At 46.6% G+C, this 57671-nt stretch carries 53 protein-coding genes (2 of these 53 running past the window's edge); 17 read left to right on the top strand and 36 right to left on the bottom strand.

The window, feature by feature from the left end; translation table 11 throughout:
* The 20 genes from glpK to ACJJIP_RS04955 form a co-directional block, all read right to left on the bottom strand.
* Positions 1 to 303, bottom strand: the 5' end (the start) of a protein-coding gene (gene glpK, locus ACJJIP_RS05050) for a glycerol kinase GlpK (RefSeq protein ID WP_282952801.1). Its footprint begins 1176 nt before the window's first position; 303 of the gene's 1479 nt are visible here — the first part of the coding sequence; it begins with the start codon at positions 301 to 303; its stop codon lies off the left edge, out of view.
* A gap of 96 nt (positions 304 to 399) precedes the next feature.
* Positions 400 to 885: a regulatory protein RecX gene (locus ACJJIP_RS05045; RefSeq protein ID WP_444946347.1), complete on the bottom strand. Its 486-nt coding sequence runs from the start codon at positions 883 to 885 to the stop codon at positions 400 to 402.
* Positions 886 to 1920 (bottom strand): recombinase RecA, encoded by a 1035-nt coding sequence (gene recA, locus ACJJIP_RS05040; protein WP_444946346.1) that lies wholly within the window; start codon positions 1918 to 1920, stop codon positions 886 to 888. It lies immediately after the preceding gene.
* A 172-nt stretch (positions 1921 to 2092) separates the two neighbouring features.
* Complete coding sequence (locus ACJJIP_RS05035; RefSeq protein WP_353376145.1) at positions 2093 to 2608, bottom strand: CinA family protein; 516 nt, start codon at positions 2606 to 2608, stop codon at positions 2093 to 2095.
* Between the two features lie 542 nt (positions 2609 to 3150).
* Positions 3151 to 5154, bottom strand: a complete 2004-nt coding sequence (locus tag ACJJIP_RS05030; protein WP_353376144.1) for a polysaccharide biosynthesis protein — start codon at positions 5152 to 5154, stop codon at positions 3151 to 3153.
* Between the two features lie 34 nt (positions 5155 to 5188).
* Positions 5189 to 5770: an acetyltransferase gene (locus tag ACJJIP_RS05025; protein WP_353376143.1), complete on the bottom strand. Its 582-nt coding sequence runs from the start codon at positions 5768 to 5770 to the stop codon at positions 5189 to 5191.
* A gap of 111 nt (positions 5771 to 5881) precedes the next feature.
* Positions 5882 to 6907 carry an MraY family glycosyltransferase gene (locus ACJJIP_RS05020; protein ID WP_353376142.1) on the bottom strand — a complete coding sequence of 342 codons (1026 nt, stop codon included), beginning with the start codon at positions 6905 to 6907 and terminating at the stop codon, positions 5882 to 5884.
* On the bottom strand, positions 6904 to 7884 hold the full coding sequence (locus ACJJIP_RS05015; RefSeq protein ID WP_444946345.1) for a UDP-glucose 4-epimerase family protein: 981 nt from the start codon (positions 7882 to 7884) through the stop codon (positions 6904 to 6906). The genes ACJJIP_RS05020 and ACJJIP_RS05015 overlap by 4 nt, the downstream gene beginning before the upstream one ends.
* Positions 7881 to 9011 (bottom strand): glycosyltransferase family 4 protein, encoded by a 1131-nt coding sequence (locus ACJJIP_RS05010; protein ID WP_353376140.1) that lies wholly within the window; start codon positions 9009 to 9011, stop codon positions 7881 to 7883. The genes ACJJIP_RS05015 and ACJJIP_RS05010 overlap by 4 nt, the downstream gene beginning before the upstream one ends.
* A gap of 82 nt (positions 9012 to 9093) precedes the next feature.
* On the bottom strand, positions 9094 to 10221 hold the full coding sequence (gene wecB / locus ACJJIP_RS05005) for a non-hydrolyzing UDP-N-acetylglucosamine 2-epimerase (protein ID WP_353376139.1): 1128 nt from the start codon (positions 10219 to 10221) through the stop codon (positions 9094 to 9096).
* Entirely contained in the window at positions 10214 to 11224 is a 1011-nt protein-coding gene (locus tag ACJJIP_RS05000; protein WP_353376138.1) for a polysaccharide biosynthesis protein, read from the bottom strand. The genes wecB and ACJJIP_RS05000 overlap by 8 nt, the downstream gene beginning before the upstream one ends.
* A gap of 120 nt (positions 11225 to 11344) precedes the next feature.
* On the bottom strand, positions 11345 to 12217 hold the full coding sequence (locus ACJJIP_RS04995; protein WP_444946344.1) for a dTDP-4-dehydrorhamnose reductase family protein: 873 nt from the start codon (positions 12215 to 12217) through the stop codon (positions 11345 to 11347).
* Positions 12218 to 12398: 181 nt separating this feature from the next.
* Complete coding sequence (gene murJ, locus ACJJIP_RS04990) at positions 12399 to 13904, bottom strand: murein biosynthesis integral membrane protein MurJ (RefSeq protein WP_353376136.1); 1506 nt, start codon at positions 13902 to 13904, stop codon at positions 12399 to 12401.
* 1 nt (position 13905) lies between these two features.
* Positions 13906 to 15243, bottom strand: coding sequence for a hypothetical protein (locus tag ACJJIP_RS04985; RefSeq protein ID WP_444946343.1), 1338 nt, complete (start codon positions 15241 to 15243; stop codon positions 13906 to 13908).
* Positions 15240 to 15776, bottom strand: a complete 537-nt coding sequence (locus tag ACJJIP_RS04980) for an acyltransferase (protein ID WP_353376134.1) — start codon at positions 15774 to 15776, stop codon at positions 15240 to 15242. Before ACJJIP_RS04980 ends, ACJJIP_RS04985 begins: the two co-directional genes overlap by 4 nt.
* Positions 15777 to 16970: a glycosyltransferase family protein gene (locus ACJJIP_RS04975; protein WP_353376133.1), complete on the bottom strand. Its 1194-nt coding sequence runs from the start codon at positions 16968 to 16970 to the stop codon at positions 15777 to 15779. It lies immediately after the preceding gene.
* A gap of 101 nt (positions 16971 to 17071) precedes the next feature.
* Positions 17072 to 18094, bottom strand: coding sequence for an NAD-dependent epimerase/dehydratase family protein (locus ACJJIP_RS04970; RefSeq protein ID WP_444946342.1), 1023 nt, complete (start codon positions 18092 to 18094; stop codon positions 17072 to 17074).
* A gap of 111 nt (positions 18095 to 18205) precedes the next feature.
* Positions 18206 to 19483 (bottom strand): Vi polysaccharide biosynthesis UDP-N-acetylglucosamine C-6 dehydrogenase TviB, encoded by a 1278-nt coding sequence (gene tviB, locus ACJJIP_RS04965; RefSeq protein WP_353376131.1) that lies wholly within the window; start codon positions 19481 to 19483, stop codon positions 18206 to 18208.
* Between the two features lie 62 nt (positions 19484 to 19545).
* Entirely contained in the window at positions 19546 to 20643 is a 1098-nt protein-coding gene (locus ACJJIP_RS04960; protein ID WP_353376130.1) for an LPS O-antigen chain length determinant protein WzzB, read from the bottom strand.
* A gap of 1177 nt (positions 20644 to 21820) precedes the next feature.
* Complete coding sequence (locus ACJJIP_RS04955) at positions 21821 to 22255, bottom strand: GNAT family N-acetyltransferase (RefSeq protein ID WP_353376129.1); 435 nt, start codon at positions 22253 to 22255, stop codon at positions 21821 to 21823.
* Positions 22256 to 22283: 28 nt separating this feature from the next.
* On the opposite strand from ACJJIP_RS04955, the gene ACJJIP_RS04950 reads away from it, so the two are divergent.
* A complete protein-coding gene (locus ACJJIP_RS04950) occupies positions 22284 to 22883 on the top strand; it encodes a tRNA-uridine aminocarboxypropyltransferase (RefSeq protein WP_353376128.1) in 600 nt (199 codons plus the stop codon).
* Positions 22884 to 22974: 91 nt separating this feature from the next.
* Here the strand turns inward: ACJJIP_RS04950 and ACJJIP_RS04945 are convergent, their stop codons facing one another.
* A complete protein-coding gene (locus tag ACJJIP_RS04945; protein WP_444946341.1) occupies positions 22975 to 23157 on the bottom strand; it encodes a hypothetical protein in 183 nt (60 codons plus the stop codon).
* A gap of 251 nt (positions 23158 to 23408) precedes the next feature.
* Between ACJJIP_RS04945 and ACJJIP_RS04940 the strand changes: the two genes are divergently transcribed.
* On the top strand, positions 23409 to 23576 hold the full coding sequence (locus tag ACJJIP_RS04940) for a hypothetical protein (protein ID WP_353376127.1): 168 nt from the start codon (positions 23409 to 23411) through the stop codon (positions 23574 to 23576).
* Between the two features lie 38 nt (positions 23577 to 23614).
* Positions 23615 to 24022 (top strand): SbtR family transcriptional regulator, encoded by a 408-nt coding sequence (locus ACJJIP_RS04935; RefSeq protein WP_020411347.1) that lies wholly within the window; start codon positions 23615 to 23617, stop codon positions 24020 to 24022.
* A gap of 90 nt (positions 24023 to 24112) precedes the next feature.
* Here ACJJIP_RS04935 and ACJJIP_RS04930 read toward each other — a convergent pair whose 3' ends face one another.
* Positions 24113 to 24883 (bottom strand): sulfite exporter TauE/SafE family protein, encoded by a 771-nt coding sequence (locus ACJJIP_RS04930; protein ID WP_020411348.1) that lies wholly within the window; start codon positions 24881 to 24883, stop codon positions 24113 to 24115.
* A 3-nt stretch (positions 24884 to 24886) separates the two neighbouring features.
* Positions 24887 to 25675 carry a TauD/TfdA family dioxygenase gene (locus ACJJIP_RS04925; protein WP_444946340.1) on the bottom strand — a complete coding sequence of 263 codons (789 nt, stop codon included), beginning with the start codon at positions 25673 to 25675 and terminating at the stop codon, positions 24887 to 24889.
* A 301-nt stretch (positions 25676 to 25976) separates the two neighbouring features.
* On the opposite strand from ACJJIP_RS04925, the gene ACJJIP_RS04920 reads away from it, so the two are divergent.
* Both ACJJIP_RS04920 and csrA read left to right on the top strand, forming a co-directional pair.
* Positions 25977 to 27164: a glutathione S-transferase gene (locus ACJJIP_RS04920; RefSeq protein ID WP_444946339.1), complete on the top strand. Its 1188-nt coding sequence runs from the start codon at positions 25977 to 25979 to the stop codon at positions 27162 to 27164.
* 809 nt (positions 27165 to 27973) lie between these two features.
* Positions 27974 to 28162 (top strand): carbon storage regulator CsrA, encoded by a 189-nt coding sequence (gene csrA / locus ACJJIP_RS04915; protein WP_444946338.1) that lies wholly within the window; start codon positions 27974 to 27976, stop codon positions 28160 to 28162.
* Between the two features lie 386 nt (positions 28163 to 28548).
* On the opposite strand, the gene ACJJIP_RS04910 is transcribed toward csrA, so the two are convergent.
* The 5 genes from ACJJIP_RS04910 to ACJJIP_RS04890 form a co-directional block, all read right to left on the bottom strand.
* Positions 28549 to 28935, bottom strand: coding sequence for a DUF805 domain-containing protein (locus ACJJIP_RS04910; RefSeq protein ID WP_444946337.1), 387 nt, complete (start codon positions 28933 to 28935; stop codon positions 28549 to 28551).
* Positions 28936 to 29084: 149 nt separating this feature from the next.
* Positions 29085 to 29390: a DUF5076 domain-containing protein gene (locus ACJJIP_RS04905; RefSeq protein ID WP_353376121.1), complete on the bottom strand. Its 306-nt coding sequence runs from the start codon at positions 29388 to 29390 to the stop codon at positions 29085 to 29087.
* 1101 nt (positions 29391 to 30491) lie between these two features.
* Positions 30492 to 31091: a dihydrofolate reductase family protein gene (locus ACJJIP_RS04900; RefSeq protein ID WP_353376120.1), complete on the bottom strand. Its 600-nt coding sequence runs from the start codon at positions 31089 to 31091 to the stop codon at positions 30492 to 30494.
* A 49-nt stretch (positions 31092 to 31140) separates the two neighbouring features.
* Complete coding sequence (locus tag ACJJIP_RS04895; RefSeq protein ID WP_444946336.1) at positions 31141 to 31554, bottom strand: hypothetical protein; 414 nt, start codon at positions 31552 to 31554, stop codon at positions 31141 to 31143.
* 152 nt (positions 31555 to 31706) lie between these two features.
* Positions 31707 to 32060, bottom strand: coding sequence for a hypothetical protein (locus tag ACJJIP_RS04890; protein ID WP_444946335.1), 354 nt, complete (start codon positions 32058 to 32060; stop codon positions 31707 to 31709).
* Positions 32061 to 34351: 2291 nt separating this feature from the next.
* Between ACJJIP_RS04890 and mutS the strand changes: the two genes are divergently transcribed.
* The 4 genes from mutS to ACJJIP_RS04870 all read left to right on the top strand — a co-directional run bounded on the left by mutS (position 34352) and on the right by ACJJIP_RS04870 (position 38462).
* Positions 34352 to 37003 (top strand): DNA mismatch repair protein MutS, encoded by a 2652-nt coding sequence (gene mutS, locus ACJJIP_RS04885; protein WP_444946334.1) that lies wholly within the window; start codon positions 34352 to 34354, stop codon positions 37001 to 37003.
* Between the two features lie 139 nt (positions 37004 to 37142).
* Positions 37143 to 37466: a ferredoxin FdxA gene (gene fdxA / locus ACJJIP_RS04880; protein WP_020411359.1), complete on the top strand. Its 324-nt coding sequence runs from the start codon at positions 37143 to 37145 to the stop codon at positions 37464 to 37466.
* Positions 37467 to 37534: 68 nt separating this feature from the next.
* Entirely contained in the window at positions 37535 to 38203 is a 669-nt protein-coding gene (locus ACJJIP_RS04875) for a polysaccharide deacetylase family protein (RefSeq protein WP_444946333.1), read from the top strand.
* A gap of 91 nt (positions 38204 to 38294) precedes the next feature.
* The gene (locus ACJJIP_RS04870) at positions 38295 to 38462 is read left to right on the top strand and encodes a DUF1328 domain-containing protein (protein WP_020411361.1); all 168 of its coding nucleotides are present in this window, start codon (positions 38295 to 38297) and stop codon (positions 38460 to 38462) included.
* 55 nt (positions 38463 to 38517) lie between these two features.
* On the opposite strand, the gene ACJJIP_RS04865 is transcribed toward ACJJIP_RS04870, so the two are convergent.
* Entirely contained in the window at positions 38518 to 39060 is a 543-nt protein-coding gene (locus tag ACJJIP_RS04865) for a carboxymuconolactone decarboxylase family protein (protein WP_444946332.1), read from the bottom strand.
* Between the two features lie 98 nt (positions 39061 to 39158).
* Between ACJJIP_RS04865 and dinB the strand changes: the two genes are divergently transcribed.
* From dinB to ACJJIP_RS04840, 5 genes are all read left to right on the top strand, one after another.
* On the top strand, positions 39159 to 40235 hold the full coding sequence (gene dinB, locus ACJJIP_RS04860; protein WP_026304883.1) for a DNA polymerase IV: 1077 nt from the start codon (positions 39159 to 39161) through the stop codon (positions 40233 to 40235).
* Between the two features lie 308 nt (positions 40236 to 40543).
* The gene (locus tag ACJJIP_RS04855) at positions 40544 to 41071 is read left to right on the top strand and encodes an RNA polymerase sigma factor (RefSeq protein ID WP_020411364.1); all 528 of its coding nucleotides are present in this window, start codon (positions 40544 to 40546) and stop codon (positions 41069 to 41071) included.
* 13 nt (positions 41072 to 41084) lie between these two features.
* Positions 41085 to 41534 carry a hypothetical protein gene (locus ACJJIP_RS04850; RefSeq protein ID WP_444946331.1) on the top strand — a complete coding sequence of 150 codons (450 nt, stop codon included), beginning with the start codon at positions 41085 to 41087 and terminating at the stop codon, positions 41532 to 41534.
* 125 nt (positions 41535 to 41659) lie between these two features.
* The gene (locus ACJJIP_RS04845) at positions 41660 to 42238 is read left to right on the top strand and encodes a hypothetical protein (RefSeq protein WP_444946330.1); all 579 of its coding nucleotides are present in this window, start codon (positions 41660 to 41662) and stop codon (positions 42236 to 42238) included.
* Between the two features lie 3 nt (positions 42239 to 42241).
* Complete coding sequence (locus tag ACJJIP_RS04840; RefSeq protein WP_444946329.1) at positions 42242 to 42571, top strand: hypothetical protein; 330 nt, start codon at positions 42242 to 42244, stop codon at positions 42569 to 42571.
* Positions 42572 to 42594: 23 nt separating this feature from the next.
* Here ACJJIP_RS04840 and ACJJIP_RS04835 read toward each other — a convergent pair whose 3' ends face one another.
* From ACJJIP_RS04835 to ACJJIP_RS04810, 6 genes are all read right to left on the bottom strand, one after another.
* Positions 42595 to 43056 carry a MaoC family dehydratase gene (locus tag ACJJIP_RS04835; protein WP_020411368.1) on the bottom strand — a complete coding sequence of 154 codons (462 nt, stop codon included), beginning with the start codon at positions 43054 to 43056 and terminating at the stop codon, positions 42595 to 42597.
* A gap of 94 nt (positions 43057 to 43150) precedes the next feature.
* Positions 43151 to 43927, bottom strand: a complete 777-nt coding sequence (locus ACJJIP_RS04830; protein WP_444946328.1) for an SDR family NAD(P)-dependent oxidoreductase — start codon at positions 43925 to 43927, stop codon at positions 43151 to 43153.
* A gap of 1 nt (position 43928) precedes the next feature.
* On the bottom strand, positions 43929 to 44705 hold the full coding sequence (locus tag ACJJIP_RS04825; RefSeq protein ID WP_020411370.1) for an SDR family oxidoreductase: 777 nt from the start codon (positions 44703 to 44705) through the stop codon (positions 43929 to 43931).
* 58 nt (positions 44706 to 44763) lie between these two features.
* Entirely contained in the window at positions 44764 to 45819 is a 1056-nt protein-coding gene (locus tag ACJJIP_RS04820) for a phosphotransferase (protein ID WP_444946327.1), read from the bottom strand.
* Entirely contained in the window at positions 45812 to 47044 is a 1233-nt protein-coding gene (locus tag ACJJIP_RS04815) for an acyl-CoA dehydrogenase family protein (protein WP_282952761.1), read from the bottom strand. The genes ACJJIP_RS04820 and ACJJIP_RS04815 overlap by 8 nt, the downstream gene beginning before the upstream one ends.
* Before the next feature lie 35 nt (positions 47045 to 47079).
* On the bottom strand, positions 47080 to 47757 hold the full coding sequence (locus ACJJIP_RS04810; RefSeq protein WP_444946326.1) for a histidine phosphatase family protein: 678 nt from the start codon (positions 47755 to 47757) through the stop codon (positions 47080 to 47082).
* 108 nt (positions 47758 to 47865) lie between these two features.
* On the opposite strand from ACJJIP_RS04810, the gene ACJJIP_RS04805 reads away from it, so the two are divergent.
* Together ACJJIP_RS04805 and ACJJIP_RS04800 are read left to right on the top strand one after the other, a co-directional pair.
* Positions 47866 to 48759, top strand: a complete 894-nt coding sequence (locus ACJJIP_RS04805; RefSeq protein WP_020411374.1) for a LysR family transcriptional regulator — start codon at positions 47866 to 47868, stop codon at positions 48757 to 48759.
* A 212-nt stretch (positions 48760 to 48971) separates the two neighbouring features.
* Positions 48972 to 51008: an oxidoreductase gene (locus ACJJIP_RS04800; protein WP_444946325.1), complete on the top strand. Its 2037-nt coding sequence runs from the start codon at positions 48972 to 48974 to the stop codon at positions 51006 to 51008.
* A 153-nt stretch (positions 51009 to 51161) separates the two neighbouring features.
* On the opposite strand, the gene ACJJIP_RS04795 is transcribed toward ACJJIP_RS04800, so the two are convergent.
* Complete coding sequence (locus tag ACJJIP_RS04795; protein ID WP_353376106.1) at positions 51162 to 52433, bottom strand: MDR family MFS transporter; 1272 nt, start codon at positions 52431 to 52433, stop codon at positions 51162 to 51164.
* A gap of 576 nt (positions 52434 to 53009) precedes the next feature.
* Here ACJJIP_RS04795 and ACJJIP_RS04790 point away from each other — a divergent pair.
* Positions 53010 to 57671: the 5' portion of a CapA family protein gene (locus tag ACJJIP_RS04790; protein WP_444946324.1), read on the top strand. 126 nt of this gene lie beyond the right edge of the window; the window shows 4662 of its 4788 coding nt (coding positions 1-4662); its start codon is at positions 53010 to 53012; its stop codon lies beyond the right edge, outside the window.

Below are 57671 nucleotides of genomic sequence, written 5' to 3'. Positions count from 1 at the left end.
GCACTGCCATACAATGGCGGGGTGCACCGGCTCGCCGGTATGCCGGTCCCACAGAACTGTAGTTTCACGCTGATTGGTAATACCCACTGCCTCAACATCGGACGCGCGGATGCCGGCGCGTTGCAGAGCTGCCGCGCAAACCCGCTGCGTCACCTGCCAAATCTCTTCGGCATTCTGCTCAACCCAACCGGGTTTAGGGTAGTAGTTGGGGATTTCAGAGTAACTGCGCCCAACCAGAGCACCGCTACTATTAAAGACAAAGGCCGTAGTGCCCGTAGTGCCCTGGTCAATGGACAGGATCATAGGGTGTCTCGCGCTTATTATTCTTGCTTTCATCATCACAGGTCGGACAGCAACAATACCACCGTGACCCAATCATGCATGAGAGTATAAGCCCGATTACTTCCCGTCTAGCGCCCAGCTGATAGCATCTGCGGGAAAACCGCGATACGCCAAATAGCGCTGGCGCCTTGCGCGCTCTTTCATTTGCTGGTCTCTGGGCAGCGCTATATTGATAGGAGCACGGTATTTGCGCTGGAGCTGCTCCTGGGCAAGCTCAAACCAATCAACCTCCAGCAGCTCAATCGCATGGGTCGCGAGCTCTCCTCGAATCCCCCGCTGCTGCAACTCCTGACGAATACGCATAGGTCCCTGCCCACGCTGAACACGAGCGCGGACAAATACTTCAGCAAAGCGCTGATCTGACTGATAATTAAGTGTTTGTAAGCGCTCGAATAGAGCATCGAAATCGGCACCGGGGAACTTGCCCGCAAGCTTTTGCTTCAATTCATGGCGCGAATGCTCACGACGGGCAAGTAACTCAAGCGCCGCACCGAACAGCACTTGAGCGGGATCAACGGAGAAATCCGTGTTTGAATAAGGCACTTACTCTTCCGGGAGTTCCACTGCCTCTTCGGGGCTTGCCGGAACCAGGTCACCCAGCAGTTGCGCACGCAGTTGCCCTTCAATCTCATTGCGGATATCCGGGTTGTCACGTAAGAACTTTGTGGCGTTAGCCTTACCCTGGCCAATCTTCTCGCCCTTATAGCTGTACCAGGCACCAGCCTTGTCAACCAAGCCCAGTTTCACTCCATAGTCGATTACCTCGCCAACCATATTGATGCCTTCGCCATACATGATCTGGAATTCAGTCTGCTTGAAGGGGGGCGCCACCTTATTTTTGACAACTTTTACGCGAGTCTCATTACCCACTACCTCATCGCCGTCCTTTACGGAACCGATACGACGGATATCCAGACGCACGGAAGAATAGAACTTAAGCGCGTTACCACCAGTGGTGGTTTCCGGGGAACCAAACATCACACCGATCTTCATACGGATCTGGTTAATAAAAATTGCCAGAGTATTGGTGTTCTTGATATTACCGGTCAGCTTGCGCAAAGCCTGGGACATCAGGCGGGCCTGCAAGCCGACGTGGGAATCCCCCATCTCGCCCTCAATCTCTGCACGCGGGGTCAAGGCCGCCACAGAGTCCACTACCAGCACGTCCACGGCACCGGAGCGTACCAGCATATCGGCCACTTCGAGAGCCTGCTCACCGGTATCCGGCTGGGAAACGATCAGCTCGTCAACATTAACACCCAGCTTCTCTGCATAGATGGGGTCGAGCGCATGTTCAGCATCCACAAACGCGCAGGTGCCACCTTTGCGCTGCGCCTCAGCAATAACTTGCAGTGTCAGGGTAGTTTTACCTGAGGATTCAGGACCATAGATCTCAACAATACGGCCGCGGGGCAGACCACCAATACCCAGGGCCACATCCAGACCTAAGGAGCCAGTTGAGATCGCCGGGATACGCTCGCGCTCTTTATCTCCCATGCGCATCACTGTGCCTTTGCCAAACTGGCGTTCGATCTGCGAGAGCGCCGCCTTTAGCGCCTTGTCTTTATTGGAATCCATGACCATTCCCATATTGCTAAGCTGTGTTGATTGGTGGCAAGCTTAACGAAGGATTACTGTATAGGCAACCAGTAATTCCGGCACAACCGGTACCAGTCACCATCGCGCAAATTATGGGCTTTGGGCAGCCGCAAAGCTCGCCCTAACATTGCCAAGGTAACCCCCTGCAGCCCTAAACCGGATGCTCATCCAGGATAGCGAGCATACCTTTGATTGCCTCTCTCACAGTCTGCGCCTGTACTTCAGCCCTATCGCCTTGAAAATGAAAGCAACGGGCATCGATCTGCACGGGTTCCTGCCCATCGGCATGAGCCCAGGCAATCCAGACGGTACCTACAGGCTTCTCTTCAGTACCGCCATCGGGACCGGCAATACCACTCACTGCAACAGATAGATTGGCATCCATCATTGCCAACACGCCACAGGCCATCTGGCGGGCAACCGGCTCACTGACAGCACCAAACTGTTGTAAATCCTTGACATCTACACCCAGAACGCTGTGTTTGATGCGGTTGGCATAACTCACGACAGAGCCGTCAAACCAACTTGATGCCCCGGCAATAGCGGTTATCGCTGCGGCAACAGCCCCCCCAGTGCAAGACTCCGCAGCGGTAACTCGCCATGCACGTTTATCCAGTTCCTTACCCAGCCGCTGAGCTAACAGGGTAACGTCTCTATACTCAATCATTACACTTCCCATTAAATTGAATCGGGAGTAGCCCCCTGCCAGGCAGCAGCCTTGATACACTTTGCTCCTAAACCATCGATACGATTGATGCTTTATTAGCTTCGAATTTTAGGGGGCCGGCTATCAAGAGTAGTTTTTCATATCGAGATTAAAAAAGACTGATCGCTTACAGCATTGATCAACGCTGACTTCAGGGAAAACGAAATACAAAATGCCAGAGAGCCTTCCCCAAAGCGAGACCATCAAGACCACCTCCATATTTGTGATGATCATGAGATCAGAGTTGTTCACTTATTGGATGATGGCTGGTTTTACTCCAGCCACTCAAAACCAAGTCTATTGAAATCCAATTGACTCTTGTTCACAAATAAGAGAAGGGAAACGAAATTCAGGTCGGTAGTATCATTTAGCCATGGCGGAATTTATTAACGAACTGTTTTGAACAGCCAACGGTGAAAATTTTTCCGCCATTCTTGCATCTAGCTTCGCACTAAACCTGGGCTAAGTTGCGACGAAGGTGGTACATGAACTGTTCGGCGCGATTAAGCCAACTCAGGTTCCGCACATCGCTTCTGATGAACCCAATCTACAATTTCGCCCTCCGGGATATAACCACAAACAGTTTCCCTCAGTAGCTGGCGTACCCGCTCATAATCATCACGCTCTACCGCACTAAGTAGCTGGGCCAACACCGTCTTGAATGATTCCCAGGACAAGTGATCCTCTGTAGCGCACATAATCATTGGGTGATCGGTCGGGCTGACGTTGTCACCAATCAATAGCTCTTCATAGAGTTTTTCACCCGGACGCAAGCCGGTAAACTCGATAGCGACATCGCCGTGCGGGTCCTTCTCTGACCGCACAGTGCAACCACTGAGGTGGATCATCTTTTCTGCTAACTCAGCAATTTTCACTGGGCTGCCCATATCCAGTACAAACACATCCCCACCCTGCCCCATCGCACCAGCTTGAATAACCAACTGGGCAGCCTCGGGAATCGTCATAAAGTAGCGGGTAATATTGGGGTGCGTTACCGTTACCGGGCCACCACGCTTGATCTGATCACGAAAACGCGGAATCACCGACCCCGATGAACCCAGCACATTGCCGAATCGAACCATGGTGAAACGGGTTTTGTTGACTTGGTTTACAGTTTCGCCATCATTGAACAACGTAGGAGCTGGCTCTTGGCTCAGTGCCTGTAGCACCATTTCTGCAAGGCGTTTAGTGCTACCCATCACATTGGTTGGGCGCACCGCTTTGTCAGTAGAAATCAATACAAAGTGTTCAACTCCCGCTTTTACCGCCGCCTGAGCGGTATGCAGAGAGCCAAACACGTTGTTCATCACACCCTCGGCAATATTATGTTCAACCATCGGGACGTGCTTATACGCCGCTGCATGATACACGGTGACCACATCCCAGGACCGCATCAGATCCAATAGACGCCCTGGGTTACGGATAGACCCAAGGACCGGTACCAATCGCACAGGCAACGATTCACGTCGGATCCGCTGCTCCAACTCTGTATGGATGCTGTAAAGGTTAAACTCACTGTGCTCAAACAACAGCAGTGTAGTTGGACCTGTAGCTACAATCTGACGACACAACTCCGAACCAATCGAGCCTCCAGCGCCAGTCACCATCACTACATGACCACGAATACACCTTTCAAAAAGAGCCTGCTGTGGCGGCACCGCATCGCGGCCAAGTAAATCAGCAACATCTACTTCCTGAATATCTTCGACTTTAACCCGACCACTAGCCAAATCCATGAAGCCCGGTACGCTACGCACATGTAAAGGGAAGCTTTCGAGTAACTCAAGTATCTCGCGTCGGCGTGCACGAGAGGCAGACGGAATTGCAAGAAGTATTTCCTCAGCTCCAGTTTGCTCAATCATTCTTTGAATGTTCTTAGGTTTGAAAACCCGCAGACCCGCTATAACACGATTGGCAATACCACGATCATCATCAATGAAAGCTACCGGCATCATGACTCGATCTATACGCAATGCAGCCACAAGTTGGTTGCCTGCCGCCCCAGCACCGTAGATGGCCACCTTTGGTAAATGATCGACTCGGTTGATAAAGGGCACTTGCTGGCTAGCCACATACCAATCGCCCATAAAGTACTGCCGCATAACCAGCCTGAGGCCGCCGATCATCAACAAGCTCAGCCAACAGTATATAAACACAACCGAGCGAGGCACCCTTAGCGGTGGCTCGCGGTTCAAATAAACAACTAAAGCAAGCACCAAAGCCGACAGCATTACCGCTTTGAAGATGCTAATCAACGCATCCTTGCCAAAATAGCGCATCACCGCACGATACATGCCAAACCTAACGAAAATAGGTATCGCGATTAGCGGTGCACTAACAAATAACCAAGCGTATTCGGCAAAGGGGTTAACAGGCTTATCCAATCCCAAACGAATTGCAAAGGCCAGCCAAAGGGCTAGCCACACTAGCAGAACATCAGTTATCACTTGTAAGATGCGTTTATTACGGCGGGGCAGCCCCAGTAGCCAGTTGCGCAGCTCATCCATTATTCCTTGGACCCCATAATTCTAATAGTAATCATTACGCTGTCAGCGCCGTTCCCGGTGCCAATACCTCCCCCTCGGCTATAACCACGCGATACCCAGCACTACACCCCGCTTGCAACCAAGCTTTCGCACCCACTTGCACCCCACCAGCTAAATGTACACCAACTCCTAAATGGGCAAACTCCCCCAAGCAAGCATCATGATCCACTGTCGCTTGAGCATTGACGATTGCACCGCAGCCAATCCGTGCGTCTACTCCAACCATGGCTAACGCCATCACCGCACTCCCCGCCCCCAATTGTGCACTAACGCTGACAGACGCAGCGGGATGGACTATCGTAGCCAATGGAAAGCCCGCTTGCTGCAAAGTTGCCAACCACTGCTCTCGTAACGCATTGTTACCAACTGCAGCAATGGCAGCATCCACTGTTCCAGCAACCTCAGCCAAAGTGAAGCTGTTCGCTATTACAGGGCAGCCGAAAGATTCTTCCAATTCCGGCCAACGGTCATCAGCAAAACAAACCCGCTGCCATTTTCCTGACAACATTGCGGCCTCAGCCACGGCTTTACCATGACCACCTGCTCCCAGAATTAACAGTGTCTTTCTCAAACTCATATTTCAATTACTTAATCATACAAGGTGTGATTATTTTGTAGTAATTCGGTTGCAGAACTACTTATTAGTATTTATAACCGCCAGTAAATTAGATACAGTAAAGTGCATCCTCTACTCCCGCTCCCCTGCCTTGAACTTCACCACCAGTACCAACAGCGGAAAATAAGCAATGAGCAAACCTAAGGCACCATCCAGTTCTCCTAACCCAACCCACAATGCGATCGGCAGTAACCAAAGCAAATTAATCACTAGCACCGACAGAGTCACCGGTAAGTGCTTTCCAAACCGACGTGAAGCAAACTGATAGGCATGGCTTCGATGTGCCTCATACACTTTCTCTCCACGCGATAAGCGACGCATTAAAGTCCAGGTTGCATCCAGTATGAAAACCCCAAGCAAAATTAACCAGCTCCACAATAATTGTGGCGCCACCCAGGCAGCCTGCAAGGACAACACTCCCAAAGTAATACCTAGAAAGCCACTGCCAGCGTCCCCCATAAAGATACGTGCAGGTGGGAAATTCCAAAATAAAAAACCTGCCACCGAAACTGCTAATAGCACCGGAATGACCCAGTCGGAAGTTTGTAGAGAGCCCGAAAAGCCAAGCCCAAAATACAATAGCGCCCCGCCTAGGCATACACAAATGGCCTCAATACTGGCAATACCATCAATACCATCCATAAAGTTATAGAGATTCAGCATCCACACTAAATAGATCGCTGCCAGAGCATGGCCAAGCCAACCCAGGTTCAAGGTAATACCAAATAAGCTCAGTGGGGGCAGCCCACCCAACCACTGCAATGCCCAAATAGCAGCAGCAAAATGCCCCAGTAGTCGCCAACGTGCGGGAATATGGCCATGATCATCTAGAAAACCAATCACGGCCACACCTATACCTGCTCCCAACAGCGCCCACATCATAGTCCACGGTACTATGTCAACTAAGGTTAAAAGCGGTAAGGTTCCCAGAAAGGCGAACACAAAGGCGACTCCACCACCACGAGGCGTTGGTGAAATATGTGAACTACGCGCGTTCGGGATATCAACCAAACTGCGAGCTAAGGCATAACGGCGCAAGGCCCCGGTCATAAATAGTGAAACGCCAGCCACTGCCACCAGTAACCACCAGATACTCATTTGAATTGCTGCTCCAAAAAATGCTTGGCCGTATTTCGCAATGCTTGATCAACACCAACCGGCGGGTTCCAGCTCAATAAATCACGAGTTTTATCTATATCAACCTGTAACGAACCACACAGTCTCTGAGAGAGAGCCCGCTTACGTAAAATTGCCGCTCCAGCCTCCAAAATTATGCTCGGTATAGGCAATAAGTATGATGGCTTACCCAAGGCGATACTCAATCTACGTAACAATTCAGTAGTCGATAGGTCCTCACCATCACTAACCAAGAAAGTCTGATTAGCAGCAGCAGGATGATCGACACAGGTCACAAGTAGATCAATTAAATTATCTAAGGCAACCAAACTACGCCGATTATAGATAGCTCCAAAAGGCAAAGGAACGCCCTTATGTAGCCAACGCATCATTGTAAGGAAATTGGCTTTCACACCCGGCCCATAGACCATTGGTGGTCGGATGATCACAACCTCCATTCCAGTTTCATCCATCAATGCGCGTAATCCCTGCTCCGCTTCCATCTTGGAAATACCATAGAAATCCACTGGCTGCGGATTATCATCAGCACAATAAGCTCCGCCCTCCAATGTACCTTCACCATTTACCTTAATTGAGCTGATAAATATAAAGCGGCGCACACCAGCCTTAGCCGCCTGACGAGCAAGGTTCAATGTGCCATCCACATTAACTCTACGAAACTCATTAAGTGGGTCTGATGAACTATCGTGCATAACATGCACGCGAGCCGCAGTATGAAGTATCTGATCAACCCCTTGTAAAGCACTAAGCCAGTTTCCACCGGCATCAATGTCTCCCATTGGCACCGGCTCTACACTGGGAAAATTACATGTATTGCTTCGGCGGACTCCCGCTAGCAAGGTAAAACGGCCATCATCAACTAGGCGTTTTAAAAGCGCATTTCCAACAAACCCAGTCGCACCGGTTACTAGTAATTTCTGCTTAACTCGATCTTTCAAATACTTAACTCCAACTTCTTATATACTTCCATATGTGCGCTGACAATGTGTTCAAGGGCGAACTCGCGCTCAGCTAAGTCTCTTCCTGCAAGTCCCATGTCGCGTCGCAGTTTGGCATCCCCAATAAGAGCCTGTATAGCATCAGCCAGTGCAACCGGATCGCGCACAGGCACTAGCACCCCTGAAATACCCGGTTCGATAGCATGCCGGCATCCTGGAACATCTGTGGTTACTATCGCACGACCGCATGCTGCTGCTTCTAGCAATACTTTAGGTAGCCCCTCCCTATAAGAAGGTAAAACTACAATATGAGAAGAGGCGAATAACTCTGCTATATCCGCTCGGAATCCTAAAAGCTCAACAATATCCTCATCCCGCCACTTATTCAGGGTCTCATGTGAAATGCTGGTTGGATTACCTGGATCCGTATCGCCAATCAAATAAAATCTCGCTTTAACATCTCGCTGCTTGAGAAGGCGTACCGCATCCATGAACTCACCAACTCCCTTGTCCACTAGTAAACGAGCCGCAAGTGATACTGTCAACGGGCCATCTGATTCAGGCATAACTGGGTAGTGGGCAAGGTTTACTCCCGCTCCTCGGATCATCTCGACTTTATCGCAATCAAGTCCAGCAAAATCAAGAAGCATATCTCGGTCATCCGGGTTCTGGAATATCACCCGTAGATTCTTCTTTCCAAAAGACAGACGGTAAAGCCATTTTACGCTCATACGAACCAATGAAGCTTTTATTCCGCGTGCGATAAAAATAGAACCAAGACCAGAGACTGCAGCCACCACCCCATGCACGCCAGCAAGACGTGCTACAATACCTCCATAAATAACTGGTTTGATAGTGACCAGATGGACAAGATCTGGCCTCCAATGGCGGTACAATTTATAAATAGAAAATATAAGTTTAAAGTCTGATAGTGGATTTTTTCCGCTACGCGTTAATGGCAGCTCAAAATGAGCAAAACCATATTTAACAATTTCATCAACAGCTGGCCCCGGCATACTCGCGATACTTACTTCGTAACCATAACGCTTAGCATTAAGCGCGATAGGTAGCCGATGAGAGATAAAAAAAGCTGCATCATTGACTACAAAAAGCAAACGCTTCTTCATATAAACCCTACCACCCGAACCTTAAGACTTGATAATGCGATCCATTATTGAAACAGGTAAACATCTTTTAAAATCAAATGTGTTACCCATTCCTCCATACAGTGCGGTTGATATAATCAACATAACTCAAAACGACTCGTACTACCTGAATTGAGACCGGCCCACCCTTATAATCAGCAACAGTGGGTATCGTCTGCTGAGAATGGTTATGCTGGCTGGTAACAACTTTTACAGCCTCTAGCACTTGATCTCGCTTGAGCCCACTCATAACTAATGTGCCTACATCCATACCCTCAGGCCGCTCATGCTCATTACGAATCGTGATAGCTGGCAAGTTAAGAAGAGATGCCTCTTCCGTAATTGTTCCACTGTCAGATAAAACGCAACATGAAGACATTTGCAACTTTATGTAATCCAGAAAACCGAACGGTTTCATAAATTGAATTAACGGGTGATCCAACTGAACACCTAGATCTTCTAAACGTTTTCGAGTACGAGGATGGGTCGAGATAATAACCGGATATTGGTAGCAGTCTGCTAATGCATTTAGGGTTTCGAGAAGATCCTTAAGGTTCTCAGGACTATCTACATTTTCTTCACGATGAGCACTAACAATAAAAAATTTACCTTTTATTAACGACATTCTCGCCAAAACATCAGACTCTTGAATTTTTGGCAGATAATAATCAAGCACCTCCGCCATATGAGAGCCAGTTTTAATTATAGTTTCAGGGCGAATACCTTCCGCAATAAGATAACGGCGCGCATGTTCAGTTAGCACCATATTAATATCGCTCAAATGATCTAGAACTTTGCGATTTAACTCTTCAGGAACTCGTTGATCAAAGCAACGGTTACCAGCCTCCATGTGGAATACCGGTATCTTTCGCCGCTTAGCGGCTATAACAGCTAAACAAGTATTGGTATCACCATAAAGTAGCACAGCATCAGGCTTTTCAAGCTCAAAAACAGCGTCAGACTTACTGATAATATCAGCTATAGTCTGTGCAACAGTCGCACCACCAGCACCTAGAAAATGATCCGGCTTTCGAATTTCCAGCTCATCAAAGAATACTTGGTTGAGTTCATAATCGTAGTTCTGCCCAGAATGAACAAGTACATGATCTACTTGCTTATCTAGTTCAGCAATAACTCGGCTCATCTTAATCAGCTCTGGGCGAGTTCCAACGAGCGTCATTACCTTAAGCATTAAGAGCTTCTCCAATATAATCTAAACTCAACAGTACATCTTTAACCTGTTCAACGCTAAGACGATCTGTATTATGTGACGTATAATCATCTAGTCCGGTAATATCTCTCTCACCCTCGACAAAATATTTCTTGTAGTTTAAGTCCCGGTTATCAGCAGGGATTCGGTAATAGCGTCCCATATCTACAGATTTTGCCATTTCCTCTCGGGAAATTAGAGATTCGTATAGCTTTTCACCATGTCGGGTACCGATGACTTTTATTTTGTTTTCACAAGCAAATAGTTCTTTAAGAGCTTGCGCCAGAACCTCTACCGTGGAAGCTGGAGCTTTTTGCACGAAAAGATCACCCTGTTCAGCATGCTCGAACGCATGCAAGACAAGATCTACCGAATCTTCCAACGACATCAAAAATCTAGTCATATTAGGATCAGTTATTGTCAATGGAGCTCCGCTCTTGATCTGGTTAACGAACAAAGGAATCACTGACCCACGGGATGCCATAACATTTCCATAACGAGTAGCACAAATAACTGGACCTGATACAGGAATCATCCTCGATTTGGCAACCATTAGCTTTTCTGCCATAGCTTTGGAAATACCCATAGCATTAATTGGGTAGACCGCCTTATCGGTACTAAGTACTACGACCCGTTGAACACCGGTAGCGATTGCTGCATTCAGCACATTTTCTGTCCCCATAACATTAGTGCGCACTGCTTCCATTGGGTAGAATTCGCAGGAAGGCACTTGCTTTAAAGCTGCCGCATGAAAGACATAATCAACGCCAATCATAGCTTGGGCAACACTGTCATAGTTCCGAACATCGCCAATGTAAAACTTGACCTTGTCATTAGACAGATTAATTCTCAGGTCTTCCTGTTTCTTTTCATCGCGACTAAAAATACGTATTTCACGAACTCCAGTATTCAGAAAGCGCCTGAGCACCGTATTACCAAATGAACCCGTACCTCCCGTTATCAATAAAACCTTATCATCAAACATATATTGAAACCCACATAACCATTCAATTCAAAAGCAAGCTGCCTGAGCACTTACTTCACTTCAATAAAATCTACCTTCGAGGTCAGAAAAAATTTACAATCGAAAGATTTCTCCTGACTGTCAAGTAACCAAATTAGCACTGCTTTTATACATTCTCTCAACTAATTCTGGCCAAGTAGGTGGAATATAACCTGTAGCCTGGTGAAAAAGTTCAGAATTTAAAGATCGATCAATCACTAAGCGCTCGTCGGGCACTATATCAATAGACTTCTGATACTTCTTTGCAATCAAACACAGTAACTCATACTTACTGATAGGCGCTGAAGCAACATGAAAAAGACCACTAAGTTCCGGCCGAGTGATCACATAATCCTTAATAACCAAAGCTAACTCAATAGTCGGCAAACCAGAAAAAACTGCCTTGGAATACCCTCTCACTTGGTCTGTTTGAGAGAGAAACCAATTAACAAGCGCCATATTTGACCCCAGCTCATGTCCGATAATAGAAGTTCGGAGAGTAATCGCATGCGGCGAATCACGGAGCTCACCTATGAATTTGGACTTTCCATATAAATCTTCCGCGTCCGATACATCTTCTTCCTTATATCTCCCCTTACGGCCAGAAAAAACACAATCGGTACTGACATGAATCACTCGAATATCGGAAAGCCCACAGAGCCGCTCTAGGCGATGCGGGAATATCGAATTTACTGGTAGTGTCGAAAGGGGATTATTAGCATCTGCAAGCTGCTTGATAAGCCCAACGCAGTTAATGACTACGTCTGGACGTACTGTATTTAGTGCCTGTACTAACGCATCATTATCCAGAACATCAACGCCAACCAATAGCCTCTTCCGCTGGTCCTCCGAAAAAAAATGCAAGGCAGAGGCGCTACGAAGTGTCCCCCACACCTCATGAGATAAATCTTTACAAAAAACTTTTATTACAGCATTCCCTAACATTCCCGAGGCACCAAGAACCAATACCCTCATTACTCCACCCCTAACTAGCCAAAAAAACTATTACTCTATCTATAATGATTAAATTCATTCTCTGACCTCTTTACTAAAACTACCTCTCTAGGCATTTAAACCAACATCAACCTAACATACCAAATTGCCAGAGAACCACCGAGCAGCGGTTAAGAATTAAAGATGCAAAGGATAACGTTTATCACGCAAAACGTCTTCGCAATATAAAACTAACATAATAATGAATCTTTTTATAAAACATTAAAACAGAAATCAAAAGAAAATAAACGAGAGTAAAGGGAATAGATAAAAACCACCAATACTCAAAAAACTGGCCATGGAGCCAGCTTAGAAATAGATAAGCTACAATGCCACAAAAACAACTTATTATCACATAGTGCAAGCAAGGTATAATTAACCCAGAATTGATCTTACGTTGCACCAATAAAATCATAACGAAGCTATTGAAAACAGTTGATATCACAACTGAAGAAACCAACCCCTCCAATCCAAAATTTTGAGAAAGCACATAACTAAACGATGCATTAATAAACAAAGCAAACAATGAAACAAAAACCGGTATCAATGTATCTCCATATGAGAAAAACACACGATTCATAATATCTCTAAGCAAACAAAAAGGAAGGGCGATTAATATGATAGAAAAGACTGAGGCAAGCTTAACAGTATCATCCCTTCCAAAATTACCACGCTGAAATAAGAGCTCTACAATTTCTTCTGCGTAGAAGCCCATATAAATAACAGCAGGGACTGAAAGAATGACAACTAATCGAACACATCGTGTGAGATAGCGAAACAATTCAGCCTGACCTTCCTTCGTCGAAACTGCTGCAATACGGGGAAAAATAGATGCAGTTAAAAAAACCAAAAATACTGAGAGAAATATCAGATTAAGTTTATTTGAGTAAGAAAGTAATGATATAGCCCCTACTCCAAGGTCCGACGCGAAGTATACCCCCACAAATGCATTTATTTGCTCTATATAGAAAGCAGTAACCGCCGGCAAAAACAGAAGCATAAATTTCTTATCAGAAAAGTAAGAAAACGCAGCACCACCTACAAATGAAAAGCTCTTACGTGAAATAAAGAAATTTATAAGTAACAACAACACCCAAGCCAGGGCACCAAGCAACAAAACCTTATCGAACTCGGCTGCACCATTAAAAAAATATAACCCTATACAAAAAAAAGTATTATTAAAAACAGGCACAATATAGGAAGGAATTACAACTTTGTTGACGGTCTGTAGAGAATTGAAAAATGAGACCAAACTTGAAAAAACAAAGGTCGCGGACATAATACACAAATAGCTTACGGAAAGAGCCCTAACACGGCTATCGACTGAAGCTGATACCATGTCCAACATCCCCCCCCCAAAACTAAATACGAAAACGCCAATACATGCGGAAAGTAGAAAGAAGAAAGATATAGCAGAGGAAAGTTCCTTGTTTACCTCTAAAATATCGCCCCTATTCAATAAACGCGAGTACATTGGCACTAAAAATATAGGTATTGCCGAGTAGACAGCCATATATAGTAAGGAAGCCAAAGAATTTGACAGGAAATACGCATCTGTAACGACAGAAACTCCATGATAAAACGTTATCAATACATCCTTAAAGAACCCGCTCAACTTGCCCAGTAGAATAAGCGAGAAAATTACAAGAAACTTCCAGTACCTATTCACTTCATTCCTCACGTTGACAGAGAGCTTTGCCAGGCAGAAAGTTATGAAAAGATAAATTTCGCGAAAAAAACCAACCTACGAATAAGACTAGCAACACCATTACACCAGCCAACCCATGCATAAGTTGATTATTGGCATAGCTAAATATCAATCCCATGGAAAAGTATATAAACAATGGGCCAGCAAAAGGGTTACTAGCTTTTATTGCCTGCAACCAAAGCCTCGCATATAAGAATGAAAAAATTGGAGTAAGAAATAGAACACCAATAAAAGTTATATCAGAGGCAAGCCATGCAAACAAAGAATGCCACTTATCAAACCCCCAGCCGTAAACTTCACCTACACGATATGGGTAAGTCTGCTCTAAGACAAAACCATCTGTAGAGAGACCTATCTCTACAATCCTACCGATAGAGTAGGAGTTCCCAACAAAATAAGACCACTCGAATGGCAAATTTAGGCTTAAATACAACCCATAAAGCCCGTTTGAAAAATAACCTAGAAAAATGCCTAGTGCTAGCGTATATTCAGAACCTATAAGGTTAAAAAACAAAGAGCTCTCATCCCATTCAATCAAGGGATGCGTTTTCAAGTGAATATTATCAAGTCCAATACCTGCAGCAAGGTAACGCTGCCGAAGAATCTCTAAGAAAAGGAAGAAAACACATAATCCGATCAAACCAAAAACACAAAAAGTTCGAAAATTCAACTTCCTGCCTTTGGCTGCAAAATTGATCAACATACAGAAAAAAGTAAATATTACTATATCACCCAAATATTTCTGCTTACCACTTCCAACCACATTAACCAAAATAAAAGTTATCAGTATGAAACAAAAAGCACTCTTGGCAAGCAAACCCATTGTTCGATAATAATAGATAGAAAACAATAAAGCCAAAGTGATTAAAGCTTGACCAAAAATATTCAAAATATAAAAAATATCAACTCGAGCTTGTCCACGCTCATACCCCTCGTAACCTTTTACATAATTTGCACCGATGTCCCCAAGGTTCAATTTACCACCTAAGGCGAGAAAGGAGTACCAATGCGCAATGGAAGTTATCACAGCGAAGAACAAAAGTGTGCTAATGAAGAAGGAGACTCTCTGAGCAGAGATAGAGCGTACATCTAGGTTAAATGAATCTATCCGATATTCCCCTCTAGCCCCCAATATAAAACCAAAAGCAAACAGAAGCACCAAAATTGTTATGAAAGGAATCAGAACAAAATAATCAAGATCTTTATATTCAATTGGTCCTAACGTCAAACTTAATATGACGAAGCAGGAATACCCAATGTATATATTAAGAGGGAGGTATCGATAACTAAAGATCTTCATTTTATCTTAAACAGATCCTTATATGCCGCAACTTTTTCGCGGCCAGTTAAATGTCCAATTTTCAGTGATTTCCTTTGAGCTCGAACCAAAAAATCTTCTGTCGTACCGATCTGCTTTGCTGGATTTCCGGCAACAATGGATCCATCAGGAACACTTTTAGTTACAACAGAATTGGCCCCCACAATACACTGACTGCCAATTGTTACATTCGGTAAAATCAACGCTCCCATACCTATAAACACATCATCGCCTACATGAATTTTCCCTGCCAGCTCAAGGTCAGGAATATCTTTCCGGAAAGGCAATGTTGAGCCATCATGACAAACGAATTTTGCACCAATACTGATATAAACATTATCCCCCAAAGTCACTAGGTAAGGCTCTGAACTGAACATTGAATAACTAGAGCCGTATATGGTTACAAAACCCTTTAGTTCAACCCCAATTTTTCTTGCATAGGACGTGGGAAACAACGCGGCATGTAGCATATTTAGCGGTGCTGTAAAAACTTTAAGCAATCTACGCACCTTCATTCAAACCTCCACCTCTGTAATGAACTCAGAGACCATATCCAGATAATTCCCATAATCAAAAGTTCGCGAAAAATAAGCTTGCTGCTTGATAGTGTTGACTTCGGACGCTGATAAAGACATCAATCTTTTTATTAAAGAGAGTTCATCACCGCGATCAGCAAGAAATAGGCCGTCACTATCGGAATATCGATCAAGGCAAATCATTTTGTTTGAAATTACTGGCGTGCCGCACGTTATTGACTCCGCTAGTTTTGAGGGAAATCCGGCCAATGTTACCCGTGTTTCATCACGAAAAAAAATACTAAAATCAGACTCAGCAATACGCTGCAAAACCAATCGATTAGATTGCCTTCCCTTAAAAACTGTACATTTTGCCATATCGAGCAACTTAGCAGAGTGCTCAGGAAACACTCGAAGATAATCCTCTAACTCAATCCCATAAATTTCGAAGTAAAAATCCTCCCCCTCACTATATAATTTATGGAAAATTTCAACACATACGTCGAGGCGTTCCTTAAGATTATTTCGCTCCTTGTTCACTCTGTCTACATCAAAGGGAGAGCCGACATATATAAACTTTTTGCGAAAAGAGCATCCGCGATGAGGTGGCGAAGGAAATCTGCTTACATCAAATAAGGTAGGGAGCTCAACGACTGTTTTCCCTTTGGATACGTAGAAATCAGTGAGATACTTACTCGTAGTAAATATGCCGTCGGCTAGGCGGTGAATAAAATTCATTCGCACCGATGTATCCAAGAATTTTATCACTTGACGTGTAAAATTTCCTGCGCCAGCATCATACCACTCCGTAGCATCGGCGATTATTTTTATACCAGTGCGCTTACAAATTAGTTTTATTTGACCTTGAGCCAGTGCAGGATAATTATAACAAATCACACCTACAAGACTGTTGGAGGGATATTTTTTTAGAAACTTAAGTATCGAACTCAAACCAAGGATATATCTCAACCATGCCACAACTCTCCTAGGGTAGGGAACACTCCAACATTCGAAGTCAAAAAAGTCTTTACGCAAAAGCTCTGTGCCGGCCACCCTAGAGCTATCAACGCCTATAAAAACAACCTCGTAACCAAGTTCACGCAGGATCTTGCCATTCGCAATAACACGGTGGGCAGCGGCATTTCTATCAGGTAACTCGAAGCCGCCAACGTAAATTATCGTTCCTTTACTCATTCTCTTAACCAAAAGTCTTCACATTGAAACGACCAGCGCCAAGAAGATATAAAAGGCTTTTTGCAAATCCAAAAATCACCCGTTATTCTAAGCACAATAAGTTATTTAAACAACTCAATGTACCATGGCATATCTCGCCAAATACCTTCCTGAATACTAAATTTTGGGCAATAACCAAGCTTAGTTATTGCCTTATCGATGTTTGCTTGGGAGTGGCGGACATCACCTTCACGAAACTGACGATAGATTACCTGCTTGTTATAGGCAATATTATGATCTGCAAGGGCTTCCTTAATATAAACGAATAGTTGATTCAAGCTTGTTTTAGCACCTACAGCTACGTTATAAACCTGATTTTTCGAATCAGCTTCAGCGGTAGCTGCGAGCAGGTTCGCCTGAACAGCATTTTCAACAAAACAGAAATCGCGACTAGTTTCACCATCACCATTAATGAATACATCGCCACCATTAATCATAGCGGCAGCCCATTTAGGAATCACGGCAGCATAGGCCCCTTCTGGATCTTGGCGTTTACCAAACACGTTGAAATAACGAAGGCCAACCGTTGCAAATCCATAAGCACGATCAAAAACTTCGGCATACAACTCATTGACATACTTGGTTATTGCATAAGGTGACAGCGGTTTGCCAATAATATCCTCAACCTTGGGCAATCCTGGGTGGTCACCATAAGTAGAGCTACTTGCCGCATAGGTAAAACTCTTTACCTTCGCATCGCGCGCGGCCACCAACATATTTAGAAAACCGTCAATATTTGTTCGATTAGTAGTAACAGGGTCTTTAAGTGAGCGAGGTACCGAGCCAAGTGCAGCTTGATGTAAAACATAGTCTACATCACTACATGCCTTATGGCAGTCCTCTTGATCGCGTATATCACCATTAATGAATCTAAAGCGCTCCCACTGTTCCTGGCTGACCGAAGCACGCACCTCATTCAGATTTCGCTGATGCCCTGTCGCAAAATTATCCAAACCAACTACATATTGATCGAGCCGAAGAAGAGCTTCTAATAAGTTAGAACCGATGAAGCCAGCTACTCCAGTAATCAACCATCTTTTTGGGGAGTCAGGCAGTGTTTGTAATATAGTTTCGTAACGCGTCATGGATTCATTCGAGAAAGTGAGTTAATAATTTAGTCACAGAGCTTCCACTCAAAAGTGGTAACTCATCATTATTTCCTAGGTGTCCCATACATAAAGTAATTGAACTTGGAATTACAGCCGTAAGTCCGAATCTTCGCAACTTAATAGGTACTTGAGATCGTAAAGAACATGTTCAGCCTTGCCGAGACGTCGGATTTTGCTAACACCTAAATCCCTAAACTCGCTATGTGCTACTGCGAGAATTATTCCATCATAAGCATCACTTGTAGGCTCCAGCACCGGTATAATTCCATACTCACTCTGTGCCTCTTCAACATTTATCCAAGGATCATAGACATCCACTTTAATATTGTAATCCGCCAGCTCACGAATAATGTCTACTATCTTAGTATTACGCAAATCTGGGCAGTTTTCTTTGAAGGTCAACCCCATTACCAATACACGGGCACCATCAACATGAATACGCTTTTTAAGCATTGCCTTGACAAGTTGAGACGCCACATAAGCCCCCATCCCGTCATTTAAGCGCCGTCCAGCAAGGATGATTTCTGGATGATACCCAATACTTTCAGCCTTATGGGTTAAATAATAAGGGTCCACCCCTATACAGTGGCCGCCTACCAAGCCTGGTCGAAACGGCAAAAAATTCCACTTAGTGCCCGCGGCCCTCAAAACAGCCTCAGTATCGATATTCATTCTATTAAAAATAAGCGCGAGTTCGTTTATTAGCGCAATATTAAGATCGCGCTGAGTATTCTCAATTACCTTTGCAGCCTCTGCAACCCTGATACTTTCTGCCTTATGTGTGCCTACGGTAATAATCTGCCGGTACAAAGAATCAATCAATTCAGCAATTTCTGATGTTGACCCTGAAGTGATTTTTGTAATTGTACTTAAGCGATGCTCCTTGTCCCCAGGATTGATCCGCTCTGGACTATACCCAGCAAAAAAGTCAATATTGAATTTTAGGCCAGATGCTGCTTCTAACACCGGAATACAATCTTCCTCCGTTGCACCCGGATAAACCGTCGACTCATAAATGACGATGTCGCCCTTCTTAAGTACTTTCCCAACTGAATGTGAGGCCTTGATAAGAGGAGTGAGATCAGGCGTATTATGCTCGTCAATTGGTGTTGGGACCGTAACAATGAAAACATTGCACTTTGCCAGATCGCTCAAATGAGTAGTGAAGCGCAACCCCTCTGCCGCCACAAGGTCGTCATCACTAACTTCCATAGTTGCATCATGACCCGCGGTTAGCGCATCAACTCGGGTCTGATTGACATCAAACCCAATCACCGTACGGCACTTTCCAAATTCCACTGCCAACGGCAAACCAACATAGCCAAGACCAATAACAGCTAGTCTCAGTTCATCCAATTTTTGCATAACGTAAGGGCCAAAAATCAAGAAAATTAGAAGTTAACAGGAGCCACCAAGCACGCCAACACTTATCGGGAGCCAGCCGAAACTAAACCATCAAGGCTAACGCTTTCTTGGGAATTATTTGGGTACCCATTTAACATCAGACGAACCAGGGCGATCAAAAAGCCAAGCATTCCACCAAGAAGCACTCCTAATACCAAGATCAACGCTTTTCTTGGTTTAACGGGGGCATCAGGTATTTCAATCGGGCCATCTAAACGAGAAACACTAACGTTCATGGAGGGGGCCAGAGCATTTTGGAGGGTGGTGTGCTGCTGCTCCAAATAGCGAAGCGAGGGGATAAATGGCTCATCCGCAGTACGGCCTTCCAAAACCTCAATCTCAGAACGCAATGCTCTAGTGCCACGCATATACATTAGGTCGCCATTCATAAAGGCCGATAACTGTTGGGAAATTTGTCCGCCGATAACCGGGGGAGCCTCCAACCCTACGGCCTCAGCTACAGTCAAAGCTTCTCTAAGCTTCGCTAAACGATCATTTTTGTGGATCTCTGCAAACTTCCTCAGAGTATTTAGTTCCCCCTGGATCTGCTTGCTTTTCACTTCGACTTCTCTCTGTGTGTTACGTAACACCTCGGCAGTAGATTGTCGAGTAACTTGATCCAAGTAGTACTGAGCCCAATCAGCAGCCTTAAGTGGGTCGGAGTGCTTAACGATGACGGTGTGGGCTATCTGACCTTTAGCTGGGAGCTGGACTTTCAGTAACTTACCAAATTTTTTGTATAGCTCATCCCGGGATCCAGAGCGTTGTTCGTTATCAAGGGATGGCAAGTACACATTTTTAAAAAACTGATTGCGGCTCCCCTCAGAACGCAGATTACGAGTAAATACAGAATAAACATCAGTCACTGAGAAGGGGGCAAGCCCAGTGTTTTCACTTCGCGCTATATTAAATCCAGTAATATCGCTGAGCACAGGCGGCAATACACCAATACGCGCCTCGTAAACTGGCTTACTAAGAAACGCATATAGGGCAGCCCCCAAGGTAACCACGAGTGTTACTATCGCTATCAACCACCTTTGACCCCACAATCCCTGAACCAACGCAGTTATATCAATTTCATCATTCCCTGGTGCACTACTTGAATGATTGGCGCTAGTCACTGTTAATTACCTTATTTTGATTGATTTTTACTTGCCGCAAGAATAACAATTTATATCTTAGGACCTTGGCGTACAAAACCGAGCATTCTGCCATTGCTTTTGGGCATTGCAACCCCCATACACAAAAGAAGCTGATCGATAGTAGTATTTTGCTATCAAAGAGAGCCAACCTTCCCTTTCGCTGTTCGGCAGATTCCCGAAAAAGCACTATAAAAGTAGATATTTCAGTAATTAGAAGAGCGGTTTTGAACGAGCAAGAACCTCTTCGAGCCAAAATATCGCAAGCTTACCCATCGGTGGTGCGAGCGCTTATAATTTTAGGTCGCTCAGAGCAGGCTAAAGCTAATTCGTACCCACCATAAACCAAACAAAAATTGAACGGCATTAAGTGGATTGAACCCGGAAAGCCTAACCTGAAGGAACATATGATCATCACATAAAAGGACCATTCTATACGATCCGGCCAACAACTTACAGGTAAAACACCTCCATAAAAATTAACCCTTCAAAGTAAAGAGTTATAAGATTTCTAAATCTTATACCTTCCACTCATGACACCTAAAGATAAAGTTGACTACAGAACACTCACTCCGCCACAGGCTGCCTTGACCTCTCATCGCTTTATCCGGCTTGGCGTGATTCAATAACAAGGAACAACTACTTTAAATAAAAAACAGAAAACACTCACAAATTCACTGTGAGACTGCCTTTAAGGCAGCTAACTCCCTTCCTGCCTATCGAAATCAAACAAGTATCCCCCTCTCATCAAACAGCTTCTGTGGTTAGCGGGGTGAGCACTCAAGCCCGCTTCATACCACTAAAAAGAATGAAATGCAGCCAACTTGATCAAAAATCAAACTAAACAGGTGCCTATGCAGTACCAAAATCCCAAAGAAATGATGGCTTTATCGAATAGAGACCCCCAATAGTCGGGCCTGAAACCACCAGGCAGCACCGAATATATCAAGTAACCCTGCTTTGCATGTCCATAAGATGGTTAACCCTGAGTGCTTAGCCCTACTCTCGCCTTAGATTCAAGAGTTAATATCTAATGAACTGCCTGCCATTGGGGAGTGAAGGCTTAGAAAGGTATAAATTTCATTGAAATACAAGGGTGCTCAGGCTAGCCAGTTCTAGCAACTACTCAACCCTAAAAGTGAAGGCACTATTAAGCTGCTCACCTATGCGTCATTACTAAAATTCCACGCCCCTGCTTTAGATAGCTGTGATATAGATCCTTGACAGGCTCCACTAACACCTCAGCGTCCACTCGATCAAAGCCAAAAGATAAGTAGAAGGGCTCTAAGTGGGTATAGGGAAATGCATAAGTAGCCTGATCGAAATGTTTCGCCATTAACTCCAACAATCTGCGCGCGACTCCCCTGCCCTGGTGCTCCCGCGCCACCGAAACCCCAGCAAGCAGCCTGAAGGTGTCGTACCCCCTTAAGTAGCCACAGGCTACAATCTCCCCCTTTTCATCCCGCACCACGGCACAGTCCTCATAACGCCTAGCTTTGCCTCGAAAGCCATGCATGCGATAAAATTTATTCGCCAGTGGTATCTCAATATCTGACAACCACTGAGCCCGATAGGAAGGCTGTGTTAACGTCATAATTCCGCCTGCATGATGTAGAAAAGAAATGCCCAGAAAAACCTGTGATACCTGCCTGCGCCCACAGAATGCGTGCTACTGTACCGCTCTGGTAAAGGTAGCTAATACCATAAAGGTGCTGATCATACAGCACCCTCTAGAGGGGAAGCACCCATTTAATACCGGGCGTATGGCGCATCTTTGCCTCAGTAACAGTGAGATGATCATTGCTGAGAAGCTCTCAGGCTCAGAACTGGATACACTTCTCGACACACCTTCAGCGCTCCTATACCCATCCCTAGGTTGGCTACCCGATAATATTGACTTGGATATCGATTCCTTTATAAGCGACAGTGACAACAACCAACAACCGGTAATTACACAGCTGATAGTTATTGATGCTACCTGGAAAAAGTCTAAGAAGATTCTCCACTTAAACCCTCAACTTCAAACCCTTCCCAGAGTCAATCTCAGCGGTGGTTTAAAGTCCAATTACACAATTCGAAAAACCTCAATATCAAATGGTTTATCAACAATTGAAAGTATTGTCCAGGCAATGCAACTGCTTGAACAAAAAACTGATTTTCAAAGATTACTAAAGCCATTTGAGAGGATGATCGCCTTACAGAAACTTAGCTACCTGAACTAACCCTACTCGCCCCAACCCAAGTATTATTTCTACTATATGTGTTATTCCCCCTTAAAGGTATCAGCCGACCTAATTCCTTTAGCTAATTCCCCTACGGCCACAAAATCCCTTCATTAACAATTTGACTTACAAAAGACTCATTAAAAACTGGCCCCCCATAACCAGCCAGTAAGAGCTGCTCGGAAATATTCGTTTTCAACCCATGCAGCCCTAAGAACGGGCAGGCAACATGGCCAAGCCATGACTTCTTGACGACATCTTCATAAAAAAACAATAGTTAACACCTTAAATCGAAAAATATGTCGCAATGTCCAGACTAATACGTCTTTGCCTAATAGAAGAAGGCATAAGATGACTCCATAGGGATTAGACAGCTCCTTATGTCAAATAGATTACCGTATTGAAGTCACATGAAGATTAACCAATCGGACGCTGCCAACGGTAACGCCTTTCTGGAGTTGTCAGAGGAAAGGCCCAAGCTATTAATTTTCATCAGAAAACGAATCCGCAACACACAGGAAACAGGTGAAAGACCAAAAGGCCCAAAATAAGCGCGCCTTGCGCGCAGACGCAGTGCGTAATGAGGATGCGTTACTGGAGGCAGCCAAAGAGGTATTTCAAATTTCAGGCGTGAATGCACCCGTCAGAGAGATTGCCGCTAAAGCCGGCGTGGGTATAGGTACCCTGGTATAGTTACCCTGTACCGCAGGTTCCCGCAGCGGTCAGACTTGGTGGCCAGCGTATTCCGTCGAGAAGTGGATGACTGCGCTGCGGAAGCCGCCACCCTTGCTGCTGAAAAGAGTCCGCTGCAAGCGCTAACCCTCTGGTTAAAGCGCTATGTTAATTTTCTCGCTGCTAAAAAAGGATTGGCCTCAGCCCTCCATTCCGGTGATCCTGCATTCGAAGCACTGCCAGCCTATTTCCGTGAAAATTTCGAACCGGCCTTGAGTACACTACTCGCTGCAGTCATGAAATCCGGAGAAATTCAGGAAGAGGTTGATCCCTTTGATCTATTACGCGCGATCGGCAACCTGTCTGTCACCAGCAGTGAAGACGATATTCAACACACATATCGTATATTGGACTTACTGATTAAGGGATTGCAGTTTACTGGAGGTACCACAGGGAAAGTAGGGTAATGCTTTTACATGTAAATTAATAATGGGGCTAGATGCAGCCCCACTTATCAATTAACTCATGGCGTTGTAGATATCCTCTTCTCCATGGTTTCATGTCACTCCTGCCTCAATAGATACCAAATTTACCACCCCTTGATAGACCAGCAAACACATAAAAAAAGATAAAGCATATCGAATCATCGAGCGATATCGATCGCTATCAATTCTAGTCTGTAACCTAAAACCTACCACCAACCCTAAATAGGCAGCAATAGTTATTATGGATAACGGAATAAATTCAAATTCGTTATAGGTTAGGTACAAAGAAAGAATCGCAAGCTGCATCAACTTACCGATAAAAAAGCAGATATTTGAGACAAAAATAATTTCCAGCTTGGATTTGGTCATTTCAAGCAGGTAGATCATAAGAAGTGGCGCGATAGCATTTGTAGCGCCGCCTATTAATCCTGCCAACAGGCCCATTAGAACTGCAAAAAACTGTGGTCTTTTCGATAACGCAGATAAGTATTTTCTCAAGACTCCAGAGAACAGGTAAATTAATATGGACCCTGCGAGTAACAGCTTTAGAATATCAGGGTTAACCCATGTTAACAGCCATGCTCCCGACAAACTTCCCAACGAAACAAGAAGGATAACCAAACTATATTTAGATAAGTCAATCTGAAAACTCCTACATTTATATAAGCTTGATACTATCACCAACAGTGAAGGTACCATCGTTAAAATAACAGCAGTTTTCAGATCATAGACCAGGGCCAGAATGGGGGTTGAGAGCATTGGAAAGCCAAAGCCCAATGCTCCATGGAATAAGCCTGCAATCAATATTAAAAGCAAACCAACTAAAATTATCTCTATCGCCACTCGCTAAGCAACCCTCAAAGTAGCAGGCATATTGAAGCGTATGCGCTTAAGGTGCCTCTTCTTATCCTTTATCTTGGTCCTAGCATGAAGATAACGCCGATTATCCAACAATAATATTTGATTATCACCCAAATGAAATCTAAACATATTGTGTGGCAGCGAAATCTTCAGCTCAAGTTCACATAATGCCTCCAGCTCATCCTTAGAACAAAGGCTTCGCTCGATAATATCATACCTATATCTAAACCCATGGCTTTCATCAATTAGGGTCGCCTCAATAAAGCTGGCTTTTTTATGGAATTCTTCTGGCACTCTTAATCTAAATCTCTTATTTGAAAGTACTTGAAAAGCTCTCTCGCTAAGGCTCTCAATAATCCTATCAGCACATACCAAAACACTTTCACCTCCTCCAAGAGTATCTGCTCTCACCACATGAAGGCCGAAGTACCCTGGCATTTCCTGCTCAAAGGCACCATCATTGTGCAGATTAAATTCCCGGTCGCTATGCGATATTGCAAGTGCCTCATCTCCTGTTTCTCCACCAATCCTAACGTCCCATACTGTGCGCCCCCTTCCATCATGTTCATGAATTAAGCCTATGGTACTGATTATATTCTTCATAATTTCGGCTGAATCATCTGGGAAGCCCAACCGTATTAGTACAATACCTTTTTTAAGTAGTGCTATTTTATAACTTTCATATTCATAGTCAGAGTTCGAGCCTAAATTAAAGCAGCAATAATCTGGAACCCTAAGTGGTATAGCATGAGATGATAAATGTAACGATGACATAGCTAGCTCCCTCTATGGTTTCACAATTTCCAACGTAAGGTATGTCTGCGATCACTGACAATCAATGAGGAGCAAGCTTTATGCCAGAAATGATCAGCGCATCACAAATTTTCGCATTTTAACAATTGATTATTCCCTGAGTCATCTATCAGCTCCAACAACGTAGCTGTACAATATACTCAAGAGCCCAAATACCGGATGTACCTGTAGCTAGCTCTAGATAAGTGATAGCGATACCCCCACTCCGTCTGTAGACAGTTTACTTTCAGCGCGTTTGATCCGAGAATCTTAGGAGCACTAGATGAGCGAAACCTATAAGTTATATGGTATGGCTGCCTCCCTTTATACCGCCAAGGCCCGTAGCTATCTGCGTAAGCAAGGGATTGATTTTAAAGAGTACGGTGTCAATAGTGATCACTATAGCCAGCAACTACTTCCTGTGCTGGGCCGCTTTATTATGCCCGCCATAGAAACGCCAAACGGCGAAGTAATTCAGGACAGCTCAGATATTATTGAGTACTTTGAACGGAAAAATAGTACTCACAACCCCGCCTACCCGACCAGCACTGTTTTACAGGTAATCTCGTACTTATTCGAACTATTTGGCGGAGAAGGCTTACTGCGGCCCGCGATGCATTATCGCTGGAATTTTGATACCCAGAACCTGCAGTATCTCAAGAACGAGTTTGTAGCGGGACTCGCTCCTCCCAATGCTGACGAGGAAACAGAAAATAGTTTGTTCGGCTTTGCCAGCAACCGTATGCGGAAAGCCTGCCAAGGCTTTGGAGTATCGGAACAGAGTGCAGCTTTGATTGAGGCATCCTACAAAGAGTTCCTTGATCTTTTCTCTCACCATCTAAAGAAATTTCCCTATCTATTGGGACATCAACCTACTTTAGGTGACTATGCACTAATGGGACCATTATATGCCCACTTGTATCGGGACCCAGTACCCGGAATGTTGATGCGGCAACACGCCCCTATAGTTGCCCGCTGGGTGGAGCGTATGAATACAACTGAGGATTGTTGGGTAGAACATATGGAGTCAAATTCTCCCCTTATTGACCCAGCATGTCTCCCACCGACCTTAAAGGCCTTAATGCGATATATTGCTATAGAGTACTTGCCGGAGTTAAAAGCGCATATCCAGTTTGCTAATAGTTGGTTGGATCAGCACACCACCTTAAAAGCTGGAACCAATGGTATGGATAACCCAACTGCTCGAACAATTGGGCAGGCTGAGTTTACTTGGAGAGGTATCCGCTTAAAAACACACGTACTGCCTTACCGTTTTTATCTGCTACAACGCTTGCAAGAATGTTACCAGCGCGCCAATCAAAAAGAACAAGATGCTATTAAGTCACTTTTTACTGAAGTAGGTATCGATTCTCTACTGACACTCACTACAAGCCGAAAGGTAGAGCGGCATCAGTTTCTTGAGGTATGGGGAGACTTACGCGCTATTAAAGAAACACCTGAAATTTCATAAGAAACTAATACGTTAATCAGGGATTGGGAGCAATCTAAATACGCCTTTGCTCCCATTGCACTTTAATAAACAATTACATCTCTTTAAGCCGATCGCCGATTAATTATTGCTGCCAAATAAATTTGCGTAGATACTACTGTAAATCTCGTGTTTCGTTCAGCTCCAAATAGCTTTAGTTCCATTTACTTTATCTAAAAAAGAAACTGATACTCTTCCAGTAGCAATTCGTTATCACATTTAGAGTACTCGCAGCTTTGTGAATTCTAGAGGCCCATTTATAGGCTGTTTGATTCTTCAAGCGTGCGCATATAGAAATATAGGCGCCAAAATTAACCCATTATATTTCATTAAGTTCCTTTAACATCAAAGCTGCGTAAAATCGATAGCCTTTTATCAATATTGTAAGCTGTAATTGAACAGGCTTCTGCAGGCCAACAGCTTAAGAACTGCATTAGAACCCAAATTTCTAAGAGCCCCATCCCCTCAAGAGGAGAACGGTAGAGTGACATAAGAGTAGATGAAAGGCACTGATCCAAGGTACAACACCAGGGGCCAGCTAACCAAATTGATAGAACAAGTATCAAGATGGTTATATGGATAATACGCTAGAAACCCACTCGTCTTCAATAAAGTCGAGTACATTCAGCAGCTTGGAGCGACGCCCTAAGCTCTGGGAGTGTTGCATCCGTCTTTTCTTCTTTTACGCCTATCGTTCTCCTGCACCACCTCTTATTTCCTTCATGTACTACTTTCTAAACTTTCTCACCAAAGAATGCCCCTCATGAATTGAGTATCATTAGGAAATGAATATGCTGATCTTAAAGCGCCGGACAAGCGAAAACCTACGGATTGGGACAAGTGTCACTGTTACAGTATTGGAGGTTAAGGGTAATCAAGTAAAGAAAGGAATACCTGCCCCCAAGTCTTTGGCCGTACACCGCGAAGAAATTTTTATGCGGATTCAAAAGAAGCGAAAAGCCGGCAAAAAAAATTTCTGAGGAGCGGATTCTCTCAACAGAAAGCGCCCGTAGTGAACCCATACTTCCTTGCAAGGCCATTTAGCCTAGCATTGAGGAGGTCATGACACTATTTAATAGTGCAAGCCCTAGAGGGGCAAAAAAGCCAAGTGTTAAGCATCTGGGAATCCACTCCGAAATAAAGATCGTCTCCATAAAGGCCTGAAAACCCAAAAGGCTTGCTATCCTCAGAATTAAGAACTCAACCAGAATAAATTTTTCCGTTTTAAACGCCGTATATTTTTAGCTAAAAACTCATGATTCACGAATAAAACCCCGGAAGAATTGGATCTGTTGAGTACTCGTGTGTCACGCAGCACAAAACCGTCGAAATGTAACTGACTGGCAGTAAACTTAGCATGCGGCACTTACTTTCGGTAAATTGATTTCCCGTATTTATTATCTTTAAAATCACCGATTGTGGTTCCACACTCCAACAATATCCAAATCCAGCCGATTACAGGCCAAAATTGAATTAATCCCCACCAGCCTCTCTTGCCAATATCGTGATACCTTTTGGCCGTAACAGCCAATAGTGGCCAAAGAAGAACGACAAATAAGCTCAAAGCAGCATTTATGCTTACATCGACCAACAATATCGGCATTAGAGAGATTGGTAAAAAAGCCAGCAAAAATTGCCTTCTTGCGATTCTACCATCAAAGCTAAAAAGCAAAGCTTTAATAGAAACTGATCTAGGGCTATCAAGAGTAACTAATTTTACCCTTTCAATGGGAGAACGACCTAAAATTTCCATTGATTCCTCTTTACTATTAACATCCGCACTAGCAGCTTTATTGAAGTCCAGCGGAAATATGTGATCTTTCTCCTATAAAACGGGGCAAGATCACAATCCGCTGCTGGCCCTTGTTAGCTACGTTTAAAGATCACTCCATGATTTTTCATCTATTCCTTAAGATAACCACCCCGAACATCAGAAGTAGATAAATCCAGTTCATTGTTAAGAGCTTCAACTATATCAACTATAACATCATAGCCATCAACGTTTTTGCTTTCTGAGATTGCGCTTGCAAGGTGTTTTATAGTATCTGCCAAGAATATCCCCCAGGCCTTTTCCTCTTGAAATTCATGGTTACGGAAAAGATGTGGATTGATAGAAGTCCATTGAGCGCCATTGGCGACAAAAGCTCGAATTAATTCAACCGAATTTTCATCCTGAACCGCTGCAGGAGGTATTTCCAATTCATTCATAACATTCCTGATATGCACTACTACCACGGCAATTATCGGCCAGTCAAGCAGCGCTTGGCAAGACCTTGCTGCCAAAACCAGCAGTCTGGACAGATTGCTTTATTATACTCTTTTCCACTCATACCACAGATAGTGATACCCTTGGATCTCTCTGACAACGTAGCGCTGAGAACAGCTACTGCACTGAACACAGTAATGCTTTTCTTATAGATCTTTCGAACTTCAGAACTTTCGATAGAAATATTTTCAGAATCTTTTTCTGGCTGGAACAGCTAATCGGCTGGATAAAACTGACAAATACACCCCTGATCCGCTGAAACGAACTCTATTTTTTATGGCGAATAATAGATGATGCTCATTCGATATAAAAGCACCACCAGCTCGACTATTGACGCATGCCTCCTAAAATCGTTCAAATATGGCGACAAGGCCATTATCCTTGACAAATCTCAAGATGCTTTTATCTCAAAAGCAGCATCTCTTACTTTTGATACACCATAAGAAAGAAGCCTATTTAACCACGGATCTTTTCGCAAAAAATTAAACAATCTTTTCACCTACCTGAAAGCATTACGCCCGGTACATCGACGATCAAAACAAAGCGAAGCGACGTATAGTCCGTCTGGACTAACGCTTTCACTGAGTGTAGGTACTGCTGTTTTTTTTCAATGGATGGCTCAACTTACGAAGCCATTTATAAAATAAAAAAACACAGCTATGGGGATAGGGTATATAAATCCCATATAAATTTGTTCGATAGCTTCAGGTGAATTTAGCTATTGACGAAATTTACTCAATTCATCCAGTTACTTTAGGTTAGGGGGAAACTCGCTTAACCTCTTTCCTCTGTGACGAAACAAGGCACTGCACATAGGCTAAAGTAAGAAGAATACTGGCATACCCTATTCTACCGCAATAAGTTTCTCGGCGTTTTACCAATTATTAACGATCTCCGCTTGATAAAAATAGTTTACTGTTAATAGTTACCCATTTGCACATAGTGGAACCAGTATTTTGGTATAGATGTGGTTGATTATATTTATACAGTTAACATCTCGCATCAACGGCCATGTAAGTAATGTGTCCGCTTGCATGCACTTATTATACAGCACCGCCATCTAGTGATTGATAGAAGTGCATAAAAGCACCTGAAGGACAGGTCGCAAATTTGATGAGTTTGTATTTTGACGAAATGTCACCGTTTTCAAATAAGCGTTTCCCTTCTCCAACAACTACTGGGAACGTCCAAAGTCTCAGCTCATCTACCAGATTATGCTTGAGAAGTGACTGCACCAACTGCCAACTTCCGTGAACCTGTAGTAGTGGTCCTTCCATTTCTTTAATTTTGGCAACCTCTTCGGCCGCATCCGAGCCCCTTAGCTTAATTGAATTATTCCATGTAAGATCATCAGTCCTTGATGTCACGACGTATTTTTTTGCCTGATTAAGTTTTTCCGCAGCTGGATTACCTGGTTCAACATTTGCAAAATTCGAGGCAAACAAATTGTAGGTATTGCGTCCTAATAGCAGATCATACGGTTCCGCCATTGCCTCCTTTCCAACCTGCTCCATGACTTCATCCCAATAATCCTTGGCCCAGCCTCCATGACTGAAACCGCCTGAAAAGTCTTCCTCGGGTATGCTCGGTGCCTGCATTACGCCGTCAAGCGTTTGAAATATCAGTATGGCCAGATTTCTCATTGGTTGATTCTCACGAAGAGTCAAATCTTTTGGGTCGTATAACGCCAAGCTAAGCGGTGCCCTTTACGGCACCCTTGCTTGAAAGTCTGATTAGCCTTTTAAGGTGGCATCTAGCACCGTAGTAGAAAAATGGTGGCGCTAGAAAGCCAGACAATAAAATATACCATACCGGCACCTCACGTGCTGGGAAAAACGCTAACACTAATATTATTGAAGAGACGATAAGAGGGTTAAGCAATTTACCTTTTCTGGATATTTTAGAGATTATAAAGCCCGACCAGAAGTAGCTAGAGATACATGCAAAAAATAAAATAATCAGCTCTTCAGTGATATATGGAGCGTCATATGGCTGGGAACCAAATAGTAAAATTTTAATAAACACTGAGATTACAGCTATAACGACAACACCAAGCAGGCCAAGAAAACCGCCCAAGAAAATTCCTTTTAGATCTATATTATTCATAAAATCCCCAGAAGAAGCTAATGCCCGCAATAGGGGTAATCAATGCTGTGCAAAATTGGGAGTGTACCGACCTACACAAAATATGCACAGCGCTGTGCGTCCCGCTAAGGCCCGCAACGCCATAGCAAACTGCTTACGCTTGTTATACATCTCTAGCTTACCGAACCCGGTAAAAACTCAATTGCACAACCATCTCTCTCTAAAATATAGCCATCCATATAATAGCCACGGAGTGACTCTTTAAAGAAATAGATTTTATCGCCAAACGTCAGCTTTTCCTTGACGTCTACAAGAAGTTTGGATTCTGAAATAGGATCAAGACCTAATTCTTTTCTCCTTTTATTTATATGCGTCTTAATTTCAGAAACTAGTAACGGCCCAAATATCTCCACACCTTCCTTAGAATATAGGTCCTCCATAGATGGACTTTCCTTGGCGCAAGCGAATACTAAATTTGTTGCACTAAATATGGAAAAAAGTACTGCAGAGAAAATTGTCTTATTCATAATGTATAATGACCAGATTTTGAGTAGTCGGAATGCAGTGTAGGCTGCCCCAGCCACGTGAAGCACGGCGACAACAGCGCTTTGTTATGTGTTTTTGGCATGCTCCCTGCTCAGCACTTTAATGAGTATTATTGTTGATTGTACTAGGGCGAATGATAAAGCTATGCCCCATGTAACCCAGAATGCTACGTATTGGAACCCGCGATTATTTGCATACAAATCTGGAGACGGATTCCTAGCCAATTATTCCATCATTATGGAAGCATATATTTCGTCTAGAAAATGGATACCAACTGTTCCCAGAATAAAATATACCGCAACATAGATGCGCCTGCCCTTCTTACTCATTCTTACCTCGAGTTACACATAACGCCACCGGCAGGGGCAGCTTATCTTGTGCACTTTTTGCGCAAAAAGGGAGCGTAGCAACCCATGCAAAATATGCACAAGGTAAGCTACGCCACGGAGGGCCGAAAGCCAGGAGCTTTATTGCCTGGCGTTGTTAACTATGATGCAGGATGTAGTACCCAACAGCCCATAACAGTGCCACATTCAGAACGCCGATCACATAGCCAAAAACTCTAATATTCTTTTCTTTCATACAGCTTTGAAAATAGCCGACAGTGAACCCTAAATAAACCACTGGGAGTGCCACTGTCATAATAAACCATACAATTTTGTATGCATTATAGTCAAAGCTATCTAGGGTCTTCTTGATTTTGGGAAATCGCTCTTTTCCCTCCTCCGATCCTAGAATCGTAGGAATGAGACTTCCGTAGCCTATTAAAAATAATAGAAGCTACAACATGAACATTAATACTACCAATATTTCTTCCCGGCTTTGGCAGTTAACTCCGCGATAATCGGAACAGCATGCGAAGCGTGGTGTGTCCGGTGGAAGTCCGTAGGGCTGGAACGAAATTCATCACCTTGTTATGCCTTAAACAAGTCATTGATAAAACTAACTGGGGACTTTTTACTTACCACCAGATCAGAAATAGCATTGACAAATAACTCCTTATCAGAAGCGGGTCCTGGTCCATGATTTGCTCTGCTATCTTTCGATCGTTCCGTAAGCATTGTGCCGACCTCACCATTCATTGGGTTAACGAAATATTCCAAACTGAAACATCTATAAATCTCACTACCCTTTGGCTTTACCAGGCCTGGTAATAGGTTTCGTTTCTCTGAGTAGGCATAGGTAGATTAATTGTTGTTAGCTCCACCCTTTTTTCAATCTCATCAACGAAAACATCGATTTTTTTCTTGATATAATTTCATCTTCCGGAAATTTTTCTACAAAACTATCCCAAGCATTAGAAAACACACTTCAACCATTCCTATCTATAGCCGCCACAAAATTTTCAATTGCATCACTAAATATTACTTTCGGAAGTAGTATTCTAGTCATGCAATAATGATGCTCTTTGTTCTCAGTTATTCCACTCTTTAGTTCTTAACCTCTGAGAGACATAGCAGCCAATTCAAAAGCAGCCTCTATATAATTCTACCGTCTTAAATCAAAGTCCGCTTAAAAAGCCAACAAAATCAAAAAGCTACATCAAGTGTCACGAAATCAAACAGGTAGACATATAGCAGCGCCTTTATACTTCCAAGCTTTCTCTGCTCTGTATCATTTTTCAGTTCCCTTAAATATCAACAAGTTCGAAAATTTCCTCATGAAGTAGGAGAAGCTTCTCTTGAACTTTGATATACGAAGTGGGATTTAGCTATCAGCACTGTATTTTCCTAACTTGATTACGTACATGCGTCCTAGTGGAAAGTGCGCTACCAATAATTTTCTTTGTGCACCACTATGAAGAATCAGGAGTTACATAGATACCTAGCCTTACATCTTCTTAACTGCCAGGCCCTCCTATAAGTAACATCACACTCTTAAGAGCAAGGTAAGGTGAGAGGTTTTACCTCAAAATCAAAACACCGTATTTCCCTATCAAAGCTTTGCTCTTTAATACATTCGTTTGCTACAAACCATTCCTCTTGCGGTTGATCAGCTATCCATAGTGGTTTGCCCCTCACTCTGCTATTCTGCGCCCCCTATAAAAGAAGCCCTTCGAACTCTGGGCTGGGCTTCCTGTCCAGACCTGCCAAGATTGCGCGCTTCAGGAACATCAGGTTTGGGCTTTCCGTTCAATTTTTGATCGAACGCTTCTGCTTTTTATGCCCTGGAACAAACCTGCCCCCTACCCCAGTATGAGCTAGCCGTATCTCTTGCGGGGCTCTCGGGGTTTGCGAACACTTTTGTAATTTACTGATTTTCTTAGAGAAAAATGCCAAAAACCGCAAGCAAAACCAAAGCCGCGAAGCCCGAACACACTCCCATGATGCAGCAATACATGCGCATCAAAGCCCAGCACCCCCAGGAGCTGGTGTTCTACCGTATGGGGGACTTTTACGAGCTGTTCTTTGATGATGCCAAGAAGGCTGCAGAACTGTTAGATGTCACCCTTACAGCACGAGGCAAATCAGGCGGTGAGCCAATCCCCATGGCAGGCATTCCTTACCATGCCGCAGAAGGATATTTAGCGCGTTTGATCAAGGCTGGTGTATCTGTAGCGATTTGTGAGCAGATTGGCGATCCAGCCACCAGCAAGGGACCCGTTGAGCGGCAAGTAGTAAGGATTGTCACCCCTGGTACCGTCACTGATGAAGCTCTCCTCAATGACCGTCGCGATAACCTGTTGGCTGCCATCTCTCACTTAGGTGATGGTTTTGGCCTGGCACTATTAGACTTGGCCACTGGCCGCTTTGTGGTGCAAGAGACCGATACCCTTGAGGCTCTTGCTGAACAGGTTCAACGGCATAATCCCGCAGAACTTCTAGCTCCAGAAGATCTCACTTTGCCGGCGGAGATTGAGCGCCGCACCGGTTTGCGCCGCCGCGCCCCCTGGGAATTCGAATTGGAAACTGCCCTGCGCCTGCTGAATCAGCAATTTGGCACCATGAATCTGGAAGCCTTCGGCTGCAGCCATATGCACGGTGCGGTAGTCGCCGCTGGTTGCCTACTGCAATATGCGCGGGATACCCAGCGTACCGAACTTCCCCATATTCGTGGCCTGCTCACCGAAAGCGGCGATGAAACAGTTGCCTTGGACGGTGCCAGCCGCCGCAACCTGGAAATCGACCTAAACCTCAACGGCGGCGATGACAATACCCTGCTGTCAGTTTTTGATAGCTGCAAAACCGCAATGGGTAGCCGTTTACTACGCCGTTGGTTAAATAACCCTCTGCGCCAGCTCACTACACTGCGCAACCGCCAGGATGCTATTGCGGCCCTGATTGCTGATTATGGTTTTGAACCACTGCGTGATGCCCTGAAACCTGTTGGGGACATGGAGCGTATCCTGGGCCGCTTGGCATTGCGCTCTGCACGCCCCCGCGACTTGGCACGCCTTGGCCAATCCCTGGCACAGTTCCCCGAAATTCAGGGGCAATTAGAAGATTCAGATGCCACGCTGCTCAGAGAGTTATGCAGCCAGGTCGGTGAATGGCCAGAGACCGTGGCGCTTCTGCAAAAGGCCATTATCGAAAACCCGCCTGTCGTAATACGCGATGGCGGGGTTATCGCCACCGGCTATGACGAAGATTTAGATGAGCTGCGGGCTATCAGCGAGAACGCCGGGGATTATCTGGTTCAGCTGGAGCAGCGAGAGAAAGAGCGCACAGGCATCCCAACCTTAAAAGTGGGTTACAACCGGGTGCATGGCTACTTTATCGAGATCAGCCGGGGCCAGAGTGACAAAGCGCCAGCCGAATATATCCGCCGCCAGACCCTGAAAAATGCCGAGCGCTTTATTACTCCGGAATTAAAGGAGTTCGAGGACAAGGCACTCTCCGCCAAGAGCCGCGCATTGGCTCGGGAGAAAGCACTTTATGAGGAACTGATCAATCAGCTAAATGAGTCCCTGGCAGAGCTGCAAGCCGCTGCGGCCGGTATTTCTGAACTGGATGTATTGGCCTGTTTGGCCGAGCGAGCGGACGACTTGCGCCTCTGCCGCCCCGAACTGGGTACCGAGCCGGGTCTGCATATTACCGGCGGGCGCCACCCGGTAGTCGAGCAAGTTTTAGACGAACCCTTCGTAGCCAACGATATCGAGCTTCGCGACGACCGACGCATGCTGGTCATTACCGGTCCAAACATGGGTGGTAAATCTACCTATATGCGCCAAACTGCGCTGATTGCATTGCTGGCCCACTGCGGCAGCTATGTTCCCGCAGACAGCGCCCAGATCGGTCTACTGGATCGTATCTTCACCCGTATCGGCAGCGCCGATGACCTGGCCGGTGGCCGCTCTACCTTTATGGTAGAGATGACCGAGACAGCTAATATCCTGCGTAATGCCAGCGAGCACAGCCTGGTGCTGATGGATGAGATTGGCCGCGGCACCAGTACTTACGATGGCCTCTCCCTGGCCTGGGCCTGTGCTCACTATCTGGCAGGGGAAGTACGCGCCTTTACCCTTTTTGCCACTCACTACTTCGAACTGACCGATCTACCCAGCCAATGTGCAGAAGCAGCCAATATCCATTTGGATGCCACTGAGCACGGTGAAGGTATCGTCTTCCTGCACCGCATTCAGGAAGGGCCCGCGTCTAAAAGTTATGGATTGCAGGTCGCCAAGCTGGCGGGTATTCCTGCAGATGTGCTTACCGAAGCCCGCGCCCGCCTTGCAGCATTGGAGGCCGGCGTCCAATCAGTAGATGTTCCGGCTCCTCTCTCCAAACCCGCGCCGGCCCCCAGGCAGGAACCGGAAACAGCGGTAGCTCCAGCGGCTACGGCACCCGGCTCTCCCCAGCAGGTTGACCTGTTCGGCAGCCCCAGCCACCCGGCGGTAGATGCCCTGGAAGGGCTGGACCCGGACGATATGACGCCACGTCAGGCATTGGAAGCACTCTACTCTTTGCGCAAGCTATTGAAGTGAAGACTTGGGCGACAGCTGTCGTCCAACGCAACTTGTTATAAACAGTGAACTAAATCGACTGAAAAGCCACTACAATTCGCGCCAGTAATTGATAAAATCCGCTGCACGAAGAATTCAGTGGCACTATCGAGGGACAAACATGACATTCGTAATTGGGGAAAACTGCATTAAGTGCAAATACACTGACTGTGTAGAGGTTTGCCCGGTAGACTGTTTTTACGAAGGCCCCAACTTCCTGGTTATTCACCCCGACGAGTGTATTGACTGCGCCCTGTGTGAACCGGAGTGTCCCGCCAATGCGATTTTCTCGGAGGATGAAGTTCCTGATGACCAGCAGGAATATATTGAGCTGAACGCTGAGCTCGCTGAAGTCTGGCCCAATATCACTGAGAAAAAAGACCCATTACCAGATGCCGAGGAATGGGATGGTAAGAAGGGTAAGCTCGAGCTTCTCGAGCGATAACAGCCTACAAAAAAGCCGTCACTGACGGCTTTTTTCATTTTTGAGCTTTAATAAAGCAGGATAGCTAAATGAGAATAATTATAACTGCGATTTCAATTATTTATTTAAGCTTTTCTCTAGCCACTTTGGCTAATACTGGGAAGGAAAAACAGATTGCCCTGGCCTTTGGCGAGGGCCCCGTACCCGGGGTAACAGAGTCCCTATTACAGCAACTCGATGCACTCCAAATCAAAGCCACCTTTTTTCCTGTCGGCATGCAAATGGAACAGTTTCCCGAACAAACTCGCGCCATTATTAATGCCGGTCACCAGCTGGGAAATCACGGTTACTCCCACATCAACCTGGCTGAACTACCCCTAAGCAGTGCTAAGGAGGAAATCAAAAAAACCTGTAAATTACTCCAAAGCCATGGCTACCAGGAACGCCCAATGATTATGCCGCCATTTGGCAATATATCCGTTGAGCTCAGTGATTTACTGGAAGAACAGGAGTTCCAGCTGGCTGAATGGGATCTTGAGCCCCGCCTTCATGTCGACATGAGTGAACCTGAGTCAATTGCCGACTATGTGGCAGAAAACGCTACCGATGGCAGTGTGGTGATGTTTCATCCCATGTATGAACACAGTGAGCAGATTATTGAGGCCCTCCCGCTGATCAGCACTCAACTCCACCAGCAAGGATTTCGTTTTGTTACTCTCGCCCAAATAGCAGAGAGCGAGAAAATCGAAAACTTGTAAGAGACAGCAGACGACATTATCAATAAGGCCAATGGGAGCCGGGTATTGAACTCTGCGGCCCACTCCCGTACTCACATTGGGAGCTATCGCCATGTTGCGCTGGGCCATACTCTTTCTGGTAATTGCCTTGATCGCCGCCTTCTTTGGCTTCAGTGGTATTGCCACCACGGCGACGGAAATCGCTAAAATTCTCTTCTTTATCTTTATTGTGCTGTTCGTACTGGCACTGATATTCGGTAAATCCAGGCCGCCCAAATAGTATTGCCTGACAAGTAGCTCAGGGATTCAGCCAGTAACCCCGGTATGTGCCGGGGTTACTTTTGGTGTGGTGTGCGAGTCGGGACCAGACTTAGTACTTCTGCCAGGTGGTTAAAGCCCGAAACCAGTTCCATCACTCCCAATGCTTCAAGCAGCTCATCATCCCTGGCCCCTAGCTTTCGCGCTTCAGCGATCAAGTGCCGGCGATGATCATCAGGGGCACTGTTGGCATTGCGGGCCAGATCGAACAGAGCATGTTCTTTTTCTGAAAAATGCACGTTTTTGGGGTCGGTACGGATGCGCATAATCTCCGCAGCATCCACTCCCAGCATTTGCAAAGATGTACTGTGATGATAGATGCCATAGTCACAATGATTGTCCGCGGAAACAGCAAGCCCGATAGCTTCTTTCAGCTGGGCAGACAGGCAACCGTGCAGCATGACCGCCTTAAACTTGTCCCAATTGGCTTTAAGCAACCCCTCGTGGTGTGCATAAACGCGAAACAGGCTCGGTATGCCGCCCAGCTGATCCTGAATCTCTGCAAAAACCCTGACCTCCTCGTCACCATCCGGGCTCTCCACCAAAGGGATGCTGCTCATCGTTCACCTACCTGTTAACCTGGCTGTTATTAACTGGCTCCGGCCCCAGCGACACAATTGACTTCCTGGCGCCCTAAAAGACTGTATATAATCACAGCATGCGAAAGATTATCCATTGCGACTGTGATTGTTTTTACGCGTCGGTTGAAATGCGAGACGATCCCAACCTGCGTGGGCGACCACTGGCTGTAGGAGGTAGCAGTGACCGCCGTGGGGTTATTTCCACCTGCAACTACGAAGCGCGCAGCTATGGGGTGCGCTCCGCTATGCCTACCGCCCAGGCCAAGAAACTCTGCCCTGACTTGATTGTAGTACCCGGTAACATGGCTAAATACCGGGAGGTTAGCGGGCAGATCCGCGAGATATTCCTCGACTACTGCGATGATATTGAACCCTTATCCCTTGATGAGGCCTTCCTGGATGTCACGAATAGTGCTCGCTGCCAGGGCAGCGCCACTCTCATTGCTGAAGAAATCCGCCAGAGGGTAAAAGACAACCTGGGTATCACCATCTCCGCTGGGGTGGCGCCAAACAAGTTCCTGGCCAAGATTGCCAGTGACTGGCGTAAGCCCGACGGCCTCACAGTTATTACCCCCGACGAAGTAGATCAATTTGTTGTGCGCCTGCCGGTTGGCAAAATCCATGGTGTCGGCCGGGTAACCGCTGAAAAAATGCATCGCCAAGGCATTCATACCTGCGCGGATCTGAGACGTTATTCTCAAATCGAGTTAAGTAAACTTTTTGGTAAATTTGGCCGCCGCCTTTATGAACTGAGCCGTGGTATCGACGAGCGCCCGGTTAGTGGTGACGGTGCACGTAAGAGCGTCAGTGTAGAACGCACCTTCAGTGAAGACCTGTGTGAATTTGAGGAATGGCTGGAGCAATTAAGCGCACTTTATATGCGCCTATTGGAACGGGTGGAAAAGCTCGGCGATCGCTACGAAGTTAATGGCGCCACCGTAAAAGTAAAATACGCGGACTTTACCCAGAGTACCCATGAGCGCAGTAGCCGCGCGGGAAGAATCTCTGAGTTTCGGCAGCTGCTACAAGAGTGCTGGGAAAAACGGCCGAACCCTATTCGTCTCCTAGGTGTCGGGCTCAGGCTGACCGACTTACGCGCAGGCAAAGGTCCTGAGCAGCTGCCTCTGCCACTACCAGAATTACTACTTCGATAATTTTTCCACCAGACATAATATTTCTTTTTGCGCCATCTCCCCTTTAAAAAAGGCTTAAAGCGACAATCAACCGCTCGTCAAAAACTGGCGTTGGCCGTTACCCGATGTAAAACCGGGTAAGAAACGGACATCTATACTTCGCAAGCCCAAAGACTCTTAGCCAACCTCTAAAAAACCAGAGTCCACCGGTGCCTGAGAAAATATGTAAGACGCTTAAACATACTACAATTTCCATTATCAACGCCGTATAAACCCAGGCTCCAGAAGCCACCAGAGCTCGGATTATCCGCGTACGGAGGCGCGACAACTTGTCCCGCAAAGCATTTCAACACCTGACAGACGAAGCGCTCCTCGATCACTACAAGGAAACGCGTAAAACTGTCGTATTTCACCAACTTTATACGCGCCACAAAGACGCCTTGTATCGCTATTCAATACAAATGGCGCCAGCCTCTTCCGCAAAAATATTACAAGAGCTCTGGCAAAAAATATTGGAAAACCCGCCACAGTTACATGGCAGGCTTTTTCGCAACTGGTTATTTATTCAAATCAACAAAGCTCTGCGTGAACAACAAGCATTGAACGAGCACAAGTCTACTGCAGTCGATTACCGAAAAAGTGCCGTGCTCGTAGCTATCCAGAAACTTCCCTCCTTGCAGCGCAACATTTTGCTTCTCCATATGGAGTGCAAGCTTTCCCTCGCCACTGTCGCAGATATTGAGCAGATATCCCTGAAAAAGTGTCGGGAATACTATCATCGGGCAAAGGAGCAAATTGAAACGCTGGTGTACGGAGTACAACCAAAACCCTGGCAAGTGGAGGTTATAGAAGAGTGATCGAGGTAGAAGCATGAGCAATTGGGAGCACCAATATCGCGAAGAGGTGTCAGCTTTTACCTCCCCGCAGCAACTGGATACCCAGGTGTTACAGCAAGCAAAAAGGCTACAGCCGAAAAAAGATATCGGCCGAATACTGTCCAGAGCCTCACTCGGCTGCGCCACCATCGCTGCCATCTTAATGTTGGTGCATCCAGCACAGCACCTGGGAGCCCTGACCCCAAGGATGACCCCAGACAACGAAAGTCCTCAACCCGAATTGGAAATCGCCCGGTGGCAGCCTCCTCAAATAGAGTCTGAAACACAGGAAGACCCCTGGCAGGCATTGAGAAATCAGGTTACAGCGGGAAACTATATTGCTCTATGCCAAGAGTGGCGATTACAACAGAGGACCACAGCAGAACAACCCTTACCTCGTGAGCTGCGCAAATTCGCACAAAAGCGCTGTCGCATCCTGCACTAGCGACAGTCAGTTTTGTGTATTACCGCAGCTCCTATTTGAAATCCGGGTATCGGTTTACCAATCGACTCTACAGATGGAAGTCGTAATTAAGGCAAACCTTTCAAGTGCAGTTTGGCTTTACTGAAATGACCTTGATTGACAAAAAACTGCCCACCGAAAAACCAGGCAAAAATCCAGTATTAAAAAATAGCCTAGCCGTGGCTGGTATCTACGGTGCCGGTGGCCCAAGTGCGGGAGACAACCGAGCACTCAGCGCCCTGATCAATGAAATGGGTGGAAGCATGTTTGGCCCAGGCGAGAAGCGCCGGGCTCGAAAGTATCTTGTCCAAGAGGCTAGGCAGAAAAAAAGCCTGATGCTATTTGGCTATAGCCGCGGAGGTACCTCCGCAATTAAGCTTGCCAATATGCTCGGTCGTGTTGGGGTCACTCTAAATCACTTGGTGGTCTTTGATGCACACAGCATTTTTGATAGTAGGACTTTCCACCTTCTGTATGACAACGTCCTCCAGGCCCACAATTTTTTTCAGAGAAATCCGAGAAGCGCTGGACGTTATGGCTGGTGGGGAAGAAATCCTTACTGGGGGAGCCCGTTGATATCAAATTTTATTCAAGTGCAGCAGGTCAACTTTACCGGTGCCTACTATAAGAAAGGGATTCCCGTTTCCCACTTGAATATTGTGCGCCAATCCCTGGCATCTCTATAAATAATGACTGCTGTCAATAAAGTATTGGAAGGCAGGGTCCTAACAGAGCGGACACGCTCACCCAAAGCAGGGCTGGATCTATATCTACTTCGTTTGAATGAACCGATAATGTCGATGCAAAGTTGGGATCGCATTGCAACTGCCCGGAGTGATCGAAATGGCCGTTTTTCTTTTAATATCAGTGAAGCCGGCCCTTATGAGCTGCGCTGGAAACACGAAGCTGACGCGGTAGAACATGAGCTTCATATAGGTGATTTTGATACAAAAAAACAAATAGAAGTTATTTATTCCAACAAAGAAAGAAAGGTCTTCCCCTGGGCTAAAGACCTTTAATAAAGCTGAGCCCCTACCATTTGTTATTTGGTCAGCTGTAGAAACAAACACTCCGCCACGAATGCCGGCCTGACCTCTCCTTCGATATCCATAGTTGCCTGTAACCTGATCAAAAACTGGCCCTGCTTTTTCTCATTGATATCACAGATTTTTGCCCTTACAGCGACTCGGCTACCGACTTTAACTGGCCGAATAAATCGAACCTTTTCCAGTCCATAGTTTACTACCATATGCATTCCCTCAATCTGAATATCGAGCTTCTCTATAAAATGCGATAGCAGTGACAGAGTAAGGAATCCATGAGCGATAGTCCCCCCAAATGGTGTCTGCATTGCAGCTTCAGGGTCAACATGAATAAATTGCCGATCCAGAGTACATTCAGCAAAATTATTAACGCGCTGCTGATCTATCTCCAACCAGTGAGTGGGTTCAATTTCCAGTCCGATAAACTCACCAATTCTCTCTGGCGGAATTAGGGTAGGCATAGAAGGTTCCTTCTTCTGTGTTTTAGCGGGATTAACAAATCGGGGCAGCTGCAATGAGATTGCGGCTGCCCTCGATATTACTAGCACAAAGGAGCTAGTATGCCGATAAACCGCCATCCACCGCTAGTGCCTGGCCCGTAACATAAGTCATCTTCGGAGAGAGTAGCATCAACATAGCCGCTACCACTTCTTCAGGCTCGCCAAGACGCTTCATCGGGCAACCCTCGGCGAGAAAAGCCTGTACCTCTTCCGGGCTGGCCCCAGGGGCCTCCACAGAGGTCACCATAGGCGTCAGGCAATAGAATGGGCAAATGGCATTGACCCGAATGCCATATTTGGCATTTTCCATCGCCGCAGTTTTGGTCAGCCCGATAACCCCATGCTTGGCGGCTGCATATGAGGCAATTTTGGGTGCGCCACCCAGTCCAGCCATAGAGGATACATTGAGCACTACACCGCCACGATCTTTCATTAATGGCAGCTGGTGCTTGAGTCCGAAAAATACGCCCTTCAGGTTTACATTGTACTGGTGGTCCATCATCGCTTCGTCAGTCTGCTTCAGAGACATCATCGGCGGAGCGATACCGGCATTATTTACCGCCATATCCAGGCCGCCGAATTCGGACTCAGCCAGTTGCACGAGAGCAACACAATCCGCTTCAGAGGAAACATCACAGCGTTGAGCGCGCACCTGGATACCATCACTACCCAGGTCATCGGCGAGTTGCATCAGGCCCTCTTCATTGATATCTGCAAGCACCAGGCGCGCTCCACGAGATCCCAATTCTTTAGCCAGCAGCTTGCCAAAACCACTGGCGGCGCCAGTAATTAGGGCAACCTGGTTACCGAAATCCAATATTGGATCTTGCATGTTAAATTCCCCCACAGGAAGTCATTCCGCCATCCACCACTACACATTCCCCCGTGGTGTAACTGGACGCATCAGAAACTAAGTAGAGCACAGTGCCCGCCATCTCCTCAGGCTCAGCGTGACGATGCATGGGGATATGGCCGATTGCAGTTTTATAAATATCCTCGTGAGTAAAAAGCGCCCCGGCAAACTTGGTTTTGGTCAGCCCAGGCAATAGGGCATTAACACGGATATTGAACTGGGCACATTCCTTGGCAAAGGCTTTGGTCATATTGACTACTGCCGCCTTGGTGATGGAGTAGATCCCCTGGCCCACGCCAGGCTGCAGGGCATTCACGGAGGCAGTATTCACAATCACACCACCACCTTGTTCGCGCATCAACTTGCCCGCCTCCACAGACATAAAGAAATAGCCGCGAATATTCACTTCAACCGTTTTTTCAAATGCCGCAAGATCGGTATCGAGGATATGACCAAAGTAGGGGTTGGTAGCCGCATTGTTGACCAGGATATCCAGCCGCCCGAAGCGCTCGCGAACATCGGAAAATACTTTCTGGATGTCTTCCATATTGCCTATATGGCAGGGCATCGCTTCTGCTTTACCACCGGCATCGACAATCGCATCAGCAACGGCTTGGCAGCCTTCGATTTTCCGGCTGGATACCAATACATGGGCGCCCTGCTCTGCCAGCAGTTTTGCAATTGCCTCACCAATGCCTCGGCTCGCACCGGTTACCAGAGCAATTTTTCCGGTGAGATCAAAAAGACTCTTTGCCATTTTTTATCCTTATCATTTTCCCAAAAGCGAAATAAATTGTATCGAGATGACCTTCTAACTAACTCGCCTCGCTGGCGATGCTCATTGCCGTTTGTGCCAGTGGCGCCACCAGCGCACCAAGGCTCGCCGCATTGCGATTTGAGGCGTTTCCATCCTGTGCGCGCTTGGCTACTCCCTGGACTATCGCCGCCAGGCGGAAAAAACTAAACGCTAAATAAAAAGGCCAGTGATCAATGCCCTCAATCCCCATACGCTCACAATACTTGGCCACATAAGCCTGCTCCGAGGGAATACCCAGCGAAACAATATCCAGCCCCAATAACCCGGACATCTTGTCGCCCCCAGCAGGCATACGCATTTGCATGCACTGATAGGCAAGATCCGCAAACGGGTGGCCCAAAGTAGAAAGCTCCCAGTCCAGCAGCGCGATAACTTTGGGTTCTTTAGGATGGAAAATCATATTGTCGAGGCGGTAATCACCGTGTACCAGAGCTACCCGACCATCGTCTTCCGGTAGCGCACTGCCAAGCCATTCGATCAACTCTTCCATCGCCGCAATAGACTGTGTCTCGGAAGCCCGATATTGCCCCGTCCAACGCTCCAGCTGCCGCTGAAAATAATTTCCTGGGCGGCCGTAATCAGATAACCCCAAAGAGTCGATGTCGAGACTATGTAAAGCAGCGAGTACTCGATTCATTTCATCGTACATCGCACTGCGCGCAGGGGCGTCCACTTCGGGAATTGAAGCATTCCAGAAGATCCGCCCCTCACAGTATTCCATCAGGTAAAACATGGAACCGATCAAATCCCGGTCTTCACATAAATGAAAAACCTTGGGTACCGGTACATCAGTATCAGCCAAAGCAGACATAACACGGTATTCACGATCCACAGCATGAGCGGATTTCAATAGTTTTCCCGGGGGCTGCCGGCGCAATACATAGGTATTTGAAGGGGTTTCCAGCTTAAAGGTGGGATTGGATTGACCCCCAGAGAATTTACTCACTTTCAGTGGCCCGGAAAAACCTTCAACATTTGCGCTGAGGTATTCGCGCAACTTTTCCAGTGGCAAAGCTTCCACCGAACTACGGGATTCCTTTACTGTTTCAGACATGCTCCTCTCCCTGTGCAGTCTCTATGGCATAACGCGCAGCCAGGTTGCGTCCCAACTGCATCATATGCACTTGGTCCGGTCCATCGGCTAAACGGATAGTGCGCGCGTAAGCATAATGGTGGGCCAAGCTATAGTCCTGGCTCAACCCTGCCGCACCGTGAATCTGGATAGCGCGGTCAATCACCTTGCAGGCCATTTGCGGTGCAACAATTTTAATCATGGCGATCAGGTCTTTGGCCGCTTTATTGCCAAGCCGATCCATTTGCGCTGCAGCTTTTAAAGTTAGCAGACGCGCCTGCTCAATTTCACAGGCAGACTTGGCAATATCCTCCCGTACAGACCCCTGTTTGCTCATGGGGCGACCAAACACAATACGTTTTTCCGCGCGGCTTGCCATCATTTCCAGGGCGCGCTGGGCCTGGCCAATCAGGCGCATGCAATGGTGAATTCTGCCCGGCCCCAAACGTCCCTGAGCTATTTCAAAACCACGCCCTTCTCCGAGAATCAGGTTAGACGCGGGCACCCGCACATTATCAAAGATCACCTCCGCATGACCTTCCGGGGCATCATCGTAACCAAATACCCGCATGGGCCGAATTATTTTTACCCCAGGGGTATCTGTGGGAACCAGGATTTGAGATTGCTGGCGGTGCCGATCCGGATTAGCGGGATCGGTCTTGCCCATCACAATCATGACCTTACAGCGCTTATTCATCAGGCCACTAATATAAAATTTATGACCATTAATCACATATTCATCGCCATCGCGCACGATGGAAGTTTCAATGTTCGTGGCATCGGAAGAGGCTACCCTGGGTTCGGTCATGGCGAATGCCGAGCGAATATTGCCTTCCAGCAATGGCCTCAGCCAGGTTTCCCGTTGCGCTTCCGATCCGTACTGGGTCAGTACTTCCATATTCCCGGTATCCGGGGCGCTGCAATTAAAAACTTCTGAGGCAAATAAGACCTTCCCCATCTCTTCCGCCAAAGGCGCATATTCCAAGTTGGTAAGGCCGGCACCATAGCGGGAGTCGGGTAAGAATAAATTCCACAGCTCAGCCTCCCGGGCCTTTTCTTTTAAAACCTCCATAATAGGGGGCTCGCCCCAGGGATCATCCTGTAACTGCTGAATATAAGTACTCTCAGCAGGATATACATATTCCTGCATAAAGCTTTTGAGCCGCTCCAACAGGCCCTTTACCTTTTCTGAATATTCAAACTCCATGTCTTCTCACCTTTAATTGCGTTGTAGGTTTTAATTCAGCTGTAAGTCACGGAAGTGTGGCGCTCCTCTCTCTCCAAATGAGGCACGTGGTTAAAACTGTTCAAGCTAAGGCCCTGCCCTGCGCTAGAGAAAAAACGGGTAGTGCCGGTATTCTGTATCTGCATGTTGAGTTTGATCACCGTCTCGGGAGGACCTCCCAATACCTGCCGCACCATCATGGCAATAGCCCCACCGGAACTGACTACCAGGGTTTTACTGCCTTTGGGGGTATCGCTGATGAAATTCAAAACTTCACGAATGCGATTTTCGAATGCCTGCCAACTCTCTGCAGGAGTAATTTCCCCTGCGGACCAGGCGAGCATGCCCTGCATCAAAAAACGGTAAAAATCGGCACGGGGTGCGTTGGGGCCGGGGGTAGCTGAGGAATTTTTTTCACTGTAAAGACGCGCCACCTCATGGAAATTAAATTCATCCAACTGGGAAACTACCGTCAAGTGGCTGTCTAAATCGATGCCAAGACCTTCGCAAATGCCCACGGTGGTCTGCCGGTGGCGGCGCAGGCTGCCACATAAAATCCGGTCAAATTTCTGGCCAGTCTTCCGCCAGTATTCTCCCAGCCAGCGGGATTGCTGCCAGCCAACATCGGAGAGATTGTCGTAATCATCGGCGCCGAAGGACGCCTGTCCATGGCGCACCACAATTGATTCGGCCACAGCGAGTTCCTCTTTTTATGGAGCTCCAACCCTAGCCCTCTCGTTTGAATCATCAAAGTTTATTATGCGAATATGTGATCATTCACAATGGTTATGAATGGGGCACTTATGCAGCTGCAAAAAATGGATATGAACCTGTTCCTGGTTCTGGAGGCCATTTATAGCGCGGGCAACCTCACCCGTGCGGCTGAACAGTTGCATATCACCCAACCTGCGGTGAGTAATGCTTTGGCACGACTGCGCCGTACCCTGGACGACCCACTATTTATTCGCGGCCCATCCGGCATGACTCCCACCCCCCTTACGGAATCCATTATGCCCAGGGTGCAGCAGGCCCTTTCCCTGCTTGGTACCAGCCTGAATGAACACCGCCAGTTCAACCCCGCCCTGGCACGCAAAACATTGCGACTGTCTATGAACGATATGGCAGAAACCCTGTTGCTACCGCCCCTCTTGGAACGCCTGGAAAAAGAGGCGCCGGGTGTAACAGTAGAGTCATTCCACGTGCCCAGGGATCAGCTGGCAAAAGAACTGGCCGCCAATACGTTGGATTTCGCCCTGGATATTCCTCTGGCAACAGCACCCCAGCTGCAGCAACAGCGCCTGCACCAAGACCGCTATCTCTGTATGTTGCGCAATGGGCACCCCTTGGCCGGGGAGTCAAGCCTGACACTGGATCAATATCTACAGCTGGAACATATCCATGTCTCCAGTAGGCGCACGGGTCCTGGGTTGGCAGATATAGCTCTGAACAAACTGGGGCGGCGACGCAATATCAAACTTCGAGTACAGCACTACCGAGTGGCGCCTTTGGTAGTGTTACGTACCGACTTGGCTCTAACAGTACCGGCGAGTCTGGCCAGTCAATATTCTGCCCGTCTATTCGAGCTGCCATTCCAAATACCCCTGATGGACTGGCACCTGTTGTGGCACAAAAATCTACACGAAGATCCCGCCAATCGCTGGCTGCGAGAGCAGCTTCTCGCGGTTTTGGCTGTGTAAATAAACAGATGAAAATCCCTTTAAAAACAGACATCTCCGCCAAATGAGAATGGGACGCAAATAGTTTAATAAAACGTCAGGAATTGATCACTGAATTCGACCGGAAAGGTCACTGTTTCACGTCAAAGGCTCTTGTTATCCTGCTGGGCAACGATATGCACTTTTTTGCATATATACATGAACCCCAAAGGTTACAAGAAGAGAATTTTGCCATGTCCCAAGCCTACCCTAATATGCTTGCCCCCCTGGACCTGGGCTTCACCACCCTAAAAAACCGGGTGCTGATGGGCTCCATGCACACCAACCTGGAAGAACACCCCGGTGGCTTTACCCGTTTGGCGGCATTCTACGCTGAGCGCGCCCGCGGTGGCGTTGGCCTGATTGTAACGGGGGGTATCGCGCCCAACGAAGAGAGTGGCGTATTTAAGGGTGCCTCTAAAATGAACACCCCGGAAGAGGCGCAACAGCACCGGGAAGTGACCGAGGCCGTTCACGCCGAAGGCGGCAAAATCTGTATGCAGATCCTGCATACAGGCCGCTACGCTTACAACGAAAACCTGATTGCTCCCTCCCCCATCCAGGCTCCGATCAACCCTTTCACTCCGCGCGAGCTGACCAGTGAGGAAATTGAAGGCCAGATCGACGATTACGTACGCTGCGCCACCCTGGCCCGCGAAGCCGGCTACGACGGCGTGGAGATCATGGGCTCCGAGGGTTACTTCATTAACCAGTTCATCGTAAAGCGCACCAACAAGCGTACCGATGAGTGGGGCGGCAGCTTCGAGAACCGTATCCGCCTGCCGATCGAAGTGGTTCGCCGTGTGCGCGAGGCTGTTGGCGAAGACTTTATTATTATCTACCGCCTGTCCATGCTGGACCTGGTGGAAGACGGCAGTGACTTCGACGAAGTAGTGGCCCTGGGCCAGGCTATCGAAAAAGCCGGCGCCACGATTATCAATACCGGTATCGGCTGGCACGAAGCGCGTGTTCCCACTATCGCCACCAATGTACCCCGCGCCGCATTTACCGATATTACTGCCAAGGTGAAACAGCACCTATCTATCCCGGTAGTTGCCAGTAACCGTATCAATGTACCGGAAGTGGCCGAAGAAGTTCTGGCCTCCGGACAGGCCGATATGATCTCCATGGCGCGCCCATTCCTCGCAGATTCCGATTTCGTCAACAAGGCCGCAGAGGGCCGCGCCGATGAAATCAACACCTGCATTGGCTGTAACCAGGCCTGCCTGGATCACACCTTCCAGCTGAAGCTCACCTCCTGCCTGGTCAACCCACGCGCTTGTCATGAGACTGAGCTGAACTACCTGCCTGCCGAAAACGTGAAAAAAGTTGCTGTTATCGGTGCCGGCCCCGCCGGTTTGGCTGCCTCCACTGTTGCCGCCGAGCGCGGACACCAGGTAACCCTGTTTGAAGGCAGCGACAAAGTCGGTGGCCAGTTTAATATCGCCAAGCAGATTCCCGGCAAGGCAGAATTCCAGGAGACCCTGCGCTACTTCAAACGCCGCTTGGAAGTGACTGGCGTTGAGGTCAAGCTCAACACTATCGCTACCGAAGAAGACCTGCAGTCTTTTGATGAAGTGATTATCGCCACCGGCATCGAACCACGCACTCCACCGATCTCAGGTATTGAGAGCGACAAGGTGCTGGGATATTTGGATGTACTGAAGCACAAAAAACCAGTCGGCGAAAAAGTGGCCATTATTGGCGCGGGTGGTATCGGTTTCGACGTGGCGGAATACCTGACTCACGACGGGCCCCACTCCACTGAAGAGGAAGTAGTTGCCAGCGATAAAGAAGAGTTCTTTAGTGAATGGGGTGTGGATATTGAGCTGGAACAGCGCTCTGGCCTGAAACCCCGCGAAGCAGTAAGCACCCCTCGCCAGGTCTACCTGCTCCAGCGCAAAACTACCAAAGTAGGTGCAGGTCTAGGTAAAACCACTGGCTGGATTCACCGTGGAAGCCTGCAACACCGCAAGGTAGAGATGATTGCCGGTGCTCTTTACGACAAAATTGACGATAAAGGACTGCATGTTCGCATAGGTGAAGAAGAGCGACTGCTGGAAGTGGATAACATTATTATCTGCGCCGGCCAGGAACCCGCTCGCAAACTCTATGAAGCGTTACAGGAGCGCGGTGTGAAGACCTACCTGATCGGTGGGGCCGACGAAGCCGCAGAACTCGATGCCAAACGCGCTATTGACCAGGGCTCACGCCTCGCAGCAGAGATCTAAAAAATTCCCCGGCAATATTCTTGTCGGGGAATTTCTCTATCAAATCAGAACGGGAAACTCCATCTGCTTATTATTGGATTTCCCGTTTTTTATGCCTCACAGATACCTTTCTATTTATATATCCGAAAAACGTTTTATTTAGGGTGCCTTTTACTATCCAGTGGCTTTGGCACTTTCACCTGAAGAGATTGTCGGCTCTTCCCGTTCCGGCCAGTGTGGGCGGGAGAGGTAGGCTGTTGTGCGATAAAGCACGAATACTACACCGCAAAGCGCGAGCAACATCCAATAAAGCGTCGGTCCACCCCACCACTCTAAAACCACCCCTCCAGCCAGTGGGGCCAAGGCCCAACCGAGAGCGTAAAAGGAAGAGGCCCCAAAATAGGTACCGCGTAAATGCTCAGGCGCCAACCGGTCTATCTGTACACTCATGGTTGGAAAGAGAATCGCTTCAGCCAAACTGAGGACAAAGGTCGCCCCCATCCAGCCCCAAAACCAGTGCACCGGATTGAGGGCAAACCATATTTGTGCCGCGGCTAATATCACCAGCCCGATCATAATTCGCCCATTAATATCCAGCTTGCGCATCAACTGCATAAGTGGAAACTGCAATAATACGATGGTCATTGCGTTCACAAAAATCATGCTGGATATCAGCTCAACCAATCGCGGAGCCTCTGCCCGTGTCAGATATTGCACCAGACTGGAATCCATATGGGCATAGATAAACATCGTGAGGATATTGGCAACAATCACAACCATAAACACCTGATCCCTGCGCAATATCGACAGGGTACTGCCTAAATCGACAGAGCCATCACCATTGCTCTTTGCGAGCTGTCCCGTCTCTGTTTTTGCAAATCCCCAAATAAACGCCAGTGCCAGGAGCAAATAACTGAGAGAAGTTAAGCCAAAGGTGGACTGCTGCGCACTGAGCCCCGCCCATACACCAACAATAGGCCCTAATGCGGCTCCCGCATTAATAAGGAAATAACGCAGCTGCAGGGCCAGCTCACGACTTGCCTGGTTATCCATTAAGTCACCAATCAAGGCGCTTGCTGGCGGCTCCCAAACAGCACGGCCGATTGAACAAAGGGTCATTGCCAGAATAAATCCCGGTAATGTCTGGGTTACTGCCAACAGGGCAAAAGAACATAAGTTAATTGCAGAACCCAATAACAGAATATTTCTACGCCCATAACGGTCAGATAGTGCACCCACATAAAAGCCCAGTAAAGCCGCACCAACTGCTGAAGCACTGAGAATTAAACCAATTTCCGCTGCCCCCAACTCAAACTTATTAAAGAGAAGAATGGCCAGAAAAGGCCAAACCATAAAGTAAGTGCCACGGCTAAAAAAACTGCCTATTAATATTATCCAGACCAGAGGAGGAAAACTCCTGAGGTTCTGCCACCAATTCCAACGCATTACCTAATACTCCACATCAATTTCTTCCTTGTTCTCAAATAGCCCTTTCAGGCTCTTTGAACTCCGCGCCAAACAGCAAGACCTAAGCAAAAACCAGGGAAAACAGCCTTTCTCACAGGCCTAATGCCCATGTATCGCCTTTAAAGTCGACAGGGTAATCAACCGCGAGGGCCAATATCTTATTGGTCGGTTAATAATTTTCTGACAAAAAACCCGAAAGGATCGCCTTTCGGGTTTTAGGGATTGGCAAGCGTATAACCTGCAAAATCATTCAACCTGGATATTAACCCTCCTAAATAGCCTGAGGGTTAATTATGAGAACCTTCGGCACTTTGCGTGCCTTCCATTCATCAGCGCGGTATCCCCAATACTATCCAAGTTAATTAGTTTTGAAAACCCAATTTTCTTTGTTCATAAAAAATTTATCTGGGAACAACTTATCATTCGATATTTCTCCCATTACCGGCAGGATCTGTACGTAAGTCTATACTCCAGCAGGAAAGTCCTCCCGTAGTTATCACAGAAATAAAAACTGTAATTTCTGCCAACTCGGAATCCAGAGAGAACAATAGCGACATGTCCCTATCCAGCATGCTGATGCAGGCGCGCCCCTTGGTAGAGCGGGCACTGCGTGAGGTCAGTCCACCCTATACGCTTTTTTTTTCAATTAGTGATGCCAAGCATCGTGCTGAAGTACGACATTCTCATGCAAAAGATTTTCCAAGTGCTTGGCAGGAGCTCGCTCAAAATACCCGTAGGGCTGCACAACAGTCAAAAATGGAGCCCTGCTGGCTGCGAATAGATTGGGTGACCCGCAGGAGTACGATGACTCTGGCCGGTTTGCATGAACTTCTACAGGACACCAAGCGCTCCTACTTCCGCTACGGTCTCGCACTGGATGTCAATTGCAAAATTGCTTTCCTCGAACAGGAACTCAATGGAAACGCCATGCTCTATGGCGGCAACAAAATCGACCACGCATTCCTCAACGAAAAGAATTTCCTCTCCTACTATAAAAAACGTTTTCCTCAGCAGGGCGACCTGAATCTATCTGAAGAGCGCAGCGTCGTGCTTCTCTCTACTGAAGGGCTGTTCTGCGAAAAAGATCAGGAACCTGTGTACTTATACGAAGCGGGATTAAATGCCGGGCGACGGATTATCGACAAACTGGGCGACGAGCAGGTAACAAAGCTTATTAGAAGCGGCAGTCATTACCTGGCCAACCAGGTAAAACCCAATGGGCTTTTCCATTATGGATGGCATGCCTGCTTCGACAGGGAGATCAACACCTACAATAACCTGCGCCACGCGAGCAGTACTTATGCAATGATCGAGGCTTGGGAGGTCACCAAAGAGCCATCCCTGATAGCAGCCATTCAACGTTCACTCAAATTACTCACCGATAAATTAATTAAACCAATAGCGCTCAGTGACGGGCAGGTGGGTGCATTCCTGGTTGAGCCGAATAACGAAATCAAGCTTGGTGGCAATGCAGTAAGCCTACTGTCCCTCGTAAAATACTCAGAGGTGGTACAAACCCAAGAATATGCTGAGCTCATGGAACAACTCGCGGTGGGTATTGCATTTATGCAAAACCCCGAAAATGGCCAATTTTGTCATGTTCTTGAATATCCCAGTCTCAAAATAAAGGACCAGCATCGGGTTATCTACTACGACGGGGAAGCCGCGTTTGGTTTAATGCGCCTATATGACTGGAGCAAGGACGAGCGCTGGCTGGCTGTAGTGGAAAAAGCATTTGACTACTTTATCGTATCCGGCCACTGGAGAGCCCATGATCACTGGCTGAGCTACTGTGTCAATGAACTTACCATTTATAGGCCAAAAGAGAAGTACTACCAGTTTGGCATCCGTAACTTTACCAACTACCTGGATTTTGTCGAAAACCGGATTACGACCTTTCCAACCCTTCTTGAGTTAATGATGGCCGCCGAAAAAATGATTGTGCGGCTGGGGCAACAGAGTGAATTCCAGTACTTACTGGACCAGGTTGACCTGGAGCACTTTTACCGAGCGTTACATAAACGAGCGGCTTACTTACTCAACGGTCATTTCTGGCCTGAATTTGCCATGTTCTTCAAGAACCCAGAAAAAATCCTGGGTAGCTTCTTCATCCGACATCACGCTTTCAGGATAAGAATTGATGATGTTGAACACTATTTATCTGGATTCGTTGCATACCGCAAATTCCTTATCGCCCAAAATGCTTCTGAGCAGCCTATCAATCAACCGGCTGAAACAGTAGACAATGTCAATGAAGAAAAAACAGCACAATTAGAAATAGAGAACCTACCAGTACTTGCCTGGGGCGGAGATGTAAATCTAGGCCGACGCCAACACTATCGCACTGCACAATTGGGAGTCGATGAGGTTCTCGGGAAAATTCCCGCACTTAAGAACGCTGATATCAGTGCAGTAAATCTGGAGTGCGTTGTCTCCACCCAAGGAGAACAGGGAATCTACAAGGGCGAGAGTTCTTCCTACTACTATCGCGCAAGGCCGGAAATGTTGTCAGTGCTTATTGCTGCTGGAGTTGATATCGTAACCACTGCTAATAATCACAGTGGAGATTATGGTCCCGAGGCTCTTTTGGAACAGGAACACTGGCTGGACATCACCGGCATAGGCCATACAGGTTCCGGCGAAAACCTGGATGAAGCTCTACAGCCGGTATTTAGGCCTGCCGGCCCCCTTAATGTGGCCCTATTTTCGATAGATGCGACTCAGCCCCGTTTTGCCGCTGGGCCAACCTCTGCCGGTTGCGCATACTTGCCATTATCCTTGCCCGAGCTCTGGAGAGAGACTTTAGGCCCCCGGATTTCAGCCGCTCGCACACAAGCCCAAGTAGTAATTGTGGCTGTACACTGGGGAGCAAATCGCGAAACCTATCCCAGTAAAGAACAAATTGATGTGGGCCATGCCATTATTGATGCCGGGGCAGACGCCATACTCGGAACCAGTGCTCATAATTTGCAGGGTATCGAGGTTTATCGCAACCGCCCTATTATCCACGACGCGGGAGACTTACTATTTGATGCCGTTCGTAACAGCCTCGCGGATAGCGGCATCTTTCGTCTGCAACTCAGTACACATGGAGTCGAGCAGATTACCTTTGTCCCGGTAGGAGTTGGCTTTGGTTTTAGTACGCAATTGTCGAGGGAAGAAGCGGTGAATCTTAGCCGACAGTTTTCCAACCAGTGCTTACCGCTTGGTACCAAACTGAGCTTATGCGAGGAAGGCACCGCAATCCTAAGACTCACGCCCCCCAGGCGCGATCATGTTAATCTTCCGAGCTTCCCAAAGACTCTCTACCAAATCACTGCGCTCCAGCAGCAACCATCTCTCAATCCGCGCTGGCAGGTAAAAGCTGTTCCCGTGGATGCACAAACCACTTCAATTAAAATAGGCCCGTTGGAATTGTTAGGAGTGCGTTTCTACCCAAGAGAGGTCAAATCCCGGCAGATACTGTGGGTGGAATCCTTCTGGAGAACAGACAATGAAATCCAGGAGGACTTTCGCCTGGATTGTCGTGCAGTTCCAGTGGTGAAAACCACAATGCCCTACTGGGGCAAATCCATGGACCATGATCCATGTGACTGGCAACTGCCTACAAGTCGCTGGAAGCCCGGTACTATCTACCGTGATCTATACGGCTTAAGGCCACCAGCCAGTAGAGACATCACTGATGTGGATCTTCAACTTCATATCGGTCTTGTTTCCAATAGCACTAAGATCAAACCAGTACCTATTGCTGGTATGATCACAAAAATAAATTTTTCCAGGAGCGGGGAAAACCGCAAACGGAAAATCCCACAGTATCGATCAGAATTCCCATCCATAATCTACGATCACCCACCAGGACAGACTTGGAATGCGAAGCAAATTACTGCAATTGCCGGTGGTACATGGCTAGTGCCCCCACCCGAGGGATGGTTTGTACGTAGTGTTATTTCCGGTAGTGCGTTTATCGAAGATTCCCTGGATCCAATCTTATTTGTTGCCCATACCAATCTCGACCGTATGTATCACGAGCAAAGCTCAAAAACGTCCGCAAAATTTTGGGATTTCCATCAAAAGTTACCTAGTTTTGCTCACCGTATTGCAGGAGCCATAGTCGCACGACCAGTCGAAGGATTACCAAAGGAGCTCCCGATTCTGAAAGTGGATGACCCGATCAAAGCTATTATTGAGCTGGGTCTCGCAGCAAGAGATCGATTTGACGGAGAGGTAATTGCACTTACAGGCACAGCCGGAAAATCCACCACGTTAAAAATGATCGGGCAAATGCTGGGACCAAGGGACCAAGTATTGACCAGTCTGGGAAACTATAATTCCCGTGTAGGGGCACCTTCTATGCTGGCTAGCCTGAGTAAGGATCACGAGGCAGCGGTTATAGAAGTTGCACAAAGTGCACTGTGGATGAAACGGGGCCCTATCACTCATCGTATTAAACCCACCATATCACTGATCACTGAAATCGGTATTTCCCAAACGGATCGGAAAGTAAAAAATGTGGAGGACACTGCTAGGTGGAAGTCAAGGATATATGATGGTTTGGTGGGATCCGCAATCGCCATCGTCGGTGAACACCTTCAGTGTTTTGACTATGTACTAAACAAAGCCAAGAAACATGCACGAAGAGTAATTATTTTCGGCGAAAGCGCTAATGCCGAAATCCGGATAATAAATACTCGAGCGGACGAATTAGGTAGTTGGGTAAGATTACAATTACCAAGCAGGGAACTTGAATTGCGAGTGCCCATACCCAGCATTGGAATGTTACATAATGCCTTAGCCGCAATCAGTGTCGCTTATGCCCTTGGCAGAGATCTCGATGAAGCCGCTATGCGATTACAAGAACTTCACCTTGATGAAAGTCATTTACAGCGATTAAGCTTGAATATACGGGGCCAGTCTATCACGTTAATTGATGACAGCTGGAACGCCACTGTAAGCTCTATGTTAAATGCCTTCTCTGTATTTTCGCAAAGTATGGTAAAACAAGGGGGTAGAAAGGTTGCCGTTCTGGGAAGAATCGTACACCTCGGTGAAAAATCCAAGGAAATACATGCCAGCCTGGCTAAGCCATTACTACAAAGTAAAGTAGATTGGGTTATTACCCACGGGGAAGACATGCTATATCTACGAGAATGTCTACCACCAGATATTTTGGGCCCTCACTTTTCCGACGCTCCTGCATTAGTGGATCATATTACAGGA

The sequence above is a fragment of the Microbulbifer variabilis genome (genome assembly GCF_052467165.1).
This window is presented reverse-complemented; position numbering and strand designations above follow the sequence as displayed.

Bases quoted from the DNA above. Each gene is read 5' to 3' on its own strand.
- recA (WP_444946346.1), bottom strand. From the start codon at position 1,920: ATGGATTCCAATAAAGACAAGGCGCTAAAGGCGGCGCTCTCGCAGATC.
- ACJJIP_RS05035 (WP_353376145.1), bottom strand. From the start codon at position 2,608: ATGATTGAGTATAGAGACGTTACCCTGTTAGCTCAGCGGCTGGGTAAG.
- ACJJIP_RS05030 (WP_353376144.1), bottom strand. From the start codon at position 5,154: ATGGATGAGCTGCGCAACTGGCTACTGGGGCTGCCCCGCCGTAATAAA.
- ACJJIP_RS05025 (WP_353376143.1), bottom strand. From the start codon at position 5,770: ATGAGTTTGAGAAAGACACTGTTAATTCTGGGAGCAGGTGGTCATGGT.
- ACJJIP_RS05020 (WP_353376142.1), bottom strand. From the start codon at position 6,907: ATGAGTATCTGGTGGTTACTGGTGGCAGTGGCTGGCGTTTCACTATTT.
- ACJJIP_RS05010 (WP_353376140.1), bottom strand. From the start codon at position 9,011: ATGAAGAAGCGTTTGCTTTTTGTAGTCAATGATGCAGCTTTTTTTATC.
- wecB (WP_353376139.1), bottom strand. From the start codon at position 10,221: ATGCTTAAGGTAATGACGCTCGTTGGAACTCGCCCAGAGCTGATTAAG.
- ACJJIP_RS05000 (WP_353376138.1), bottom strand. From the start codon at position 11,224: ATGTTTGATGATAAGGTTTTATTGATAACGGGAGGTACGGGTTCATTT.
- ACJJIP_RS04995 (WP_444946344.1), bottom strand. From the start codon at position 12,217: ATGAGGGTATTGGTTCTTGGTGCCTCGGGAATGTTAGGGAATGCTGTA.
- ACJJIP_RS04985 (WP_444946343.1), bottom strand. From the start codon at position 15,243: ATGAAGATCTTTAGTTATCGATACCTCCCTCTTAATATATACATTGGG.
- ACJJIP_RS04980 (WP_353376134.1), bottom strand. From the start codon at position 15,776: ATGAAGGTGCGTAGATTGCTTAAAGTTTTTACAGCACCGCTAAATATG.
- ACJJIP_RS04975 (WP_353376133.1), bottom strand. From the start codon at position 16,970: ATGAGTAAAGGAACGATAATTTACGTTGGCGGCTTCGAGTTACCTGAT.
- ACJJIP_RS04970 (WP_444946342.1), bottom strand. From the start codon at position 18,094: ATGACGCGTTACGAAACTATATTACAAACACTGCCTGACTCCCCAAAA.
- tviB (WP_353376131.1), bottom strand. From the start codon at position 19,483: ATGCAAAAATTGGATGAACTGAGACTAGCTGTTATTGGTCTTGGCTAT.
- ACJJIP_RS04955 (WP_353376129.1), bottom strand. From the start codon at position 22,255: ATGACGTTAACACAGCCTTCCTATCGGGCTCAGTGGTTGTCAGATATT.
- ACJJIP_RS04950 (WP_353376128.1), top strand. From the start codon at position 22,284: ATGCCCAGAAAAACCTGTGATACCTGCCTGCGCCCACAGAATGCGTGC.
- ACJJIP_RS04925 (WP_444946340.1), bottom strand. From the start codon at position 25,675: ATGTCATCGTTACATTTATCATCTCATGCTATACCACTTAGGGTTCCA.
- ACJJIP_RS04920 (WP_444946339.1), top strand. From the start codon at position 25,977: ATGAGCGAAACCTATAAGTTATATGGTATGGCTGCCTCCCTTTATACC.
- csrA (WP_444946338.1), top strand. From the start codon at position 27,974: ATGCTGATCTTAAAGCGCCGGACAAGCGAAAACCTACGGATTGGGACA.
- ACJJIP_RS04910 (WP_444946337.1), bottom strand. From the start codon at position 28,935: ATGGAAATTTTAGGTCGTTCTCCCATTGAAAGGGTAAAATTAGTTACT.
- ACJJIP_RS04905 (WP_353376121.1), bottom strand. From the start codon at position 29,390: ATGAATGAATTGGAAATACCTCCTGCAGCGGTTCAGGATGAAAATTCG.
- ACJJIP_RS04900 (WP_353376120.1), bottom strand. From the start codon at position 31,091: ATGAGAAATCTGGCCATACTGATATTTCAAACGCTTGACGGCGTAATG.
- ACJJIP_RS04895 (WP_444946336.1), bottom strand. From the start codon at position 31,554: ATGAATAATATAGATCTAAAAGGAATTTTCTTGGGCGGTTTTCTTGGC.
- ACJJIP_RS04890 (WP_444946335.1), bottom strand. From the start codon at position 32,060: ATGAATAAGACAATTTTCTCTGCAGTACTTTTTTCCATATTTAGTGCA.
- mutS (WP_444946334.1), top strand. From the start codon at position 34,352: ATGCCAAAAACCGCAAGCAAAACCAAAGCCGCGAAGCCCGAACACACT.
- fdxA (WP_020411359.1), top strand. From the start codon at position 37,143: ATGACATTCGTAATTGGGGAAAACTGCATTAAGTGCAAATACACTGAC.
- ACJJIP_RS04875 (WP_444946333.1), top strand. From the start codon at position 37,535: ATGAGAATAATTATAACTGCGATTTCAATTATTTATTTAAGCTTTTCT.
- ACJJIP_RS04870 (WP_020411361.1), top strand. From the start codon at position 38,295: ATGTTGCGCTGGGCCATACTCTTTCTGGTAATTGCCTTGATCGCCGCC.
- ACJJIP_RS04865 (WP_444946332.1), bottom strand. From the start codon at position 39,060: ATGAGCAGCATCCCTTTGGTGGAGAGCCCGGATGGTGACGAGGAGGTC.
- dinB (WP_026304883.1), top strand. From the start codon at position 39,159: ATGCGAAAGATTATCCATTGCGACTGTGATTGTTTTTACGCGTCGGTT.
- ACJJIP_RS04850 (WP_444946331.1), top strand. From the start codon at position 41,085: ATGAGCAATTGGGAGCACCAATATCGCGAAGAGGTGTCAGCTTTTACC.
- ACJJIP_RS04845 (WP_444946330.1), top strand. From the start codon at position 41,660: ATGACCTTGATTGACAAAAAACTGCCCACCGAAAAACCAGGCAAAAAT.
- ACJJIP_RS04840 (WP_444946329.1), top strand. From the start codon at position 42,242: ATGACTGCTGTCAATAAAGTATTGGAAGGCAGGGTCCTAACAGAGCGG.
- ACJJIP_RS04835 (WP_020411368.1), bottom strand. From the start codon at position 43,056: ATGCCTACCCTAATTCCGCCAGAGAGAATTGGTGAGTTTATCGGACTG.
- ACJJIP_RS04830 (WP_444946328.1), bottom strand. From the start codon at position 43,927: ATGCAAGATCCAATATTGGATTTCGGTAACCAGGTTGCCCTAATTACT.
- ACJJIP_RS04825 (WP_020411370.1), bottom strand. From the start codon at position 44,705: ATGGCAAAGAGTCTTTTTGATCTCACCGGAAAAATTGCTCTGGTAACC.
- ACJJIP_RS04820 (WP_444946327.1), bottom strand. From the start codon at position 45,819: ATGTCTGAAACAGTAAAGGAATCCCGTAGTTCGGTGGAAGCTTTGCCA.
- ACJJIP_RS04815 (WP_282952761.1), bottom strand. From the start codon at position 47,044: ATGGAGTTTGAATATTCAGAAAAGGTAAAGGGCCTGTTGGAGCGGCTC.
- ACJJIP_RS04805 (WP_020411374.1), top strand. From the start codon at position 47,866: ATGCAGCTGCAAAAAATGGATATGAACCTGTTCCTGGTTCTGGAGGCC.
- ACJJIP_RS04800 (WP_444946325.1), top strand. From the start codon at position 48,972: ATGTCCCAAGCCTACCCTAATATGCTTGCCCCCCTGGACCTGGGCTTC.
- ACJJIP_RS04795 (WP_353376106.1), bottom strand. From the start codon at position 52,433: ATGCGTTGGAATTGGTGGCAGAACCTCAGGAGTTTTCCTCCTCTGGTC.